Annotated in this window: 54 protein-coding genes, 1 tRNA gene and 1 other annotated feature (2 of these 56 running past the window's edge); of the genes, 2 read left to right on the top strand and 53 right to left on the bottom strand. The window is 43.1% G+C overall.

Annotated elements, in window-relative coordinates:
- From DWW60_RS01240 to DWW60_RS01055, 38 genes are all read right to left on the bottom strand, one after another.
- Positions 1–451: the beginning of an HD-GYP domain-containing protein gene (locus DWW60_RS01240; protein ID WP_055222651.1), read on the bottom strand. 737 nt of this gene lie to the left of the window's left edge; only the first 451 of its 1,188 coding nucleotides appear in the window; its start codon is at positions 449–451; its stop codon lies off the left edge, out of view.
- 54 nt (positions 452–505) lie between these two features.
- Complete coding sequence (gene rsfS, locus DWW60_RS01235) at positions 506–856, bottom strand: ribosome silencing factor (protein WP_022216461.1); 351 nt, start codon at positions 854–856, stop codon at positions 506–508.
- A gap of 1 nt (position 857) precedes the next feature.
- On the bottom strand, positions 858–1,436 hold the full coding sequence (gene yqeK / locus DWW60_RS01230) for a bis(5'-nucleosyl)-tetraphosphatase (symmetrical) YqeK (protein ID WP_082419750.1): 579 nt from the start codon (positions 1,434–1,436) through the stop codon (positions 858–860).
- A gap of 69 nt (positions 1,437–1,505) precedes the next feature.
- Positions 1,506–2,129 carry a nicotinate (nicotinamide) nucleotide adenylyltransferase gene (nadD, locus tag DWW60_RS01225; RefSeq protein ID WP_022216459.1) on the bottom strand — a complete coding sequence of 208 codons (624 nt, stop codon included), beginning with the start codon at positions 2,127–2,129 and terminating at the stop codon, positions 1,506–1,508.
- 13 nt (positions 2,130–2,142) lie between these two features.
- Positions 2,143–2,430: a ribosome assembly RNA-binding protein YhbY gene (gene yhbY, locus DWW60_RS01220; protein ID WP_022216458.1), complete on the bottom strand. Its 288-nt coding sequence runs from the start codon at positions 2,428–2,430 to the stop codon at positions 2,143–2,145.
- 14 nt (positions 2,431–2,444) lie between these two features.
- Positions 2,445–3,740 (bottom strand): GTPase ObgE, encoded by a 1,296-nt coding sequence (obgE, locus tag DWW60_RS01215; protein WP_055144437.1) that lies wholly within the window; start codon positions 3,738–3,740, stop codon positions 2,445–2,447.
- Positions 3,741–3,933: 193 nt separating this feature from the next.
- A complete protein-coding gene (gene rpmA, locus DWW60_RS01210) occupies positions 3,934–4,221 on the bottom strand; it encodes a 50S ribosomal protein L27 (RefSeq protein WP_004850948.1) in 288 nt (95 codons plus the stop codon).
- Between the two features lie 5 nt (positions 4,222–4,226).
- On the bottom strand, positions 4,227–4,553 hold the full coding sequence (locus tag DWW60_RS01205) for a ribosomal-processing cysteine protease Prp (protein WP_015534943.1): 327 nt from the start codon (positions 4,551–4,553) through the stop codon (positions 4,227–4,229).
- A gap of 28 nt (positions 4,554–4,581) precedes the next feature.
- The gene (gene rplU / locus DWW60_RS01200; RefSeq protein ID WP_004850943.1) at positions 4,582–4,890 is read right to left on the bottom strand and encodes a 50S ribosomal protein L21; all 309 of its coding nucleotides are present in this window, start codon (positions 4,888–4,890) and stop codon (positions 4,582–4,584) included.
- A gap of 156 nt (positions 4,891–5,046) precedes the next feature.
- A complete protein-coding gene (locus DWW60_RS01195) occupies positions 5,047–6,213 on the bottom strand; it encodes a ribonuclease E/G (protein WP_055144434.1) in 1,167 nt (388 codons plus the stop codon).
- A 46-nt stretch (positions 6,214–6,259) separates the two neighbouring features.
- Entirely contained in the window at positions 6,260–6,967 is a 708-nt protein-coding gene (locus DWW60_RS01190) for a TIGR03936 family radical SAM-associated protein (RefSeq protein WP_242859136.1), read from the bottom strand.
- The gene (locus DWW60_RS01185) at positions 6,942–8,810 is read right to left on the bottom strand and encodes a TIGR03960 family B12-binding radical SAM protein (RefSeq protein ID WP_055144429.1); all 1,869 of its coding nucleotides are present in this window, start codon (positions 8,808–8,810) and stop codon (positions 6,942–6,944) included. The genes DWW60_RS01190 and DWW60_RS01185 overlap by 26 nt, the downstream gene beginning before the upstream one ends.
- A 167-nt stretch (positions 8,811–8,977) precedes the next feature.
- Positions 8,978–10,342, bottom strand: a complete 1,365-nt coding sequence (locus DWW60_RS01180) for a PFL family protein (RefSeq protein ID WP_022216453.1) — start codon at positions 10,340–10,342, stop codon at positions 8,978–8,980.
- Between the two features lie 36 nt (positions 10,343–10,378).
- On the bottom strand, positions 10,379–10,651 hold the full coding sequence (locus tag DWW60_RS01175) for an ACT domain-containing protein (RefSeq protein ID WP_015534945.1): 273 nt from the start codon (positions 10,649–10,651) through the stop codon (positions 10,379–10,381).
- A gap of 73 nt (positions 10,652–10,724) precedes the next feature.
- Positions 10,725–11,522: an MBL fold metallo-hydrolase gene (locus tag DWW60_RS01170; protein ID WP_015534947.1), complete on the bottom strand. Its 798-nt coding sequence runs from the start codon at positions 11,520–11,522 to the stop codon at positions 10,725–10,727.
- Positions 11,519–12,958: an ASKHA domain-containing protein gene (locus tag DWW60_RS01165; RefSeq protein ID WP_117874320.1), complete on the bottom strand. Its 1,440-nt coding sequence runs from the start codon at positions 12,956–12,958 to the stop codon at positions 11,519–11,521. Before DWW60_RS01165 ends, DWW60_RS01170 begins: the two co-directional genes overlap by 4 nt.
- Positions 12,959–12,973: 15 nt before the next feature.
- On the bottom strand, positions 12,974–14,218 hold the full coding sequence (ilvA, locus tag DWW60_RS01160) for a threonine ammonia-lyase (protein ID WP_015534949.1): 1,245 nt from the start codon (positions 14,216–14,218) through the stop codon (positions 12,974–12,976).
- A 107-nt stretch (positions 14,219–14,325) separates the two neighbouring features.
- Entirely contained in the window at positions 14,326–15,303 is a 978-nt protein-coding gene (ftsY, locus tag DWW60_RS01155; protein WP_022216450.1) for a signal recognition particle-docking protein FtsY, read from the bottom strand.
- 30 nt (positions 15,304–15,333) lie between these two features.
- On the bottom strand, positions 15,334–18,891 hold the full coding sequence (smc, locus tag DWW60_RS01150) for a chromosome segregation protein SMC (protein WP_117874215.1): 3,558 nt from the start codon (positions 18,889–18,891) through the stop codon (positions 15,334–15,336).
- A gap of 3 nt (positions 18,892–18,894) precedes the next feature.
- Complete coding sequence (gene rnc / locus DWW60_RS01145; RefSeq protein ID WP_022216448.1) at positions 18,895–19,584, bottom strand: ribonuclease III; 690 nt, start codon at positions 19,582–19,584, stop codon at positions 18,895–18,897.
- Positions 19,584–20,594 carry a phosphate acyltransferase PlsX gene (gene plsX, locus DWW60_RS01140; protein WP_022216447.1) on the bottom strand — a complete coding sequence of 337 codons (1,011 nt, stop codon included), beginning with the start codon at positions 20,592–20,594 and terminating at the stop codon, positions 19,584–19,586. Before plsX ends, rnc begins: the two co-directional genes overlap by 1 nt.
- Before the next feature lie 229 nt (positions 20,595–20,823).
- Positions 20,824–21,006, bottom strand: a complete 183-nt coding sequence (rpmF, locus tag DWW60_RS01135) for a 50S ribosomal protein L32 (protein ID WP_004850916.1) — start codon at positions 21,004–21,006, stop codon at positions 20,824–20,826.
- A gap of 13 nt (positions 21,007–21,019) precedes the next feature.
- Positions 21,020–21,535, bottom strand: a complete 516-nt coding sequence (locus DWW60_RS01130) for a YceD family protein (protein WP_015534953.1) — start codon at positions 21,533–21,535, stop codon at positions 21,020–21,022.
- A gap of 118 nt (positions 21,536–21,653) precedes the next feature.
- On the bottom strand, positions 21,654–22,847 hold the full coding sequence (locus DWW60_RS01125) for an acetate/propionate family kinase (protein WP_117874214.1): 1,194 nt from the start codon (positions 22,845–22,847) through the stop codon (positions 21,654–21,656).
- Positions 22,848–22,904: 57 nt separating this feature from the next.
- Complete coding sequence (gene pta / locus DWW60_RS01120) at positions 22,905–23,936, bottom strand: phosphate acetyltransferase (protein WP_015534954.1); 1,032 nt, start codon at positions 23,934–23,936, stop codon at positions 22,905–22,907.
- A gap of 132 nt (positions 23,937–24,068) precedes the next feature.
- A complete protein-coding gene (coaE, locus tag DWW60_RS01115; protein WP_243002893.1) occupies positions 24,069–24,677 on the bottom strand; it encodes a dephospho-CoA kinase in 609 nt (202 codons plus the stop codon).
- On the bottom strand, positions 24,664–27,309 hold the full coding sequence (gene polA / locus DWW60_RS01110) for a DNA polymerase I (RefSeq protein WP_117874213.1): 2,646 nt from the start codon (positions 27,307–27,309) through the stop codon (positions 24,664–24,666). Before polA ends, coaE begins: the two co-directional genes overlap by 14 nt.
- A 42-nt stretch (positions 27,310–27,351) precedes the next feature.
- The gene (locus tag DWW60_RS01105; protein WP_022216444.1) at positions 27,352–27,891 is read right to left on the bottom strand and encodes an anti-sigma factor family protein; all 540 of its coding nucleotides are present in this window, start codon (positions 27,889–27,891) and stop codon (positions 27,352–27,354) included.
- Between the two features lie 9 nt (positions 27,892–27,900).
- A complete protein-coding gene (gene greA, locus DWW60_RS01100; protein ID WP_015534956.1) occupies positions 27,901–28,398 on the bottom strand; it encodes a transcription elongation factor GreA in 498 nt (165 codons plus the stop codon).
- A gap of 203 nt (positions 28,399–28,601) precedes the next feature.
- Positions 28,602–29,627, bottom strand: a complete 1,026-nt coding sequence (gene ilvC / locus DWW60_RS01095) for a ketol-acid reductoisomerase (RefSeq protein WP_015534957.1) — start codon at positions 29,625–29,627, stop codon at positions 28,602–28,604.
- 70 nt (positions 29,628–29,697) lie between these two features.
- Positions 29,698–30,174, bottom strand: a complete 477-nt coding sequence (gene ilvN / locus DWW60_RS01090; RefSeq protein WP_015534958.1) for an acetolactate synthase small subunit — start codon at positions 30,172–30,174, stop codon at positions 29,698–29,700.
- A 186-nt stretch (positions 30,175–30,360) separates the two neighbouring features.
- A complete protein-coding gene (locus tag DWW60_RS01085) occupies positions 30,361–32,787 on the bottom strand; it encodes a homocysteine S-methyltransferase family protein (RefSeq protein WP_117874212.1) in 2,427 nt (808 codons plus the stop codon).
- A 17-nt stretch (positions 32,788–32,804) separates the two neighbouring features.
- Positions 32,805–33,287, bottom strand: coding sequence for a ribonuclease HI (rnhA, locus tag DWW60_RS01080; protein ID WP_055222672.1), 483 nt, complete (start codon positions 33,285–33,287; stop codon positions 32,805–32,807).
- A gap of 15 nt (positions 33,288–33,302) precedes the next feature.
- Positions 33,303–34,118 carry a purine-nucleoside phosphorylase gene (locus DWW60_RS01075; protein ID WP_242849647.1) on the bottom strand — a complete coding sequence of 272 codons (816 nt, stop codon included), beginning with the start codon at positions 34,116–34,118 and terminating at the stop codon, positions 33,303–33,305.
- A gap of 68 nt (positions 34,119–34,186) precedes the next feature.
- Positions 34,187–34,274 (bottom strand) — tRNA-Ser (locus tag DWW60_RS01070).
- A 9-nt stretch (positions 34,275–34,283) separates the two neighbouring features.
- Positions 34,284–35,888, bottom strand: coding sequence for a L,D-transpeptidase family protein (locus DWW60_RS01065; RefSeq protein WP_055222676.1), 1,605 nt, complete (start codon positions 35,886–35,888; stop codon positions 34,284–34,286).
- A 126-nt stretch (positions 35,889–36,014) separates the two neighbouring features.
- The gene (locus DWW60_RS01060) at positions 36,015–36,869 is read right to left on the bottom strand and encodes a metallophosphoesterase (protein ID WP_055222678.1); all 855 of its coding nucleotides are present in this window, start codon (positions 36,867–36,869) and stop codon (positions 36,015–36,017) included.
- Between the two features lie 10 nt (positions 36,870–36,879).
- A complete protein-coding gene (locus DWW60_RS01055) occupies positions 36,880–38,127 on the bottom strand; it encodes a D-alanyl-D-alanine carboxypeptidase family protein (protein WP_055222681.1) in 1,248 nt (415 codons plus the stop codon).
- A 149-nt stretch (positions 38,128–38,276) separates the two neighbouring features.
- Here DWW60_RS01055 and DWW60_RS01050 point away from each other — a divergent pair, with 149 nt between their 5' ends.
- Positions 38,277–39,305 carry a 3-deoxy-7-phosphoheptulonate synthase gene (locus DWW60_RS01050; protein WP_022216437.1) on the top strand — a complete coding sequence of 343 codons (1,029 nt, stop codon included), beginning with the start codon at positions 38,277–38,279 and terminating at the stop codon, positions 39,303–39,305.
- Between the two features lie 109 nt (positions 39,306–39,414).
- Here the strand turns inward: DWW60_RS01050 and DWW60_RS01045 are convergent, their stop codons facing one another.
- The 8 genes from DWW60_RS01045 to DWW60_RS01010 form a co-directional block, all read right to left on the bottom strand.
- Positions 39,415–39,744, bottom strand: a complete 330-nt coding sequence (locus DWW60_RS01045; RefSeq protein ID WP_055144410.1) for a hypothetical protein — start codon at positions 39,742–39,744, stop codon at positions 39,415–39,417.
- A 15-nt stretch (positions 39,745–39,759) separates the two neighbouring features.
- The gene (locus DWW60_RS01040) at positions 39,760–40,422 is read right to left on the bottom strand and encodes a DivIVA domain-containing protein (protein WP_055144408.1); all 663 of its coding nucleotides are present in this window, start codon (positions 40,420–40,422) and stop codon (positions 39,760–39,762) included.
- A 166-nt stretch (positions 40,423–40,588) separates the two neighbouring features.
- A complete protein-coding gene (dtd, locus tag DWW60_RS01035; RefSeq protein ID WP_022216435.1) occupies positions 40,589–41,035 on the bottom strand; it encodes a D-aminoacyl-tRNA deacylase in 447 nt (148 codons plus the stop codon).
- A 76-nt stretch (positions 41,036–41,111) separates the two neighbouring features.
- Positions 41,112–41,618, bottom strand: coding sequence for an acetolactate synthase small subunit (ilvN, locus tag DWW60_RS01030; RefSeq protein WP_022216434.1), 507 nt, complete (start codon positions 41,616–41,618; stop codon positions 41,112–41,114).
- Positions 41,619–41,699: 81 nt separating this feature from the next.
- On the bottom strand, positions 41,700–43,424 hold the full coding sequence (ilvB, locus tag DWW60_RS01025; protein WP_055222683.1) for a biosynthetic-type acetolactate synthase large subunit: 1,725 nt from the start codon (positions 43,422–43,424) through the stop codon (positions 41,700–41,702).
- 101 nt (positions 43,425–43,525) lie between these two features.
- Positions 43,526–43,814, bottom strand: a binding site (T-box leader).
- Positions 43,815–43,888: 74 nt separating this feature from the next.
- Complete coding sequence (locus DWW60_RS13610; RefSeq protein ID WP_243002892.1) at positions 43,889–45,199, bottom strand: GNAT family N-acetyltransferase; 1,311 nt, start codon at positions 45,197–45,199, stop codon at positions 43,889–43,891.
- Between the two features lie 109 nt (positions 45,200–45,308).
- On the bottom strand, positions 45,309–45,689 hold the full coding sequence (locus DWW60_RS13605) for an MATE family efflux transporter (RefSeq protein WP_243002891.1): 381 nt from the start codon (positions 45,687–45,689) through the stop codon (positions 45,309–45,311).
- The gene (locus DWW60_RS01010) at positions 45,680–46,663 is read right to left on the bottom strand and encodes an MATE family efflux transporter (protein WP_243002890.1); all 984 of its coding nucleotides are present in this window, start codon (positions 46,661–46,663) and stop codon (positions 45,680–45,682) included. The genes DWW60_RS13605 and DWW60_RS01010 overlap by 10 nt, the downstream gene beginning before the upstream one ends.
- 210 nt (positions 46,664–46,873) lie before the next feature.
- Between DWW60_RS01010 and asnB the strand changes: the two genes are divergently transcribed.
- On the top strand, positions 46,874–48,730 hold the full coding sequence (gene asnB, locus DWW60_RS01005) for an asparagine synthase (glutamine-hydrolyzing) (protein ID WP_117874211.1): 1,857 nt from the start codon (positions 46,874–46,876) through the stop codon (positions 48,728–48,730).
- A 106-nt stretch (positions 48,731–48,836) separates the two neighbouring features.
- On the opposite strand, the gene DWW60_RS01000 is transcribed toward asnB, so the two are convergent.
- The 7 genes from DWW60_RS01000 to DWW60_RS00970 form a co-directional block, all read right to left on the bottom strand.
- Positions 48,837–54,152 (bottom strand): leucine-rich repeat protein, encoded by a 5,316-nt coding sequence (locus DWW60_RS01000; RefSeq protein WP_117874210.1) that lies wholly within the window; start codon positions 54,150–54,152, stop codon positions 48,837–48,839.
- Positions 54,153–54,194: 42 nt separating this feature from the next.
- Positions 54,195–54,848, bottom strand: a complete 654-nt coding sequence (locus DWW60_RS00995) for a TetR/AcrR family transcriptional regulator (protein WP_117874209.1) — start codon at positions 54,846–54,848, stop codon at positions 54,195–54,197.
- A gap of 163 nt (positions 54,849–55,011) precedes the next feature.
- Positions 55,012–55,962: a HipA domain-containing protein gene (locus DWW60_RS00990; RefSeq protein ID WP_117874208.1), complete on the bottom strand. Its 951-nt coding sequence runs from the start codon at positions 55,960–55,962 to the stop codon at positions 55,012–55,014.
- A complete protein-coding gene (locus tag DWW60_RS00985; protein ID WP_022216427.1) occupies positions 55,959–56,294 on the bottom strand; it encodes a HipA N-terminal domain-containing protein in 336 nt (111 codons plus the stop codon). The genes DWW60_RS00990 and DWW60_RS00985 overlap by 4 nt, the downstream gene beginning before the upstream one ends.
- The gene (locus DWW60_RS00980; protein ID WP_015534972.1) at positions 56,294–56,494 is read right to left on the bottom strand and encodes a type II toxin-antitoxin system Y4mF family antitoxin; all 201 of its coding nucleotides are present in this window, start codon (positions 56,492–56,494) and stop codon (positions 56,294–56,296) included. Before DWW60_RS00980 ends, DWW60_RS00985 begins: the two co-directional genes overlap by 1 nt.
- 232 nt (positions 56,495–56,726) lie before the next feature.
- Positions 56,727–57,308, bottom strand: coding sequence for a dipicolinate synthase subunit B (locus DWW60_RS00975; RefSeq protein WP_015534973.1), 582 nt, complete (start codon positions 57,306–57,308; stop codon positions 56,727–56,729).
- 47 nt (positions 57,309–57,355) lie between these two features.
- A protein-coding gene (locus DWW60_RS00970) for a dipicolinate synthase subunit DpsA (protein ID WP_055144393.1) crosses the window boundary here: on the bottom strand, positions 57,356–57,671 show its 3' portion. It continues 602 nt past the right edge of the window; 316 of the gene's 918 nt are visible here — the last part of the coding sequence; its start codon lies off the right edge, out of view; the stop codon is at positions 57,356–57,358.

Below are 57,671 nucleotides of genomic sequence, written 5' to 3'. Positions count from 1 at the left end.
CATCATGTGCGGGTGGAATAACAAGATCACATAATCTGTAATTGACTATATCTGCAGCGAATACACCGACTGTAGATAAAAGCGCAGTATAGAGAACCATTGTCTTGTTATAATAAAGGGAAGCTACAAGCATAGGAAATATCCAGACGATCATAGCTGTGTACGATAAAGTTGTATTGAGTATGGAGCATATGAGTACAGCCAATGCAATTACCACATATTTTATACATTTGCCCTCATTGTTCTTAAGTAGATCAATAAAAATCGTAGGTATAAGGGTCAGAATACAGCATACTCCCATGCAGGAACACAGGAGCACTATATTGCACTGCCCTCCAATATATGTAAATACCCAGTATAAAAGTATCAATATAGCAAAAAGCCTCATACATTTGGAGGCAATATGATTGATCTTGATATAATTGTCGCTTAATAGCCTGTTACTCTCCATGTTTTAATCCCCAAATTCTTACTTGCAACCCAATCTTATTTTAAACTGAATATCTTATATGCTGTCCAGAGATACAATATCTCCGTCACTCCATATCTTCTCTATGTTGTAGAATCTTCTTGATTCTTCAGAAAATATATGGATTATTATATCATAATAATCCAGCAAAATCCATCCACCTTCAGAATATCCCTCCACTCCCTTGTGGGAATATCCAGCTTCGTGCATATTGTCCTCAACATTATCGCTGAGTGCCTGAACCTGTTTTTTATTTGTTCCGTCAGCTATCACTATATAATCACATAAGGTTGAAATTCTGCTTATGTCTATGATCTTAATGTCAAATGCTTTTTTATCCTCAAGAGCAGCACATGCTATCTTGAGCATCTCTCTGGAATCTGCCATATTAGTCCTCACTGTTCAATGATGTATAATATTTATATGTCCGGACAGACATTTCGTCCGTGTCTCCACAGCTACCACTGTCCAGATAAGTTAAAGTATTCTTTAATATGTGGGCCACCGAAGCGTCAATATCGGAGAATGCCTCATTTCTTATTTCATCTATCTCCGGCAAAGGCTTACGGTTCGGCTCTATATAGTCAGCCACAAAAACAATCTTTTCCAGAAGCGACATAGCCGGTCTTCCAGTGGTATGGAATTCTATAGCCGATCGGATGTCCTCATCGTCAACTCCGTATTTTTCTCTTGCGTAATATGCTCCCAGCTTTGCGTGTAAAAGCTCAGGGTTAGCAAATTCGACCTGGCTTATTGGAAGTCCGTGTTTTTGGCATCTTGCTATCTTCTCGTCTGCAGGCAGACATTTGGCGCAGTCATGTAGAAGTCCGGCAGTCAAAGCTTTGTTCACATCTGCTCCGTGAACCATGGCCAGGCAGCCTGATACATATTCCACACCAAGTGAATGTTCAAATCTTTTCTTTGTGAGCTTGTTTTCAAGGCGCTCACGCATCTCAAATCTGTTCATCTTATCTCCTATCTGTTGCAAATGTTCAAGTATAAGTAATATTCAATATATGTTGTTATACCTGCCAGATCAAACGTGATATAGACCATTGTCCCTGATATATGTTATCACGCTGTCGGGAACCATATCCCTGATATCTTCTCCTGACCGCACAGCAGCTCTTATATCACTTGAGGATATATCGTGCTGGTGGATGTACTCCCGGCGGATATCAGAAGCCGGAAACAGGCTTTGCAGGCTTGCTATCTTGTCGTTGATCATATCCTCAGGAGCTCCACTTCTTGTTGTGACAAGCAGCGTTGCATGCCTTGATATGATGTCAGGTCTGTGCCAGTGGTCAAAATACATAATGGAATCCCCGCCCATGATAAAATACCAGTGAACGTCAGGATATAACTCATGAAGGGCCTCAAGCGTATCTGAGGTGTATGTGATCCCGGGACGTCTGAGCTCAAAATCAGAATACTCCAACCCTTTTATGCCATCTATGGCAAGTTTTATCATGTTGACCCGGTGATCTGTTGTAACTTCGTTGGAAATATCTTTATAACCAGGCTTATTGTTGGGCATCACAAGCACTTTATCCAGTCTAAACTGTTCCAGTGCCTGTACGCCAAGCTCTATATGTCCATAGTGTATAGGATTGAATGTTCCGCCGAGTATACCTACATGTCCTGCTTTTTGTGCCAGCATGGCTTATTCCCCCCTATGGAAGTTCGATTTTCTTATGTTCCTTTGACTCCTTGTACAGAACGATCTTTCTGCCGATCACCTGAACTACCTGTGAGTGGGTTCTCTCACCGAGCATAGCTGCTATCTCACGAGGATCGTCAAGACAGTTCTTGAGAACAGAGATCTTGATTAGTTCTCTCGCCTCAAGAGCCTCTGCAACAGATTCTGTGAACTCAGGTGTGAGTGATGATTTGCCTATGTTGAGTATAGGCTGGATGGTCTGTGCCAGCCCCTTTAAATATGCTCTCTGTTTGCTATTCATACGTGTTTATTCCTTTACTTATAATAATCAAATTCAAGGAAATACATTCTTACAGTATCTCCGTCTACACAGCCAAGCTCCTCAAGCTGTGCAAGTATTCCATTGTCTCTGAGGAACTTCTGGAAGAAATCAAAGCCCTTCTCAGATTCAAGGTTCGTATATCCGAGCATCTTCTCGATTCGTGGACCCTCGACGATATATACACCCTCCTCCTCGTCTGACTTTCTGACTTCAAATGGAAGCTCAGGATCATCCTGCATGGACAGATCTATCTCAGGTTCAAATTCGATGATCTCCCTTGGAGACTGCTTTACAAGGTCATTGACATACCAGAGAAGTTCATTGATACCCTTTCCTGATACTGCAGATATAGGGAATATCTTATATCCTTCATCCTCCGGGAATTCCTCCTTAAGCATCTCTATGACAGTCTCATAGCCCATATCATCCAGAAGATCGACCTTGTTGGCTGCTATAACCTGTGGACGGTTCTCGATGTCTTTATTGTACTTCTTGAGCTCTTCATTGATTACGTGGATATCATTGATCGGATCTCTTCCATCCACCGAGGCTGCATCCACGATGTGGATTATAACCTTTGTACGCTCTATATGTCTTAAGAACTGAAGTCCAAGACCTGTTCCTTCTGACGCACCTTCAATTATGCCTGGAATGTCTGCGATCACGAAGCCGTTCTTATCCCCGAGATCCACCACACCCAGGTTCGGAACTAAAGTGGTAAAATGATATGCCGCGATCTTAGGACGGGCATTCGTAACTCTTGCAAGGAAGGTTGATTTACCTACACTTGGGTATCCGACAAGTCCTACGTCAGCAATACACTTGAGTTCAAGATCTACTGTAAGCTCCTTGGCTGGCTGACCAGGCTGTGCATACTTTGGCGCCTGCATGGTCGAAGTTACATATGTTCTGTTGCCACGGCCACCACGGCCTCCTTTAAGGAAAACAACAGGTTCCTTCTTGTAGGCCATATCGAGAATAACCTTACCTGTCTCTGAATCTTTGACAACAGTTCCAGGTGGAACCTTGAGCACGATATCGGCACCATTGCTGCCATGGCAGTTCTTCTTGCCGCCCTCTTCACCGTCTCCGGCTTTGTATTTTGTCACATGTCTATAGTTAGTGAGCGTGTTCATTCCCTCGTCGACAACAAAGATAACGTCACCGCCATTACCTCCGTCACCGCCGTCAGGACCGCCGTTTGGAACATATTTCTCTCTTCTGAAGGATACATGTCCGTCACCGCCCTTGCCTGATCTCACATATATTCTGGCTCTATCGGCAAACATAATATACCGCCTTTCTATGTCAGATATTCTATACCGAATATTCAATGTCTAAACTACCTGTGTCAAGTTCTGCAGATACATCTGCACACTATTTCATAGTATACCCCATATCTGCACTTTTGTCTGTAAAAAAAGACTGGAATAATAATAATTACTCCAGTCTCTTGATAGTATTACTTATATATATCCAATATTACTCGTTAACTACTGGATAGATAGAAACCTGCTTCTTGTCTCTACCCTTTCTCTCAAATCTAACGATACCATCAGCTGTAGCGAACAGTGTGTCATCTCCGCCGATACCAACGTTAAGACCTGGATGAATCTTTGTTCCACGCTGTCTGTAAAGGATGTTACCAGCCTTTACGAACTGACCGTCAGCTCTCTTAGCGCCAAGTCTCTTGGACTCTGAGTCTCTGCCGTTCTTTGTAGAACCTACACCTTTCTTATGAGCGAAAAACTGAAGTTCCATCTTCATCATGTCAATTACACCTCCTTAAAGGTCATACAAATATAATCGCCATAGGATTCTTCGATTCCGGATATACCGATCACAAGCGCCTGCATCAAAGTCTGTGCCTTGATATCCGGCTCCTCTGTGAATATGAAATCCATATGTCCACTCTCCTGATCGCAGTCAAGTGTGAAATTCACATCTGAAAGCTTCTCAACAGAGTTCAGGATGGTTATCGTGATCGCTGAAACTGCGCTACAGACGATATCTTGTCCGGGATCATCATATTCCGCATGTCCATCTGTCTTAAATCCTATATATTCCGAATTGCTGTTCTGATAAATAACTACATCAATCATGTCTTATAATCGATACAATCAATACCAATTAAGCGTTGATCTTCTTGATCTCAACCTTAGTATATGACTGTCTGTGACCATTCTTCTTGTGATAGCCAGTCTTTCTCTTGTACTTGTAAACAATAACTTTCTTAGACTTGCCTTCACCAACTACTGATGCTGTTACAGATGCATTAGCAACTGCATCTCCACACTTAACGTCTGAATCAGTGCTTACTAAGATAACATCATCAAATGTTACTTCGCTTCCAGCCTCTGCTGCGAGCTTCTCAACCTTGATCACGTCTCCTTCAGCTACCTTGTACTGCTTACCGCCTGTTGCTATAATTGCGTACATGGTTAATACCTCCTTAATCAAACTCGCCAGTTTTGGTGGTGTCTGTTGACACACTTATACCTAACTGTGCGGCATACTCATATAATCTACCATTGAGATGATTATTTGTCAATAATTTTCTGATATATTTTTACAATATTTTTTGATTTATTTTCATCAAAGCTTAACCATTTCGTGAAGCGGTCTCTTTAACTTCTTTCTGGTCAGCTCTATAAGTCCAAGCTTGGTGATATCTACGAATTTGGCTGGTACAGGATCGTCTGCCAGCTCTCTTATCAGGGTATCACGTATCCTGAGAATATCATCGGGATTCTTCATGTTTATAAAGTCTATGACTACTATCCCTGACAGATTGCGGAGTCTTAACTGACGGCAGGTTTCGATGGCCGCCTCGGTGTTGACCTTCAGCATGTGCTGTTCCATATCTCTGCCTGATATAGCCTTGCCTGTATTCACATCCACAACTACCATGGCCTCAGTCTGCTGGATTATAAGGTAGGCACCTGACTTAAGCCATACTCTCTCCTTTAGAGCTCCCTCCACTTCTTTATTGAGATTGTAGATTGCCGTAAGCGGACATTCTGTATCGGTATGAAGCGTTAAGTCTATTGTTCCAGGCTGTTTTTTCTCTATGTAATCCTCAAATACGTGGAATATTTCTTCATCATCGGTTACCAGTGAATCTAGCTTATTACTTCCCATGAAAGTTATGTTTTCTATATATTCCGGTGGATTCCGGTACAGACAGGAAAAGCATTTTCTGGTTGCTGCGGCCTTCAGGATCTGTGTGAGACGACCGCCCAGCTCATTCAGTTCACGTTTTATGAGTTCAGGGTCCGCATCCACAGCATTTGTCCTAATGATACAACCTATACCCGCCGGGAGGGTATTTCGCGCGATGTCCTTAAGCTCGTCCCGGAGCTTTCTGCTGCTTATCTTGTTCGATACACCGATCTGTTCCCCGGTGTGGACCACACAGTAATCCCCGCGGAGGGTGAGCTCCGATGAACCAACAGGGTTCTTGGTCTTGACTGCGTCACGGCTGATCTGAACGACTATCTCATCGCCGATCCTGAGCTTTGTGTGCTCCCTACCATCGGCGTATATAATATCATTGTCATCCAGACTGTAGTAGCAGGGAAGTCTGTCACCGTAATCCACGAAGCAGGCATTTATATTGTTTACGATGTTGGCCACCTTGCCCACATAGATATTGCCGAGGACTGTACTGCCCTCTGACAGGTTAAGATCTGTGACTTTGCCATCCTGTATAACAGCCTGTAATATTTTGTTGTCGTAGTGTGTAACTACCAGCTTTCTCATGTGATATTCCCCTTATAATCTTTCAAATATACGGTCAGGCAGACTCTTAGAATGGTGAACCGGCCTTGTATAGAGGTATTATATTGCCATCAGGGCCATCCATGTACGTCTCCAGTCTGTGAATATGATAATGGAACTGGTTGTGACTGACACCCGCATACGCGCAGAGAGCCTGCATGACGAGCTCCGGCTTGAGGTTGTATTCACTTCCGGTTGACAGCAGCATATATATCTGATCGTCCCTCAGCTCGCAGGTCATGATACCAGGTTTTATATTCTCCTCGCGTTCGCTCTTCTTTGTTTTTTTCAGAATGACGATCTGATCCTGCGACATGAAGGATTCCACACTGTCCAGTATATTATGCCGTTCTTCAGTTCCTGCTTTGTCAAGGAATGAGATGACATAGTCCGATGCTGACACAACTGACATGGAGTTCTTTGCATCATCGGGAAGAAGTACACACTCAGTGACCTTCATCTCATCAACCGATACGGCATTCAATGCGTCGATCATCTCTCTGGATGTTGTAACGGATTCAAATTCTCCGTCAAAGTATTCGCCATCAGAAGTGATCCCCATGGCCAGCGGAGCGGCAAACGAGATGATCTGGTGAGGCGAATATCCCTTGGAATAGCTCACATCCAGACCGGCACGTCTTATCTCCTTCTGGAAATATCTCATAACGTCAAGGTGTCCTATAAATCTGAGGTTACCGAGCTTGGAGTATTTAATTCTTATTTTCAAAACATACACCTCCTCCAAATCTTGCGGCACCACAGCCGGAACACTGCTGTCTGCAGTTAGGGGTTACCTTTTCGTTCTGGGCGTTCTCCCACTCTCTCTCAAGGAACTTTCTTGTGACTCCTATATCAATGAAATCCCATGGAAGTATCTCATCAACATTTCTGTCCCGGTATGTGTAGAAATCTATATCCAGACCGTGCTTTGCCATGGCGTTGTCCCAGTTTTCTTTTTTGAAGAACTCTGTCCATGCGTCAAATATCTGACCGGCCTTATAGACATCATATATTACATCGCAGAGCTTCCTGTCGCCTCGAGCAAGCAGTCCCTCAAGTATGGTGATATCTGCTTCGTGGTACTGGAACTTAAGACTCTTATGGTTTTTCTCTGCGCGGAATCTGTCCTTCACAAAGTATGCACGCTTGACAAATTCCTCAGGCCTTATCATCGGAGCCCACTGGAACGGAGTAAATGGCTTTGGCACAAAATATGATGCCGATGCGGTGACCATGACACGTCCATTTCGTTCTTCTCTTGGGATATTTGCAAAGAAAAGCTCAGTGATCTCCTCCGACAGGTCTGCAATCCCGGCAATATCGTCATATGTCTCAGTAGGAAGGCCCATCATGAAGTACAGCTTCACCTTATCCCAGCCGCCTTTGAAGGCCTTCAGGGCACCATCCATTATGTTCTCCTTTGTGAGACCCTTGTTTATAACATTTCTGAGTCTCTGCGTTCCTGCCTCAGGGGCAAATGTAAGTGAACTCTTCTTCACATCCTGGATCTTGCTCATGACATCCAGAGAGAAGGCGTCTATACGGAGCGATGGCAGAGAGATATTTACATGCTCATTGTCCATCTTCTCGATCAGGCAGTCTGTGAGCTCCGGAAGCTCCTCGTAATCACTCGACGACAGACTGCTGAAGGTTATCTCCTCGTGTCCTGTACTTGCCAGCATTTTCTCAGCATAGCCCTTTAACAGATTGACATCCTTAGGTCTGGTTGGTCTGTATATCATTCCAGCCTGGCAGAATCTGCAGCCTCTTATACATCCGCGCATGATCTCAAGAACAACTCTGTCCTGAGTGAGCTTCATGAATGACACAACAGGCTTCTCTGGGTATGTGACTTTGCTGTGATCCATGACGACTGTCTTGGTTATCGTGGCAGGCACATCTTCAAATCTAGGAGCAAATGAAGCTATCGTGCCATCTTCCTTGTATGTGACTTCATAGAGCTCAGGAACGTATAATCCCGGAATGTTGGACACCTTTATGAGAAATTCTTCCCTGGTCATATCAGAGTGCTTATACACCTTGTAAAGCTCCAGAAGTGCATCATATGATACTTCACCCTCACCCATATAGAATATGTCAAAGAAGTCTGCTATAGGCTCAGGATTGTATGAGCATGGGCCTCCGCCTATAACAAGTGTGTCTCCCTTTTTTCTGTCTCTTGTACGGAGTGGGATCCCTGCCAGATCAAGCACCTGAAGAATATTGGTGTAACACATCTCGTACTGGAGTGTTATTCCAAGGAAATCAAAATCCTTTATAGGATCCTGGGATTCCAGCGCGAACAGAGGGATGTCATGTTCTCTCATCTCCGCGTCCAGATCAGGCCATGGCGAATAAACTCTTTCACACCATGTGTCCTCTCTCCTGTTGAACATATCGTACAGTATCTGAATTCCGAGATGGGACATACCTATCTCGTATACATCAGGAAAACACATGCAGAAACGCACATCAACCTTGTCTTTGTCCTTCATAACACTGTTGTATTCTCCACCTATATATCTGGCGGGCTTTTCAACCTTCATCAGTATTTCATCCGGTAAAGCTAATCTTCTCATAAAATAATATCCTTAAATAATTTTCTTGTAATCATATTATCTGATATCTCCAAATGGAAATATTCAATTACAGCAAAAGAGATGCGCACGGAATATCCGTATTCAGTGCGCATCCTCTATATCTATATCGTATCAGGAACTGTGATCCTATACCGCATTATCCAATATTAGTTTTTGAAACTATGGATAGGGGCTGGAATACGTCCACCTCTGTTGACAAACTTATCACATGCAAATCTGTTGACAGGCATGATAGGTGCGTATCCGAGAAGTCCGCCAAATTCAGCCTGATCTCCAACTGTCTTACCGATAACAGGGATAAGTCTTACAGCGGTTGTCTTCTGGTTGATCATACCAAGAGCCATCTCATCAGCGATAATTCCTGATATGGTTGCAGGTGATGTATCACCAGGAATTGCTATCATATCAAGACCTACTGAACATACACATGTCATGGCCTCAAGTTTCTCAAGAGTTAATGCTCCTGCGGAAACTGCATCGATCATTCTCTGGTCCTCAGATACAGGGATGAATGCACCGGAGAGTCCTCCGACGTATGATGAAGCCATAACTCCACCCTTCTTAACCTGATCGTTGAGGAGCGCAAGTGCTGCTGTTGTACCAGGAGCTCCGGCGTATTCAAGACCGATCTCCTCGAGAATCTCACCTACACTGTCTCCGACTGCAGGAGTAGGGGCAAGTGACAGGTCAACTATACCAAATGGTACGCCGAGCATCTTGGATGCCTCTTTTGCAACGAGCTGTCCAACTCTGGTTACCTTGAAAGCTGTCTTCTTGATGGTCTCGCAGAGTTCCTCAAAGTTTTCTCCTCTTACCTTCTCAAGGGCTTTCTTTACAACACCAGGGCCGCTGACTCCGACATTGATGACACAGTCTCCCTCGGTAACACCGTGGAATGCACCGGCCATAAATGGGTTGTCATCAGGTGCGTTACAGAATACTACAAGCTTTGCACAACCGATGGAATCTGCTTCCTTGGTGAGCTCGGCAGTGTCTTTGATCATCTCTCCGAGAATCTTGACTGCATCCATATCTATACCGGTTTTGGTTGAACCTACATTTATGGAGCTGCACACCTTTCCTGTGCTTGAGAGTGCTTCAGGAATTGAACGGATAAGAAGCTCATCAGCAGGAGTCATGCCCTTATTTACAAGCGCTGAATATCCTCCGATGAAGTTGACTCCTATGGTGTCTGCAGCCTTGTCAAGAGCCTTTGCTATCTTTACAAAATCTCCGGTGGTCTTACATACGGAACCACCAACCAGTGCTATAGGTGTTACAGAAACTCTCTTGTTGACGATTGGTATACCATATCTTCTTGATATCTCCTGACCTGTTGATACAAGATCCTTGGCATATGTTGTTATCTTGTTATATATCTTTGTACATGTATCATCCACATCTGTGCCTACACAATCCAAAAGACTGATTCCCATTGTGATGGTACGAACATCCAGATTCATGTCTGAGATCATCTTATTGGTCTCGATTACTTCATTTATGCTAATCATGTATATCCTCTTTTCTGTCTGTCAGACTGTATATTATTAGATTCTGTGCATTGTCTCAAAGATCTTCTCGTGCTGTACCTTTATCTGTACTCCAATCTCTTCTCCGATCTGTCCGAGCTCTGATGCGATGAGCTCTGTTGATTTGGATGACTCCTGTGTATCAACCACCATCATCATGTTGAAGTACCCTGCAACTATAGTCTGTGATATGTCAAGTATATTGATCTGGTTGTTTGCCAGATATACACATACCTTAGCTGTGATTCCCACGCTGTCCTTACCTACTACAGTTATGATTCTCTTTTTCATTTCATTTATCCTCCTTGTTGATGATGGAGCCTGTACATACAGAACCCATCTTTATTCACTCCTAAAAATCAGCCTATGCCTCTATGGCAGCCATAGGCATGTCTCTTCTGGCTACTGCCAGCCCAAATTCCCTTACATCGTTGGCGTATGAATTGTTTTCAAGCTCCAGCTTGACTGTCTCGTATGCCAACTCTTCAAAATTGTTCTCCTTGCTCAGATGTCCCAGAAGGATACCCTTCACATGGTCATTCAGAAGTCTGTATATGAGCTGCCCTGACAATTCGTTGGACAGATGACCATAGTTGCCAAGGATTCGTCTCTTGAGATAATAAGGATATGGTCCTGCCTCAAGCATTCTGACATCATGATTGGCCTCAACTACCATTATATCTGAGTTGTCAAGCTTATCTACAATATAATCATTATAATTGCCCATATCAGTCGCTATGGACACTTTTTTGCCATCTCCATATAGGCTGTAGCATACCGGATCCGCTGCGTCATGCCAGATGGATGACGGATCAACGGTTATATCCTTTATCAGTATCTTTTCATCAGGACGAATCTCATGAAACAGTCCCTCATCGATACTGCCAAGTGAGGTCATCTTCTTCATCTCAGCTATGGTTCCTGCAGTGGCATATATAGGAACACCGTGCTTTCTTGCCAGAACACCTATGCCCTTCACATGATCTATATGCTCATGCGTTACAAGAACACCATCGAGTTCAGACGGCTTTATTCCCTCATCCTTAAGGGCGTTTTCAACCCTCTTGCAGCTTATGCCTACATCCACAAGAAGATGGGTATCGCTATTGCCGACGTAATAGCAGTTACCGCTGCTACCGCTTGCTATACTTAGTAATTTCATAATCTACTCTTCTGTTGTAATTTATTTGTACCATGTGACTGTGCGGTCCATGGTCTGAGATCCATATGACTGTAATATCTTCTGTCAAAGCCCTCAAGCTCACCGAGATTCACAGCAGTCAGGGTCTCTTTAAACGCATATATTCTATCAATAAAACTCTTATCAATCAAGCACTTATGTGCTCCGTGCAGGGATGTATTTCCTGCAAATTCTGATTTCCCCTGAAAACTGTCCGGAAAAAGTCCAAGGCTTACCGCACTTGATATATTAAGACTGCACCCGAAGCCTCCTGCCAGATATACACGTGATACGTCCTCTGCCGTTATCCCCGCCATATCCATGAGGGATTCTATCCCTGCACATATGGCTGCCTTTGCAAGGAGAAAGCTTCTGATCATATCCATGTCAATTGTCACTCCACCCGCAAGTCTGTAGCCGCCGTCTATATACTGATCAACCAGGACTCCATCGTCATTCACTATGTGTAGCAAATTAAGTCTGTTCAGCAGATCAAAGGCTGTGGTTGGAGCTGCAACACCTCTCCTCAGCATTCCCTCAAATGCCGGACCACATGCACATGAGGTGGCATAACCGATGCCCTGCTTTGCAAGTATGAGTTCTCCGTTTGTTCCGAGATCTGCAAACAACTGATATTTGTCAGACCTGTCAATGTTACAGACGACTGCACCGCACAATGCGTCAGCTCCAACAAATGCGCTGAGGTTAGGAAGACATGTGACTTCCGCACTGCAAAATCTTTCATCATCAAAGAAATCCTTCCCTGATACTGTTATACTGTCAGGATTCCTGATCTCAAATGGTGCATGCCCGAGATTGTCCAGAAGCAGCCGCTCCAGTATTGCATTCATGGTGGTGTTTCCGGAAATAATTATCCTTGATATATCTGCAGGGGCATACCCCATTCCGGCCAACTCTGAGGAAATCCTTGTGACTACTGAGCTTCTGAGCTTTGTCAGTCCATCTTCTGTGGAGCCTGTTCGGATCCTTGATATGACATCGCTGCCATATTCAATTTGCGGATTCATAAATCCACATCTGTCCGTGACACTTCCATCAGACATATCTATCTGTTCTATGGCGATGGTGGTGGTGCCTAAATCTATAGCTATGCCTATACCACGACCATCGCCATTATATACGTTGTTGAATTCATCAGCACCCTTGTACGAAGCAAGGACTGACATGTTATCCTCACCTATGGTTATCTGTATGTTATCAGTGATAGTGTAGGTACAGCTTTTTACCGTGCCCGCACCTTTTACATCCACCAGACATCTCTGACACCTTCCAAGACCTCCGCAGTTTCCACTGAACACATATCCGGCGCTGCACAGCACCTTGAACAGATTGGCACCGCGTCTGCAAGCGATTATTTTGTTGTCATTTACGGTTAAAGTGAGTTCATTGTTAATCATCGATATCAACTACAATTAATTGTATATTCCCTTTGTCATGACTTCCTTTGGCTTGTAGCCCTTATCAGCAAGTGTGTTGATGATGAGCTGCTTGTGCTCAGGGCCAAATGCCTCCATAGTGATAACAAGCTCAACTGCTGAATTCCTGTTGATGGATACGAACTGGTTGTGCTCAAGCTTGATAACATTTCCCTGGAGATCAGCGATAACCTTTGAAATGTTCATGAGTGCACCCGGCTTGTCAGGAAGAAGTGTTGAAACTGTGAAGATCCTGCTTCTTGCGATAAGTCCGTGCTGTACAAGTGAGGCAAATGTTATCATATCCATATTGCCGCCCGACAGTATGCTTACGACCTTGGCACCCTTTACATCGAGATGCTTAAGTGCTGCCACTGTGAGAAGGCCTGAATTCTCAACAAGAAGCTTGTGATTCTCAAGCATATCGAGGAATGAAACGATGAGTTCGTTATCCTCTACAGTTATAATATCATCTATGTTCTTCTGTATATATGGGAAAATCTTGCTTCCCGGTGTCTTTACTGCAGTTCCATCTGCAATGGTGTCTACATATGGAAGTGTTGTAACCTTCTTGTTCTTCAGTGAGACCTGCATACAGTTTGCTCCGGCAGGCTCAACACCTATGACCTTGATGTTCGGATTCATCATCTTGGCAAGTGTGGACACACCTGTTGCCAGACCGCCACCTCCGATAGGAACAAGGATATAGTCAACGAAAGGAAGCTCCTTTATGATCTCCATCGCAACCGAGCCCTGTCCTGTGGCAACATCGAGATCATCGAACGGATGAATGAATGTATAACCCTTGTCCTCTGCAAGCTCAAGAGCGTATGCACATGATTCATCATATACGTCTCCATACAGTATAACCTCTGCGCCGTATGCCTTAGTTCTGTTAACCTTGATGAGAGGTGTAGATGAAGGCATAACGATGGTCGCCTTTACTCCATATGCTTTTGCAGCATATGCCACACCCTGGGCATGATTTCCAGCCGAAGCTGTTATCAGTCCCTTCTGTCTCTCTTCATCTGAAAGAGTGCTTATCTTGTAATATGCACCCCTGATCTTGTATGCACCGGTCTTCTGAAGGTTCTCAGGTTTGAAGTATACCTTGTTGCCTGTTATCCCACTGAAATAGTCACTGTATATGAGCTTTGTAGGGAGAACCACCTTATGTACAATGTCGTAGGCCTCCTCAAATTTCGCAAGTGTCAGTTTGTCTGTTGTGTTCTGTTCTGCCATTTGTTAATGTCTCCTTATGTAAAAATCCTTTTGAAAATCATATATGGTTGTGCACAGATATAAGTACATTGACATACATACATATGATCATTATATATGCCGTAGTATTACATGTCATCGCCGATGAGCATATCGATCTCGGATCTGTCCTCGTCAAAATCTGCGAACAATGCGTTGACATATTCCTGAGGGTCAAATCTCTGGAGATCACCGATCTTCTCACCAACTCCGATAAACTTGACCGGTACGTCAAGCTCTGCCTGGATCGCTATCGCAATACCACCCTTGGCAGTTCCGTCAAGCTTGGTGATAACTATACCGTCAAGCTCAGTTACATTGCTGAACTGTCTTGCCTGTTCAAGGGCATTCTGACCTGTTGTTCCGTCCAGAACTATGAGCGCCTCAACATTTGCCTCCGGATAATCCCTTGTGATGATCCTTCTCATCTTTGCAAGCTCGTCCATGAGATTCTTCTTGTTGTGAAGTCTTCCCGCTGTATCAACGAGAAGGATGTCCGTATCTCTTGCCTTGGCGGCAGCCACTGCGTCGTATACAACTGCAGCGGGATCAGCGCCCTCATTGTGTGAAATTATATCAACCTGTGCCCTGTCAGCCCAGGTCTTTAACTGATCTATGGCGGCAGCTCTGAATGTATCGGCAGCAGCCATGAGAACCTTCTTGCCTCTCTGGCGGTACTGGGCAGCAAGCTTTCCGATGGTCGTTGTCTTGCCGACACCATTTACCCCGATGACCAGCACAACGGACTTCTTATTCTCGAAGTCGTACGCTGAATCGTCCACAGACATCTGGTTCTTGATTATATTGATCACAAGTTCCTTGCAGGCAGCAGGTTCTTTGATGTGGGAATCCTCAACCTTCTGCTTAAGTCCCTCTATAACCTTCTCAGTCGTCTCATATCCCATATCAGCCATGATAAATGTCTCTTCAAGATTCTCATAGAAATCATCATCTATATGGGATGCACCGAATACATCTGTAAAGCTTTCTACTATATTATCTCTTGTCTTTGCAAGACCTGCCTTAAGTCTCGCAAAAAATCCTTTTTTCTCTTTTTCCTCTGCCATGACATACCTCCTGTTTAATATCTTCTATTGTTATTTATCCAGATCGTTCTCAATAAGGTTGACTGATACGAGGGTAGATACACCCTTCTCCTGCATGGTTATACCGTACAGGATATCAGCAGCCTCCATGGTTCCCTTTCTGTGTGATATAACTATGAACTGCGTATCCTTTGTAAGCCTGTTGAGATACTGTGCAAATCTTCTTACGTTCGAGTCGTCAAGAGCCGCCTCTATCTCGTCCAGCAGACAGAAAGGTGATGGCTTCAGACTCTGAATTGCAAATAACAGTGCTATGGCGGTGAGGGACTTCTCTCCACCTGACAACTGCATCATATTCTGGAGCTTCTTTCCCGGTGGCTGTGCTATGATCCTGATACCTGTTTCAAGAAGATCCTCGGTATCAACCAGCTCAAGTGCACCACGTCCACCACCAAACAGCTCCTTGAATACCTTGTCGAACATGACCTGTATCTCCTTGAACTTCTCGGCAAACTGCTCCTGCATTGATTTTTCAAGCTCCGCAATGATATTTACGAGGTTGGTCTCCGCACTGACTATATCGTCATGCTGTCCCTTGAGAAATTCGTATCTCTCAGAGACTTCCTTGTAGTCATCTATGGCATTGACGTTGACATCTCCAAGGGATTTGATCTTGGCCTTTACTGCAACGATCTCCTTCTTTAGTGCCGGCAGTTCAGGAAGATTATCGTCCTTGAGTTCCTGGGCACTGCTGTATGTAAGCTCATACTCCTCCCACATATAGTTGCTGAGTTCGTCTGCTTTCTCAGTGTTCTTCTCGATTATCGATGTGAGCTTGTATGAGTCCTTCTCGAGTCCTGCAATCTTTTCGGAAAGTTCTTCTCGTCTGGCAAAGAATTCCTTGTGGCTCTGCTGTAATTCCTCTCTCTTGACTGAGAATTCGTTTACCTTGTCCTCGTTGTCAGCGATACTTCCGGTTCTGCTTGCGATATCTGTCTTTATAGCAGCTATCCTGTCTTCCAGCTCTGTGATCTCACTGAATGATGACTCCACGCGGCTTGTAAAGCCCTCAAGTTCTTCCTTGTATTTTTCGATATCCATATTTATTCTTCGGATATTTTCTACAATGAAGTCCTCTTTCTGCTTGACGGAATTAAACTTAATCATAAGCTCAGATACCCTTGCGTTTGCAGCGGTGAGCTTATCCTTGTTCTCCTGTCCCTGTCCCTCAAGTTCTTCCACTCTTGCCTCAGCTTCAAGCCTCATGGCTTCATGCTTTTTGTTGTTGTCGGCAAGAGAATTCTTATTGTTGTTTATCTCCGTTATCTGATTATTGAGCTCTGCTACCTCTTTCTCGATCGAGACAAATACTCTTTCAGATTCGGCAAGCTTTTCTTTGACCTGGTCAATACTCATGGTCAGAGTATTCTTTTTCAGATATGCCTGCTGCAGTTCGGAGTTGTATTGGTCTATATCCTGTCTGAGCTGATCTCTTGAAGTCTTAAGTTGTGCGTCGAGAGCCGCAGCCTTTGACGCTGTTGATTTCAGGTTATCGATTTGCTCCTTGAGTTCATCCAGCTCTCTCTTTCTTCCGAGAAGGTTACTGGAATTCCTGAATGCACCTCCGGTCATTGATCCGCCCGGATTTATCAGTTCTCCCTCTATGGTGACAAGTCTGAGCGACTGATTGTTCTTACGCGCTACCGCCAGGGCATTATCGATATTGTCGACAACTATGATCCTGCCTAAAAGGTTCTTTACCAGCGTGTTGAATTTGGAATCGACCTCAACAAGATCTGATGCAACTCCTATGACTCCTTTTTCCCTGAGCACATCATTTTTGACGGAACCGCGGTCTGTTATGGTGTTAAGCGGAAGAAATGTTGCACGTCCGAGTCTGTTGGTCTTCAGATATGAGATCATTCTCTTGGCAGTGGCATCGTCCTCAGTGACAATGTTCTGTATACTTCCGCCAAGGGCAGTCTCCACAGCGACCTCGTACTTCTGATTTACCGTGATTATGTCCGCAACAACGCCTATTATGCCCGGATTCCACTGCTTCTGTTCCATGACTCGTCTGATACTGTTGCCGTATCCGTCGTATCTCTCAGTTATATTTCTGAGAGCCTCCATCTTGGACTCTGTGGCCGAAAGCTTCTCGTTGGTGTTGTGGATCAGCTCACGGTTAGTTTTGTTTCTATTCTGATTCTGGGCAAGCTGATCGGTTGCACTGTCCAATCCCGCGAGAATGACCTTTACTCCCGCCTCAAGTTCGGCAAGCTGTGATGACAGTGACTCATATTCCTTCTTGTCCCCGGCATCGTCGCTCTTAAACTGCAGAAGTCTCTGGTTGAGCTGTGTCTTTCTAAAGTTGATATTCTCCAGCATAGCGTCATATCTTCCGACCTTTGCCTGGAGATTACCGCTCTCATGCATATATTCTATGATGTCAGCCTTGCAGCTCTCAATCTCCTGCTGGCAGGCCTCTATGTAGGAGGTCATGTCGGAGCTTTCCTTCTGGGCTGTTTTAAGCGCCTGTTCAACTTCTGAGATAGAGTCATCCAGTTCATCTTTCTGGGATGTGTAATCTGCGAGTTCTTTCTCGCCGGACTCGATCTGGCTGTTGATTCGGTCTATCTGATCATGTATGTTCTGATCGTTCATTTTGAGTGTGATTATCTGCTGGTTGATAACATTTATCTCACCTTCAGCACGCTCTTTTGCAAGCCTGTTCTCATGAATCTCGTTTTTAGATGACTCAATTATGGAATTGAGCTGCTCTATAGCAGTCTCTATCTGGTCGTATTCTTCCTTTGTCTGTTCATACGCCTGCTTGCTCTCATCTATATCATCGTTTACGATAGTGAGCCTGTTCTGATCTTCCTCGAGAGCTGTTTTAAGTTTCTCTGTCTCGAGAAGGAATGCATTCACATCGAGTTTTTTTAATTCATTTTTAAATGCCAGGTATTTCCTTGCGGTCTCAGACTGCTCCTTGAGTGGTCCGACCTGTTTTTCAAGCTCCTTGAGAATGTCGTTGACACGGCTGAGATTGTCCCTCTCTGCTTCAAGTGATTTCTCCGCAGCAGCCTTGTTCTTCTTGAACTTTACGATCCCGGCAGCCTCGTCAAAAAGCTCTCGTCTCTCCTCAGGTTTACCATTGAGGATCTTCTCGATCTGGCCCTGTCCGATGATTGAATAACCCTCCTTACCGATACCAGTGTCAAAGAAGAGAGAATATACATCCTTCAGTCTGCTGACAGTACCGTTAATCAGATATTCAGACTCTCCTGATCTGTATACTCGTCTTGCAACTGTGACTTCATTATAATCTATAGGAAGGCTGTGATCGCTGTTGTCAAGAGTTATGGCAACATATGCGGAGCCCTGCGGCTTTCTGAGCTGTGTTCCCGAGAAAATGACATCCTCCATCTTGGAACCACGGAGACTCTTGGCACTCTGTTCACCCAGAACCCATCTCACTGCATCCGCTACATTGCTCTTACCCGAACCATTAGGTCCAACGATACAGGTTATTCCGTGATTGAATTTGAATACTATCTTGTTTGCAAATGACTTGAAGCCATTTACCTCTATACTCTTTAAATACATAAATTAATCCTGCTTTTTTCTTAATTGTAACAATGTTTTGTATGCAGCCATCTGTTCGGAGTTCTTTCTGTTTGAACCCTCACCTCTGGCTGTAGCCTGGCCATCTATCATGGCATCCGATACAAATATCTTGTTATGTTCAGGCCCCTTCTCCTCTATGAGCTCATACTTTAATTCTTTTCCATTCTTCTGGCAGAATTCCTGAAGGGTTGACTTTGCATCGTAGAACAATGATTTTGTCTCAACGTCATCCAGCAGGAACTGATGGACAAACTTCTTGGCGACATCCATTCCGCCATCAAGATACATCGCACCGAGAACGGATTCAAAGAGATCACACAGAATGGATTTCCTTGTCCTTCCGCCTGTCTGGGCTTCACCCTTGCTAAGAAGGACAAATTTGCCATATCCAAGACTCTCGGATATCTGTGAAAGAGTAAATTCGCATACGAGACTTGCCCTCAGCTTTGTGAGTTTTCCCTCCTCATATTCTCTCTTCTTGCGGAAGAGATAGTCACTCACAATATACTCAAGGATGGCATCCCCGAGAAATTCAAGTCTCTCATATGACTCAGTTTTATTAACCTTAAGCTCATTTGCAAATGACGTGTGTGTCAGAGCCGTTATCAGAAGTCTTATATCCTTGAATTCGTATCCTATTCTTTTTTCAAGCTCACCATAATCCTTCTTCATTATGCCTGCTCCTCACTCAGCTTTTCAGCAATCTTGGCGTTTACTCCGGTCTCACTGAAGTTGATGCACTGGAATATTGCACTCTTAACTTCTTCGTTGTGTGAGTTGCCGTGGATCTTTACCACGAGTCCCTTAAGTCCAAGAAGAGGTGCTCCACCCTTTGTCTTGGCGTTGAATCTCTCCTTGAGCTCTCCGAGGGAATCCTTTATAAGTGCACCGCCGATCTTTGACTTGAATGAAGACATGACCGCTTTCTTGATCTCTCCAAGCAGCATTTTTGCAAGTCCCTCGTACAGCTTGAGGATAACATTTCCCACAAATGCTTCACATACGATGACATCTGCAGCACCATTTGGAATCTCACGAGCTTCTATACTTCCAACAAAATTGATGTCCTTACATTCCTTGAGCAGTGGGTATGTCTCTTTTACGAGGGCGTTACCCTTCTCCTCCTCGTCACCAATATTGACGATGGCTACTCTTGGCTTCTCGATCTTCTCGATGTTCTCCATATATATGGAACCCATCTTTGCAAACTGAAGCAGATGCTCAGGTCTCGCATCGACATTAGCACCGCAGTCAATAAGAAGCGAATATCCCTTGGTCGTAGGGATGAGTGGTGCCAGAGGCGATCTCTTCACACCTTTGGATCTTCCGACGATAAGCTGTCCTCCTGCAAGAATGGCTCCTGAGCTTCCGGCTGAGATTATTGCGTCAGCCTCTCCACTTTTTACCATATTCATTCCAACTGTAAGTGATGAGTCTTTCTTGCTTCTGATTGCCTGAACAGGTGCATCGTGACATGTGATCTCCTCAGTACAGTTCTTTATCTCTATCTTGGAGGTGTCATATGTGTATTTTGCAAGCTCACCCTTTATGACAGCCTCTTTTCCAGTGAGAATTATATGAGCCTTTGCCCCTTCGTTCACAGCTTCTACAGCACCTCTTATGATCCACTCCGGTGCATAATCTCCGCCCATAGCATCTACTACAATTCTTGTATCGCCCATATCAAAACTCTCCTATCTTACGTGTATTATGGGATATCCCACCATATAATTATTTTTAGGTGCAAACGCACAAGGTCATTATATATTTCTGAATTGTCAAAGTCAAATATTTCAGTACAAATATACAAACCGCCATGTATATATGTGCACGAAAAAAGACCTTCCTTATTATAAAAATAAGAAAGGTCTTGTTTATTCTACTACTCAAATACCGAGTGAGAACTGGAAATTACTCAGCAACTGAGATAATCTCTTTCTTGTTGTATGAACCGCAGTTCTTACAAACTCTGTGTGGAACCATTAACTCGCCACACTTGCTGCACTTAACTAATGCTGGTGCAGACATCTTCCAGTTAGCTCTTCTCTTATCTCTTCTAGCCTTTGAGCTCTTATTCTTTGGACAAATTGACATTATTCACACCTCCTCAATTCTTTAAGATGTCATTAAAAACTGATAATCTCGGATCAGGAACAAAATCATCACAGTTACATGTACCATGATTCAGATTCGTTCCACACACCTTACAGAGTCCCTTGCAGTCATCCCTGCACAGAATCTGTATTGGAACTAAACCCATCAGTTCCTTTTTCAACAGTGCGTCCATATCGATATTACAGTCTTCAAAATAGCTTAACTCATCTATCTCATCTACCTTATCAGAATCCAAAACGGAAGTATCAATAACTGTGTCGATATCTATATGGAAAGTTCTCTCAAACTCCTCCAGACATCTGTCACACACAAGCTCCATGACAACATCAGTGCTTCCGGTAACCTTGACTCTGTTCTTGCCGTCATTCGACAGATTCAGTTGAAAATCATCTGCCTGTCCAATCCGGTAGTCCATTCCCTTAAACTGGAAACTATCAAAGTCTACATGTACTTCAACGCTTTTAGTCAATCCCTCAGTGGATAAAATCTCAGATAAATCAATTAACATAATATCTCCTAAAAATCGCACATCTGCTATTATACATATACAGATATTTATTGTCAACAAAATATTGCAAAATTTTTATACAATTCCGTCAACTGAATCCTGTCGTTATACAGAAGACTTATTTTGTAACAAGCTCTACAGTCTCTCTTGCAATGGCAAGCTCTTCGTTTGTAGGAACTACCCATACCTGAACCTTTGAAGCGTCAGTGGATATCTTCTGCTCTTCGCCGCGGATCTCGTTCTTAGTCTCATCTATATCGATACCCATGAATGAAAGATCCATTGTTGAAACTCTTCTTACATATGGATTGTTCTCTCCGATTCCTGCCGTAAACGCTATCGCATCGAGACCTCCCATTGCGGCTGCATATGCTCCAATATATTTCTTGACACTGTAGCAGAATACATCGAGAGCAAGACGGCATCTGTCATTGCCTTCCTTCATGCCGGCGTCAAGATCTCTGAAATCACTTGATACGCCTGAAAGTCCTGATACACCTGACTTCTTATTAAGAATAGTTGTTATCTCCTCAACGCTCTTGCCCTCTTTGCCGGCAATGAACTCAAGAATCGCAGGATCTATATCACCGCTTCTTGTGCCCATAGGAAGACCTGCAAGAGGTGTGAGTCCCATGGAAGTGTCCACTGACTTACCGCCGTCAACTGCTGTGATACTTGATCCGTTTCCAAGGTGGCATACGATAAGCTTGGTATCTTTGATATCCCTGCCTATAAGCTCTGCCAGTCTCTTGGATACAAAGCTGTGGCTTGTTCCGTGGAAACCGTATCTTCTTATCTTATAATTCTTGTAATATTCGTAAGGTATTGCATATGTATATGCTTTATCAGGCATGGTCTGGTGGAACGCTGTATCAAATACCGCAACCATAGGAACACCCGGCATATGTGCCTGACATGCTCTGATTCCAATGAGGTTGGCAGGGTTGTGAAGTGGTGCAAGATCATTACACTCTTCTATGGCCGCCATTACTTCGTCTGTTATAACTACTGAATTCGCAAACTTCTCACCGCCGTGAACTATTCTGTGTCCAACAGCATCGATCTCTGACAGTGAAGCGATAGCTCCCTTATCTGTATCAAGAAGAGCGTCAAGAACAAATTTTACAGCAGCATTGTGATCCGGCATAGCGGCATCCACTGTATACTTATCCTTACCCATGGTCTGATGTGTGAGCTTTCCGTCGATACCGATCCTCTCACACAGTCCTTTTGCTATAACAGCCTCTGTATCAGAATCAATAAGCTGATACTTCAGTGATGAACTACCACAATTAATTACAAGAACCTTCATTTCAATCCTCCTGCACAACTTATGTGTAAATAAATCATCTTTAAAAATTATCTTTTACTATCTCTCTTTTGGAGTTACCTTCATTCTGCCGTCCTCCTGAGCCTGAGCCTGGATAGCTGTTATGGCAACAACTCCAACTATATCGTCTGCAACACAGCCTCTTGACAGGTCGTTTACAGGCTTTGCAATACCCTGTGTAACAGGACCATATGCATCAGCCTTTGCGAGTCTCTGTACAAGCTTGTATCCGATGTTCGCTGCATCAAGATCAGGGAACACAAGAACATTCGCTTGTCCTGCGACCTTGCTTCCAGGTGCCTTTGATGCTGCAACCTCAGGAACGAGTGCTGCATCTGACTGAAGCTCACCATCACACAGAAGGTCAGGAAACTCAGCGTTAACGATCTCTGTAGCTTCAATAACCTTGTCAACGTCAGGATGCTTTGCGCTTCCCTTTGTTGAATGTGACAGCATAGCCACAACAGGTGTCTCATCAACCAGAAGTTCAAATGACTTCGCTGACTGCTCTGCGATATCTGCAAGCTCTGACGCTGACGGGCTCTGATTGAGTCCTGCATCTGCAAATACAAATGTTCCGTTGGCACCATACTGACAATCTGGAACTACAACCAGGAAGAATGCTGATACGATTCTTGTTCCCGGAGCAGTCTTCAGTGTCTGAAGTGCTGCACGGAGCACATCTGCTGATGCATTGATCGCACCGGCAACCATACCGTCTGCATCATCCTGCTTAACCATCATACATCCAAAATATAATGGGTTTGTTAAAAGCAGTTCCTTGGCTCTTGCCTCGGTCATGCCCTTCTTTCTTCTCATCTCTACAAAAGCATCCACGTATTCATCAAATTTCTCATAATTCTTAGGGTCAACAAATGATGCTCCGCTGAGATCGATATCACCAGCTCTGCTCATGATATCTTCCTTGTCTCCAACCAGGATAATGTTCGCAATGCCCTCTGCCAATACCTTGCCGGCTGCCTCGATTGTTCTCATGTCTGATGTCTCAGGCAGTACGATAGTTTTCTTATTCTGTTTGGCTTTTTCTTTTAACTGATCAATAAACTTCATGTTTATTTCCCCCTTTGAAATAATGAAAACACACATAGTTAAAGTTTAACTCATTGCCCCATTATTCTCAATAGAAATAGCCAAAAAAATTGTCTTTTTATCCGTACAATCCGTGATAATAACTAAAAAAATCTAACACTCAATTCCCATCGCCAGCTTAAGCTGGTTTCTCAATTTTTCTAAATTACCTGAATTGTCTATCTTTTTTGAACAATTTTCCTCATAATAGCTGTCAGGATCCTGCGAAGCGATGACTTTTCTTGCTTTTTCATCGGTAAATCCGCGATAAGCACACAAACGTTCAATTCGTTTTGAAACGTCTGCATAGACATACCACATCTCATCGCAGATGTCCAAATACCCATCCTGGATAAGCAGTGCAGCTTCAAGAACGTATAGTCTGCATCCTGACTTTTTCTGCTCCTCCATGGATTCAAGAATGGCCTTTTTTACATTTGGGTGGGTTATGGAATTGAGGATATCGAGCTGCTTCTGATCGCTGAAAACGACCGCTGAAAGCTTTGCTCTGTCGATCCTGCTGTCTTCATCAAGAATATCTCTTCCAAAGTGTTCCACTATGTCATTGTATGATATCTGTCCCGGTTCCATGAGTCTGTGAGCCAGGGCGTCGGCCTCCATAATGAATGCTCCGTAGTCTCGCTGCATTATATCAAGCACAGCAGTTTTTCCAGAACCGATACCACCAGTTATTCCTATGATCTTCATATTATTTTGCCTCATACCAGTTATTTCCTGATGCAACGCCCACCTCAAGAGGTACGGTCATATCTGCGGCATGCATCATCTCATCAACGAGAAGCTTCTTCACTATGTCCACTTCATCCTCGGCAGCTTCTATAAGAAGCTCATCGTGTATCTGCAGGATAAGCTGTGACTTCAGTCCGAGCTCCTTGAGCTTCATATTAACTCTCACCATGGCGATCTTGATTATGTCCGCAGCGGTTCCCTGTATAGGCGAATTCATGGCAACCCTCTCGCCAAAACTCCTCTGCATAAAGTTGGATGACTTCAGCTCAGGGATAGGCCTGATCCTTCCGAACATGGTCGTCACATAACCTTTTTCCTTTGCGTGGGCTACCTGTTCATCCAAATACGCTTTTATACTCTTATAGGTGTCATAATACTTTGCAATGAAATCTGAAGCCTCTTTTCTGGATATACCCAGATCCTCACTCAGACCAAATGCGCTGATTCCGTACACGATTCCGAAGTTGACTGCCTTGGCATGCCGTCTCTGAAGAGATGTAACCTCATCGATAGGAACCTCAAACACTTCGGATGCGGTTGTGGCGTGTATGTCCACGTTGTTAAGGAAAGCGTTCTTCATAACCTCATCTCCCGACAGATGGGCAAGTACACGAAGCTCTACCTGTGAGTAATCGGCATCTACAAATATATATCCCTCCTTAGGGATAAATGCCTTTCTGATAAGTCTTCCGAGTTCCAGCTTCATAGGTATATTCTGAAGGTTAGGCTCTGTTGAGCTTATTCTTCCGGTTGCCGTGATAGTCTGGTTAAAGGTTCCGTGAATACGTCCGTCATCCGATATATAGTTCACAAGTCCCACTGCGTATGTGGAATTGAGTTTTGTGAGCTGTCTGTATTCCAGAATATCTCCGATGATAGGATGTTCGTTTTTGACCTTTTCAAGTACATCCACACTTGTTGAGTAGCCCGTCTTGGTCTTTTTGCCGCCCGGTATGCCCATATCTTCAAAAAGGATAGGTCCAAGCTGCTTCGGAGAATTGATATTGAACTCTTTTCCTGCGTAACCGATTATCGAATCGTGAAGCTCCTGAATCCTCTTCTCAAGCTTTTTGCTGTATTCCTCAAGCTCTGCCTTATCGACTCTTATTCCGCGTTTTTCCATGTCGTATAAGGTGTAAACGGTAGGGAGCTCAACCTTATTGTACAATTCAAGCATGCCTTCTTTGGCAAGCTTATCCATGACGATATCCTTTGCAAGGAGCGGAACGACCGCCTTGTACGAAAATACTTCAAGGAAATTATCACTTATAAATGTAAATATATTCAATTCATCTTTGCCGATGAGTTCCTTCTCAGAAGGAAGTATGTTGCCAAGATATTCCTTTGCGACATCATCATAATCGTATGAATCCTCCATCGGATTGAGGAGATATGCTGCCACTCCTATATCAAGTACATTTGTGTCACATTCATGAAAATCTACATATTTCAGCGCGCTCTTAAGATCCTCCATGCATATGATGATTCCGGCATTCTTCAGATCGTATATGAATTTGACTGCCTCATCAGGATCTATACCCGATGAACAGTTTATCACGTACACATCCTTTGAATCACAGGCAACGGCTATGCCGAGCATCATGTCATTACTGTGGGCAACGTATACACCGACAGCTCCTGATTTCTTTGCAGCATCCTCGATATGAGCAAAGTCGGCTGTAGAATTTACCACTGTTATATCCGGTTTCAGTTCACTTACAGTCTGCTGGTTGTCAAACTTCTTTAAGAGACTCTTGAATTCCAGTCTTTTGAAAATGTTGTATGAATTGTCATTAAACGCATTCTCATATGTGGTATCCTCAAGCTTGAAATCCAGTTCACAGTCAAGCTTGATCGCTGCAAGCTCTCTGGACATTATTGCCTGTTCTGAGAACTCCGCAAGATTTTTCTGGGCTTTAGGAGGTTTGATCTCGTCTATATGTTCAAGAGCTCCGGCCACAGATCCCCACTGCTGAATGATCTTGGATGCGGTCTTCTCGCCTATTCCGGGAACCCCTGGGATGTTATCTGACGTATCTCCCATAAGTCCCTTCATATCTATAAACTGGACTGGTGTAACTCCGTAGAGAGCCTTCACATCATCTGCGTAATAGTTCTCTATCGTGGTTCCACCTGCTTTTGTCTTCGGAATACGGACGAGGATATTGTCTGTTGCAAGCTGCAGGAGATCCCTGTCACCCGATACTATCACGACTTTGTATCCGGCAGAATCTGCAACTCTTGACAATGTTCCTATAATGTCATCAGCCTCATAACCACCCTTCTCAACTATGGTGACGTTCATCGCTGTCAAGACTTCTTTTATGAGTGGTACCTGCTCACGCAGTTCATCCGGCATAGGCTTTCTTGTGCCCTTATACTCTTTGTACACAAGATGTCTGAATGTAGGCTGTTTAACGTCAAATGCCACGCATACATTTGTCGGATTCTCTTCGTCGATTATCTTGAATATAATATTAAGAAAACCGAGGACAGCATTCGTGTGAAGTCCCTCATAGTTGGTGAGATCCGGAAGCCCGTAAAAAGCTCTGTTAAGTATGCTGTGTCCATCTATTATCAATATCTTTTTACCTGTATCTGGCATGAAAACCTCCTCTTATTTACCGCTCGCCATAGAGTATTCTGACTATTCGATACCCTTATGATTTGCATTATATTTTTTGATATTCTGCATAAATTCCGTACTTTCATCCCTGACTTTGTTTTGTTCTTCGTAATATCTGTCGATATCACTGAGATCATAGCGGGAATCGTCCAAAAGTCTTGAGCCAAAGAATTCAGCATAATAGTATTCAGGTTGCTCACTGAGTTTGGAATTCTGTTCATAGTTGTAGACCTTGTCAAGAGCACCGCTGTACAACCATATAAGTCCGGCAACAACGGCTGCAATTCCGACCAGTATCGTGGAATTTGCTATTCTCTTTACCGTGGTAAGTCTGTTCATCTCTTCCTCAAGATGCTTATCCAGGGCATTCTTAAAATCTGTAGATATATTATCAGACTCGTCCAGTTGTTTCATACCAACTATAAGCGTGTAATAGATATCCAGCTCTTCATAGCAGTTTTTGCATGATCTGACATGCTTAATAAACTCTCTGAGTTCATCGTCAGGGAGTTTATTCTCAATAAACGCCATTATCTTTGACTGTGCTTCCAAACAATTCATATGATCCACCTAGTTAATCTCAAATGATCCATCATCCTGTGTGTTTTCAATCTTTCTTATGACCAGATAATACGGTTCACCCTTCTCTGGAACGACCTGGACTCTGTCGCCAACCTTGTGGCCCATGATCGCCCTGCCTATAGGTGATACGTTGCTCACCCTTCCGTCAAGCACATCAGCACGAACGCTTGTGACAACTCTGTATGTTTCCTCCTCGTCGTCATCCTCAAAATAAACGGTTACCGTGTTATCAATTCCAACCTCATCGTCTGCTGAAGTATCATCTATTATATCTGCAGTCCTGACAAGCCTGTCCAGATATCTGATTCTTCGCTCATTGGCATTCTTGTCTTTCTTTGCTGCATAATATTCGAAATTCTCACTGAGATCCCCCTGAGCTCTGGCCTCCTTTACGGCTTCAAGCTTCTCCTTCCTGACTACACATTTTCTATATTCGATCTCCTGTTCCATCTTTTCGATGTCTTTTTTTGTAAGCTGCTTACCCATATCGATACGCCTCCAAATCTAACGCAATACTTTATATATACTATCACAAAATCCATTCAAAGTAAAATGAGGTGTTGCTGCACTGGTTATCATAACGGCTGCCTGTATCCAGTGCGGATACAGCCCTCAAAAAAAATACCCGGCAACCACTGCATGCAGTAATTACCGGGTAAAGTGTATACGTTTAAATATATAACCAGAAATTAGTTGTTGATAAGCTTGTCTGACTCGTTGTTCCAGCTATAAAGTGCTCTGATCTGCTCTCCAACCTTCTCTGATGGATGCTCTGAAGCAAGCTTTCTCATAGCCTTGAAGTGAACCTGACGTCCTGCTGGTGACATGTCAAGGAGGAACTCCTTAGCAAATGAACCATCCTGGATGTCCTTAAGGATCTGCTTCATAGCCTTCTTTGTCTCTGCTGTAACGATCTTAGGACCTGTTATATAGTCACCGTACTCTGCTGTGTTAGAGATTGAATATCTCATTCCAGCGAATCCTGACTGGTAGATAAGGTCTACGATAAGCTTCATCTCATGGATACACTCGAAGTATGCGTTTCTTGGATCATAACCAGCCTCGCAAAGTGTCTCGAAACCAGCCTGCATAAGTGCACAAACACCACCACAAAGGACTGCCTGCTCACCGAAGAGGTCTGTCTCTGTCTCTGTTCTGAATGTTGTCTCAAGAACGCCGGCTCTTGCTCCACCGATTGCAAGTGCATATGCAAGTGCAAGGTCAAGTGCCTTACCTGTAGCATCCTGCTCTACAGCAACAAGACAAGGTGTACCCTTTCCTGCCTGGTACTCTGAACGTACTGTGTGTCCAGGTGCCTTTGGAGCGATCATTGTTACGTCAACATCCTTTGGTGGCTTGATACAACCGAAGTGAATGTTGAAACCATGAGCGAACATAAGCATGTTACCTGGCTCAAGGTTTGGCTCGATATCCTTCTTGTACATATCTGCCTGTAACTCATCGTTGATAAGAATCATAATTATATCAGCCTGCTTTGCAGCCTCAGCGGCTGTGTATACCTTAAATCCCTGTGCCTCAGCCTTAGCCCATGACTTGCTTCCCTCGTAAAGACCGATGATGACATTGCATCCTGACTCCTTAGCGTTGAGGGCATGTGCATGACCCTGACTACCATATCCTATGATTGCGATTGTCTTTCCATCAAGTAATGAAAGATTGCAATCCTGCTGATAATAAATCTTTGCTTCTGCCATTTCTTTAATCCTCCTAAATATGTATAAAATGACTTATATATTAACTACCACTTGGATAATTAAAAACGTATTAACCTCTGATGAGACCTGTGAGACCTGTGCGTACAAGCTCAACTATCTCATGTCCATCGAGCAGTCTGAGGAACGCCTCACACTTGGTTGTTGTTCCCGTAAGTTCTATAATAACCGAATCTTTGGAAACGTCAACTATATTCGCTCTGAAAATATCTGCAACTGAGATAATATCCTTTCTCTCGGACGGATTCGCTTTAACCTTGACAAGAACGAGCTCTCTGCATACAGACTTGCCAGGCTCAAGCTCCACTATATCCACTACATCCTCAAGCTTGTTGAGCTGTTTCTTGATCTGGATAAGGCTGGCTTCATCGCCGCTAACTGCAACAGTCATTCTGGAATAAGCGGGATTCTCAGTTTCTCCTACTGTCACACTGTCAATGTTATAACCTCTTCTACTGAACAGTCCTGACACTCTGCTCAAAACTCCCGATGTGTTGTCAACAAGCAGTGACAAAACAATATTACCCATCTATATGTACCACCTTTCAACTCGTCTCTTTAAAATGTACTAAATTATTATAGTTATAAACCACTTTAATGTCAATTTATAACGTGAATTTTGTAATTATTTTTATCTGTTATTTCTGATAATTTTTGTTGTGTATTTACAAATACCCCAAAACTTATAGTGAGATATCCGGATTTTTCCAAATATTTACTCTATGCCCAGAAGATTCTTGACTACAACCACGCAGTTTGCCGCATCCTCGGAATATCCATCCGCACCGATCTCCTCGGCGTAGCTCTCGGTTATAACTGCACCGCCTATAACAACTTTACTGTCCAGGCCATTCTCCTTCACAGCTTCAACAACATCCTTCATCTTGACCATGGTGGTTGTCATGAGGGCTGACAGTCCGATTATGCTGGCGTTATTATCCTTTGCCGCTTGTATTATCACATCACAAGGAACATCCTTGCCGAGATCTATAACATTAAATCCATAGTTCCTGAGCATAAGAACCACGAGGTTCTTACCTATATCATGTATATCGCCCTCAACTGTCGCCACGACTATGGTAGGCATATCAGAGCTGTCCTTGTCCTTCAGAACAAGTGGACTTATAACACCTATCGCCATCTCCATGGTCTCAGCACTTGATATGAGCTGTGGCAGGAAATATTTTTTCTTCTCGAAGAGTCGTCCAACCTCATTTATCGCACCTATCAGATCGTTATCTATGATGGACTGGGGATCAGCTCCGCTGTCAAGCACAGCGTGTACATCGTCAAGTATTGATCTCTTATTTCCCTTGAGAACATCTATGTATATCTGGCTTTTTCCCTCCAGATCAGATCCTGCTTTGCCGCCGGATGCACCCGCTCCCGGTGAGGCAAGCTCAAGAGGTTTGACATTCTCAATATAACGGACATCGCTCTCCTCCTTGAAAAGCAGCATATCAGAAGCAAATGCAGCATTCATGAGCATGGTCTGGGAAGGATTTGCTATAGCCATCGTAAGTCCACGAGAGATAGCCATGGTGAGGAATGCTGTATTTACAAACATTCTCTCAGGAAGTCCAAATGAAATGTTGGACAGACCACAGATGGTTGCAAGTCCGTTGTTATAACAGTAGTTTATGGTTTTCAGGCAGTTGATGGCAGCGTCCTTCTGGGCACCGACCGTTGCAACAAGTCCGTCCACAACCACATCATTCTTCGTAAATCCCATCTCATACGCAGTGCCAAGCACCGTGTTGATTATGTCCTCCTTCTCCTGTGGACTCTCCGGAAGCCCCTTATCCGACAGAGGAAGAAGAATAAACATAGCTCCGTACTTCTTTACAAGAGGCAGTATCTCTTCCATCTTCACCTTCTCAAGGGATACTGAATTGACAAGCGCACGTCCCGGATAGATACGAAGTGCCGCCTCAAGTACCTCTGGTGAGCTGGAATCAAGGCATAACGGAAGGTTTACAGCCTGCGATACCTGATATACTACCTTAAGCATCATATCTCTCTCATCGATACCATTCATACCGACATTGATATCAAGTATTGAAGCGCCTTTATCTACCTGCTCTTCGGCCATATTCATGACAAGCTCAAGAGATCCCTCCCTGAGCTCAGCCTGAAGCTTCTTCTTTCCAGTCGGGTTGATTCTCTCTCCAACAACCTTAAACGGAGCATCCAGATCTATTATGAGAGATGAACGCTCAGATGATATACATCTGACATGCTCTGAACTTATCTCAGGAACAGGCATCTTGGAAGCCATATCAGCAAGAGCCTTTATGTGTTCAGGTCTCGTACCGCAACAGCCACCAACCATTCCGGCCCCGGCCTCGATTATCATCTTCATATCTTCAGCAAATTCCTCAGGGGTCATCCGATATACGCTTTTATCATTTACAAGCTCCGGCATTCCGGCGTTCGGCTTTGCAAATACAGGGATAAATGCGATGCTCTTCATCTGTCTAACAAGCTCGACCATCTTATCAGGGCCTGTGGAACAGTTTACACCTATAGCTGCCACTCCAAGATTCTGAAGAACATTTACTGCTGTCACAGGATCGGTTCCATACAGGGTACGTCCATCCTCGTTGAATGTAAGGCTGGCGATTATAGGGAGATCTGACACTTCATTTGCCGCAATAACCGCAGCTCTGGTCTCAGCGAGGCTCATCATGGTCTCGACCACAAGCAGGTCACAACCACTCTCGTCTATGACCTTTATCTGTTCCTTATACACGTCGACCAGCTCTTCAAACTTCAGTTTTCCCATAGGATAGAGCATCTCGCCGGTCATGGTGATATCGCCCGCCACGAGGCCATGGCCTGCAGCCTTGACCGCTTCCTTAGACAATTCTACAAGTCTTCTGTTCATGTCCTCAAGATCATCGGCAAGCCCATACTCGTTGAGTTTTATCCTGTTACATGTAAAGGTTGGAGCATACAGAATATCTGTGCCGGCGTTCAGATATGCAACCTGGAGGTCAAACATTATCTGTGAACGTTCAAGTATCCATTTCTCGGGGCACACGCCAAGAGGCATGCCTGCATTCATAAGATTTGTTCCTGTGGCTCCATCAAGTATAAGTATCTTATCATCAAACAGTTTTCTGAAATCTGCCTTTTTCATGTCTTATCTCCTCGTACTCAGGCCTGATCCAGACCTTCATCAGTTATTTTTCCATCGCCGTCTGCGGCTGCTGTTGCCAGCATGTCACATCTCTCATTTCCAGGGTTGCCGGCATGACCTTTGACCCACAGGAATTCCACGTTGTGTGGTGCTTTTGCTGCAAGCAGACGTTCCCACAGATCCCGGTTTTTGACCGGTTCATTCTTGCCGCGCTTCCAGCCTTTTTTGATCCAGCCCTCTATCCAGTGCTGGTTAAATGCGTTGCACAGATACTGTGAATCTGAATACAATTTCACATTACATGGCTTTATAAGAGCCTCAAGCCCGACTATCGCCGCCATAAGCTCCATTCTATTGTTTGTTGTCTTTATATATCCCTGGCTGTATTCTCTCTCATGAAGCTGTCCATTTGCATCGATAAACTGAAGAACAGCACCATATCCACCAGGTCCATTTGGATTGCCTCTGGCAGATCCATCAGTGTACAATATTACATCCATATATGATCTCCATAATTATATTTTCTGTATAAATGAGTCTATGATACGAACAAGTCTTCCTGACGCTTCATCGCCCGCCGCAATGATCTCCTCGTGCGAAAGCTCTCCGCCGAGGCCTGCAGCTTTGTTGCATATTGAGGAAAGACCTGCGACACGCATTCCCATATGTCTTGCAGCTATGGCTTCACATACAGTGCTCATTCCAACTGCATCTGCCCCCATTCCCGCAAACATTCTTATCTCTGCAGGAGTCTCATACTGAGGACCGGTGACCTGAATATATACACCCGACCTGAAATCAATATCATTTTCAGCAAATGCTTCTCTGATATAGCTATTCAGCTCCACATCGTAGACATGTGTCATATCGGGAAATCTCACACCCAATTTATTATAGTAACTGCAAATGAGTGGCGATGGTACAAATGTTGAAATGTGATCACTTATCATCATGATATCGCCCGGCTCAAGCTTCTCAGATATTCCGCCTGCAGCATTTGTGAGCAGAAGCTTATCTACACCAAGCAGCCCTATTACACGGACAGGCATGACAACCTGGCTCATATCGTATCCTTCATAATAATGGACCCGTCCCTGCATGATAAGGACCTTTTTCCCGTGGATACATCCGTATACGAAGCGGCCTCTGTGTCCTGCTACTGTAGATACAGGAAAATGTGGAATATCTCCGTAATCCACATACACAGGGTTCTCAATAACGTCCGCCATATGTCCCAGACCACTGCCCAGGATAAAGGCTATATCAGGAACATCTCCTATCGCATGTCTCAAATACGAGGCAGCCTCCGTCAACTGATCGTATGTTACCAAATCATCACCCCCATAATACAAAACAAGGTCAGGATATTATTCCTGACCAAGATCTATATAAGTTATAACGGAGACGGAGGGATTTGAACCCTCGCGCCGGTTGCCCGACCTACCGCATTTCGAGTGCGGACCCTTCAACCTCTTGGGTACGTCTCCAATTACACTTTAATAATAGCAGATGACAGGCATTCCGTCATATACTATATTAAACAACTGTTCTGCCGCGGATACAGGAAGATTTACACATCCATGGGATCCGCTGTTCTTGTATATATCACCGCCGAATGAACTTCTCCACGATGCATCATGGAATCCGATTCCCAGCTCGCCTATGAATGGCATCCAGTATGTTACAGGAGTCTCATAGTCATCGCCGATAAGCACAGCAGGTGTCTTCTTATACAGGATCGTATATACACCTTCAGGTGTTCTGTATTTGCCATTGTTTGCAAGGCTTCCGGTTACGCAGTCGGAATCCCACACAAGATTGCCGTCTACATATGCATATACATGCTGCTGGCCAAAATCACATTCGATATATGAATCACCGATATCATCGCCGCCATCGTGATAAACTGCAGCGTAGCAGTCAAACGGCGGTGTATGTGTTGTGGACTCTCCGGCTTCAAGAAGCTTCATGAGCTCTTCTGTCTCACCGTCCACATCGATCATCCAGCCATACCAGGTATTCGCCAGAGTGATGACATCACCATTATGAGTTCTGAAATTCCTCGGCACACCGTATGTATCGTATCTGCTTGCGATATCCTCGACATACTCACGCACCTTGTCTTCTGAGAATTTCCATTTTCCTTTTACGTTGCTGATCCAGTCGCCATATTCCTTGCTGGTAAGCTTCCATGACACCTGATCTATCTCATATGTAATGGTCATCTCAAGGATCTTTGCAAGTTCCTTCTGCTCATTTACTATCTCTTCACTGTCGGCTGTGAGCTCAGGACTCTCGTATGCGTCACTTTCCGATACATCAAGCACGGATTCACCTTTAACAATCGCCTCATCTATTATACAGCATAATCTGTCAAAATCAAGATAATTTCCTTCAGATTCAGGAATAATTGTTGATTCTCCATCCTTGATCTTAACATAGGCATCTTCCGGTTTCTCCATCTTGGACTCGTCAAGACTGTCATAGCTCTTCAAAAGCTTCTCGAGAGCATCCTTGTCATATGACGCTGAATAGTAAAGGTCATAATCTTTTCTCTTTAGCATGTAATAAGGCCAGAGAAAGCCATTTTGTTCGCTTATGATCTTCTTGGCTGTTATATTCGGCTTTATATCAAGCGATATATCTTCTGGTTTTATGACATGTTCCTCACCGCCCCTGAGCTTGAGTGTGAGGGAATAATCCTGTATGTAACTCTCTATGTATGCATCGACATCATCAAGTGAGTAAAACGAATAGTCTATATCATTGATGTATGTCTTGTAGTTGTAATGGAACATGAACCATATCGATATAACTATATATGTACATACGACCACCGCTCCAAATATAGCCGCTGTGATCTTCAAAGCCCTGTGAGTCTTTTTTGCAGGCTTGTCATCCGGTTCGTCCGCTTCATCAGAAGCTTCATTATCTGGGAATATCGGTATCCCTACTCCATCGGGAATGGCTGCATCCGATGCCGCAGTCTCCGGTTCGGTCTCTGTCCCCCCGAATATTGTCTCTTCAGCAACTATCTCTTCAGTGGCATCAGTGTTCACATTATCTTTATCTATATTGTTATCATCTGTGTTATTGTTCATAAAATCACGCTCTTCCCCTTCACACATAATTCCATGCGAACTTACATCCAACATACATAATATTATATGCTATATTACTATAATTCAACACTTAATTATGTTTAAATATAAGAGGCTAACGCACTGTTATCTGGACAAATTGATGGTCACCAGATCCGGTTCGTTATTAACTCTGATTCGGATAGTGTGAAGTCCGAGTCCTGCACAGACTATCATATTATGTCCATCGCAGGAATATAACCCCTTATAGTACTTTGGAAACAGTCTGATCATAGGCGATATCACGCCTCCGAGAAATGGCAGAATCACAAGTCCACCATGTACATGGCCGGATACAGTAAGATCAGCGCCCCATCGGGAATATTCTTCAAAATAATCGGGATCATGTCCTATAAGTATATTGTAATCGGATCTGCTTATCGGTGGAAGTTCATTCAGCAGATACTCTTCATCCATATCGAGCTTTTTGAATCTTCTGTAATATTCCGTCTTCATGTCAAGTCCGTATATCGTGACATTGTATTCATCAAGATGAACACTTTCATTTATAAGCCAGGTGATGTTATCTTTTGTTCCTTCATATAACCTGTTCCACATATCACCATATTTTTCATATATGGATACGCGCATCTCATGATTTCCTTTTCCCATATACACAGGAAAACGCTTGCCAAGTTCATTCAGAAAATGTATACCTATATCTACTGTAAGTCCCGGCTTTCCGACTATTATATCCCCCGCCACCAGTATGAAATCCGGATTAATCTTTTCTATACAGCTTATAAGCTTCTCGTTGTCCTTTCCAAATTCCGCATTGTGGAGATCTGATATCATGACTATCCGGGCTTTTTTTCTTATTCTCCTGTCATGCAGTTGATAATTTGAAAACGAGATTCTTCTGTTTTCGCGGTAACTCTCTATCAAAACATTAACAAGCGTTATAATGCATAGTACGATAACTACAACTAAAAAAATCTTCATGTATTTAACCTCAATATGTAAATTGTAACTTGAGCACTTTAACGAAAGCGTACTTCATACTCATGGAATCAACCTTCTCCGCCGCATATATCGGCACTGAACCGATGCACCTCTCGCCAATATAATAGCTCATCTTTCCAAGCTCTTCACCACTGTCAACCGGGGCAGTCAGTGGATCTCTCATCTCCAGTTTCTTCTTCACATCCTCCGCGTGTTCTCCCGCAAGCAAGATCCCGGTGAATTGTGAGTCGGTCTTAATTGTAACACAACTTTCGGTGCCATTGTCTATGGAAATCTCTTTTTCCTGAAGAATATTCAGATCTGTATATTTCTGGCACATCGAATATCCATAATCAAGCAGCCTGCAGGCGTCTTTGTTTCTGATATCCTTTGTATCAGCTCCCATGATGACAGCAATAAGCTGTATGCCGTCCCTCTCAGCAGTCGCCGACATGCAATATTTTGCGGTATTTGTGAAACCTGTCTTAAGGCCGGTTGCTCCTGTATACATATTCAAAAATTTATTTGTGTTGACGAGATCAAACTGACTCTCGCCCCTTCGTGTTTTATGTATGATCGAATCCATCCATATGCCTGAATAATCAAATATGGCAGGATATTTTGTTATGAGTTCTCTGGACATTATGGAGATATCCCGTGCTGACATTTTATGTCCATCCGCATCCAAGCCACACGCATTTTTGAAACTTGCATTTGTCATCCCCAGCTCAGCAGCCCTCTCATTCATCTTTTTCACAAACGCTTCTTCGCTTCCGGCAACCTTTTCCGCCATGGCAACAGCCGCATCGTTTCCGGATGCAATTATAATACACTTTATCATATCTTCAACAGTCTGTTCTTCTCCTGCCTCAAAGAAGCATTGCGATCCGCCCATGGACGCAGCATGTTCACTCACAGTTACAATATCATCAAGAGTCATTTGTCCGGCCCCTATCGCCTCAAAAGCCAGAAGAAGCGTCATAACCTTTGTAACCGAAGCCGGAGCCATGGCTTCATCACAGTTTTTTTCAAATAACACCTGACCTGTGGATGCCTCAACGAGTATACAGCTTGGAGATTCCACCTCCAGAACTTCTGTCTGGTCTGCCGCCTGAGTCTCTGTCTGTTCCTCTGCATATACCATAAGATTCGTACCATTTGTGTTTGCAAATATGATAAAGATGAGTACCGTTATAACAGATAATCTTCTGATATTTTTCTTCCTGCCCATCTTTTTTCTATCCGGAAAATGCAGCATACAACTCCTCTTTCAGTTTCTGTTTATATATTATATTATGCATTTATCCGGCAATATGACTTTTTATCCCACCAATATAGTATTATTTTCTTTATTTTGTAAAGTTTTTCTGATATAATCAATGGCTAGAAAAAAGGAGGACATGTTTCATGAGTATGAAATTAGTTAAACGAGTACCAACTGGCGATGAGATCAAGGAACTATACCCTCTTTCAAGCGAGTTGAAAGCCATCAAAGCCAGAAGAGATGAAGAGATCAGAAAAATTTTCGTAGGCGATGATGACCGATTTATATTTATCATCGGACCTTGTTCAGCAGATAATGAGGATGCTGTTTGCGATTATCAGAATCGTCTTGCAAAGGTTGCAGATGAAGTTAAGGATAAGATACTGGTCATTCCACGTATATATACTAACAAGCCAAGAACTACTGGTGATGGTTACAAAGGAATGCTCCATCAGCCTGATCCTACAAAGGCATCAGACATGCTCGAGGGCCTTTACGCCATCAGAAAAATGCATATAAGAGCTATCAGGGAGACAGGACTCACCGCTGCTGATGAGATGCTTTATTCAGAAAACTGGCAGTATGTAGATGATATCCTCTCTTACGTTGCCATAGGCGCACGTTCTGTTGAGGATCAGCAGCACAGACTTACCGCAAGTGGAATGGATGTTCCTGTAGGTATGAAGAATCCTACAAGTGGTGACTACAACGTTATGATGAATTCCTGTATAGCAGGACAGCATCACCACACATTCCTCTATTCTGGATGGGAGGCACATACAGACGGAAATCCTTTGACACATTGTATATTGAGAGGTGCACTGAATAAGCATGGACAGTCTATATCCAATTATCACTATGAGGATCTCAGGCTCCTTGCTGACACATACAAGAAGTTCAACCTCGTAAATCATGCATGTATAGTTGATGCCAACCACAATAATTCTGGCAAGAAATTTATTGAACAGCCAAGAATTGTCAAAGAGATAATCCACAGCAGGAATTACGATTCTGAGATCAAGAATCTTGTAAAGGGTGTTATGGTTGAGAGTTATATTGAGGATGGCAACCAGCCAGTAGATGGTGGATGCTATGGTAAGTCTATCACAGATCCTTGTCTTGGATGGGATAAGACAGAGAGACTTCTCAAAGAAGTTGCTGATCTTCTGTAAAAAATACATTTTAAGCCTGCGCGCTTATACAATTACACGTGCTGTGCTTATACAACAAAAGAAAACCGGCGGATCTATCATGATACCACCGGTTTTCTTTATTTATCTGTCAGGCCGAAGCCTCGCAGAGTTTGACGAGTATGCATCTTCCCAAAGACACATCTCCCATCATCTTATATTTACTTGTAGTATACGCATACATCGGATCGACAACTCTTCTCAAAAGTCTCGAAAGAACTGGAACTGTAAATACATATTTAACCTTATACTCCCTGTCCGAATCCTCTGTTAATCTGGCAACATGATCCCTTATATCTATGTAGAACACCCCACTATCATTGCCGATAACATTGAACTGAAGACAACAATCATCAATATCCGCCAATTCCAAAGAACTGAGAACGCCGTCGATACACTCCACGCATTCTTTATACGTCATATAAACACCCAATCTTTATAAGAACTCGAAGTCTGCATCCTCATCGCCATCTCCGATAAGTACCTGATTACGCTTTACTCCTTCTTCTACTTCACCAACAATAAGTTCTTCCTCTTCTTCCTCCTGAGCAGCCTGAGCACTCTTACCTGTGAATGCTGCCGGCTTTGGCTCTGCCTCTGGAGCAGCCTTTGGTGTCATCTTGAGCTTCTGAGGTGCATCTCCGCCCTGCGACTTCATCTTAAGCTTTGTTATAGGATCCGCCTCAACTGCAGCTTCAACCTTATTTGCAGCCTCAGCAACCTTTGCACTTGATCCGCTCTTGAGTGTCTCCATCTCTTCCTTGAGCTTGGCAAGCTCAGCCTTTGCATTTGCGATAACCTCGTTAGCCTTCTTCTTAGCGTCGTTTATTATCTTGTTAGCCTCAGCATTTGCTGCGTTGGCTTCCTTCTTGGAACCAGGAGCAGCCTGCTCGAGCTGCTTCTCAAGCTCATAAATCTTTACGCTGTTCTCCATAAGGTTCTTCTTTGACACTTCGTTCTCTGACTCAAGAGCTGCATACTTTGTCTCAAGTTCTGCATAATCTTCTGCAACTGAGCGCAGGAAGCTGTTAACCTCATCCTTATTATATCCAAAAAGTCCTTTTTTAAAGGTTTTAGATTCAATCTGATCCTTTGTCATTGTATAGTTCTCCTTTTCAGTATTAGTTCTCTCTATAATATTATCCTTTGCATATAGAAACTCCACTTGTAATTATATTAACAAATATTCATTTTTTCAACAATATTGTTGGATTTTATAAAATTTTCCCAATATATTACAATTTTTTCGGCAAATCATGGATATATTACAATTCATTACTGTCAAGTAATATGGTAAATGGCCCATCATTGGACAGATCCACTTTCATATCTGCGCCAAATTCTCCATGTTCCACCACAGGAACAAACTCACGGCATCTTTCAATTATATACTCATACATCTCATTGGCCATATCGGGCGCTCCTGCACCAGTAAATGATGGTCTGTTGCCCTTCCGGCAATCTGCGCACAAGGTAAACTGTGAAACGATCAGGAGTTGGCCGTTTACACTGTTTATGTCAAGATTTGTCTTGCCATTTTCGTCGGCAAATATCCTCATCTTCACAAGCTTGTTTATCATCTTGTCAGCAATCTCTTTGGTATCCGAATCGTATACTCCGACAAAAACCAGAAAACCTTTCTGTATGCTGCCGATCACTTTGCCATCCACCTCTACTGATGCGTGATTTACACGCTGTATAACAAATTTCATTTTACGGATCCTTTCATAATCTTTTTACAGACTATTTTACCAGCAATATCATTTTGACAGCTATTTGCCGGTTGTACTATCTGTCCGACATGCTTATCGCTTCAACTGCAACGCTGCCACCTCTTACAACCTCTATCCTGTTAGGGAAGCTCTCCTTGAACAGCTTTATGGCATTGTCGTTCTTTGCATCCGTCTGGACACACTCAACAAGCACAGATTTCTTATTATAATCTGTTATCTTATAGCCAAATGCATTTGCAATTCGGAACACCTCGTCCTTATCTTCATTTGAGCAGCTATTGACCTTGACATATAAGATCTCGTTGTTGTGGATTGCAATATCTGTGTAGTCGACGACCTTGATAACCTCCACACTTCTATTGAGCTGTTTTTTCACCTGCTCAAATGTCCTGTCATCACTGGTGAAACCGATGGTCATTCTGGATATTGTCTCATCCTCGGTTACTCCAACGGTTATAGTATCTATATTGTATGATTTGCTTGAAAACAAACCTGAAATTCTTGCAAGTACACCTACCTCATTCTCTACGAACAGGCATATCCATCTCTTCTTTACGCTCATTCTATATACCCCTTTCATCTGGATAATATACAAATCTATATATGTACATTCTATTACTAATATAAAATCAATTTATCAATATCAGCAGTCAAGTATCATGTCATTCAGTGACTTTCCACCCGGAACCATAGGAAATACGTTGGCCGTAGGATCGATGAAGAATTCTATAACTGTAGGTCCGTTTGTATTTGCCCTGGCAGCCTCAAATGCCGGCCTGATTTCCTCAGGCTTTGTAACTCTGATGCCCTTTGCATCATAGCTCTCTGCCAGTTTTACAAAGTCAGGAGAATACTTTGGACAGCATTTATCCGGATTCTGACAGTCTCTGTTGCATCTTCTTCTATATCTGAGACATGTACTGCTGTATCTCTTATTGAAGAACAGCTCCTGCCACTGGCGTACATTGCCGAGATAGCCGTTGTTCAGTATACAGAGGGTAACAGGAAGCTCAAGCGCAACAGCTGTAGCCATCTCCTGAATGTTCATCTGGACTCCGCCGTCTCCGGATATACAGATAACATCTTTATCCATGTTGCCAAGCTTTGCGCCTATGGCAGCAGGAAATCCATAACCCATGGTTCCAAGACCTCCAGAAGTTAAGAGCTGTTTGTTCTCGTCTATATCAATGTACTGCGTTGTCCAGAGCTGATTCTGTCCAACATCAGTTGTAACGATGAGATTGCTGTACATATCGTTTATGGTTCTGATGATAGCCTCAGGGGTCACACCATCATATCTGTTCATGTTGATAGGATACTCAGCCTTGACATTCATAATGTCATCCACCCAGCCTTTGATATCAAGAGGTTCTGCATATTCAAGCATCTTGGATATGGCAACCTTGGCATCAGCAACGATAGGTATATCTACCTTTATATTTCTTGATATGGACGCTGCATCTATATCAACATGTATGATCTTGGCATTCTTGGCAAATGTATCTATAGTACCTGTTATTCGGTCGTTAAATCTACATCCGATGGAGAAAAGTACATCGCTCTCCATGATAGCTTTGTTGGATGCCAAGTTACCATGCATACCGATGTTACCTACATACAGTGGATGATCTGTAGGTATCGCACCTTTTCCCATGATGGTTGTGACTACAGGGATACCTGTCTTCTCCGCAAGCTGCTGCATCTCTTTTCTTGCATGGGCGATATTTACACCACCGCCACAAAGGAACACAGGCTTCTTTGCATTCTTAAGCTCCGCAAGGGCTCTCTTGATCTGTCCGACATGTACGCCCTCTGAAGGCTTGTAACCTCTGATATTTACCTCTGATGGATACTCGTCACTTCCCATGGCAAGCTGTATATCCTTAGGAATATCAACAACTACAGGACCCGGCTTTCCGGTTCTTGCTATGTAAAAAGCATTTTTAATGATCCTTGCAAGATCCTCTCTCTTTCTTACTGTGACTGCGTACTTGCATATGCTTCTTGTGATCCCTACTATGTCAACCTCCTGAAAAGCATCATTTCCAATAAGGTTCAACGGAACCTGTCCTGTAAAACATACCAGTGGCACACTGTCGTAGTTGGCTGTGGCAATTCCTGTTACAAGGTTTGTCGCACCCGGACCGCTTGTTACCAGACACACTCCAACTCTTCCTGTTGAACGTGCATATCCGTCCGCTGCATGAACAAGTGCCTGCTCGTGTCTTGGAAGTATCATATCAATACCTTCTGCATCATACAACGCATCAAACAGGTCTATCGCTGTTCCACCAGGGTATGCGAACAGAGTGTCTACTCCCTCTTCCTGCAACGCTTTTACAAACATCTTTGCTCCATTGATCTCCATATCTTATACCTCCTGTAAAGTTCATGATAATCTAAACTTACGCCTCGGGATGTATATATGCACCCCTTGCATAGAAAAAGCCCTAAGCGCAACTGTTTTACGCTTAGGGCGAATATGTTCATATCCGTGGTACCACCTAAATTCAGACAAATGTCTGCACTCATCAGATACTATAATAAATTATCACTGTAATCATTATTAATATCTTATTCCTGTAACGGGGAAAACCGTTGAAACCTACTCGACAACAGCCGACAAATATGTATGCTGCAATCTTTCAATCCACTGCTCGAAGGCTACCTTCCACACATTCCTGATGAAGACTCTCACCACCGTCTTCTCTCTGTTGATCGGGGGGATGCATGTACTCCTCCTCGTCATAGCATTTGACTATTTCCCGGTCGTTTTACGACCCTTAGATGTGATTATTTTATCATTAACATGAAGATGTGTCAACGATTCTTTTACTTGCCCGCCAGCAGTTCAAACCAGAACACATCATAACCTGCCGCAGCGGCAACTCTCTGGGAGGCTATATGGGACATGCCAGTTCCATAATATGGTATCCTGCCACTTCTGAGTATATCCATAGTGAGTTCAGATACCAGCGATGTACCCACATGCCTTCCCTCAGCATCTTGAACAACATTTATACCAATCTGCCAGAAGTCGTCACTGTCAGCGCTTGCGCCAGCCATACCAATAATCTCACCATCTGATACAGCAGCCACAGCCAGCACATCAGGAGTGTTATCATCAAAGCAAAATGCTTCATTCCATCTGTCATCTCCTTTGAATTGCAGGATCTCATCCCCCGTATACCTGACAAGGTTAAAATCTTCTTTAAACTTCGAATCAATCAGTTTATCTGTAGTATCTTTTCTCACTGCCTGTTCGCTCAGTTCCGTCGGAAGGTAAAATGGGTGGGCAGATTTCAATTTACATCCGTAGCTGGAAAGAATACTGTCAAGCTCACGAAATTTCTCTATATCCATGAACCATTTGCCAGATGCATTCTCATAGCGTTTTCTGCATTCATCTACAATCTCTCTACGACCGGTAAATAACAGCTTGCCATTTACCACAGCTATTTTGAGTGGGCACTTTTCCTGTCCTTTGAACCGTCTTTGTCCTTCTATCTGTCTGTATTCAGAAAATATATTGTCACTGGAATATATATCAGCCGCATCACAGCAGTAATCCCTGGCCAGCTGATCATACAGTGAATTCTTCATCTTTCCACACAGCCAATGTTTTCTCGTCATAATATTCGTATGTCCTATCCGGATTTCATTCAAAAGAGGCACATCCACTTCATCACAGGTATGATGAAACACAAATCCAAGCTTTTCCTGTACTATGCGGGACTTGGAATTGCCATCGTAGTAACCGCACCATATTGTTCTCATGCCCAGATCAAGAAATCCATGTTCTATGAGTCTCCTGGCCGCCTCCGGTGCGTATTCGTTGCCCCAGTGAGGCTTTCCTATCCAGTATCCGAGTTCACATTCGTCATCGCGGTCTGTCATATCTGTCCTTCCGTTTAACAGTAATTCAATGGCTCCGACAACCAGGCCGCTGTCCTTCAGACACACAGCATAACACTCCGGCCCATTAAATACATTCCGTATCACATCAAGGCTGTACTCCCTGCTCTCATGCACTGGCCAGCCAGCTATAGGTCCCACATCAGGGTCACTTGCATATTCAAATAATATATCTGCGTCACTCTCCTGCCAGTGACGTAATATTAACCTATTAGTTTCTAAAATCAAATCATATATCCCCTTTCATATAAGACTTTCTTTTTCTGATACGTCTATTCTAAATTATATATGCCACTGAATGTCGCACCCACTGTTTAGCTAATTCAGCCTTTTTACCTCAGTCTGTGCTTTCCCAGTTTTTCACTATCCTCAGATATTTGCCGAGATTGATAAAAGATCTAACGATCTCGTCCACTATGACTGCAAGAAAGACACCTGCTATTCCAAGCTTAAGGACAAACACGAACAAAAGTGCCACAGAAACCACCCACAACGTGCCAAACAACTGTGTTATGAGCATCCATATCGTGTTGCCACTGCCCCTGATCGCATTGCCAACAACTATGTTTGCTGATTTTGCGAAAAGATTGATGCTGATAAAGATCAGATATATCCCACACGATGCAATTATACTCTTGTCGTTGGTGAAAAGTGATATGATCTGCTGTGGAAACGCAAGACAGACACCGAGTGTGATGATTCCAACTACTATACACAAGCCATACGCACAGACACATACACCCTTGTATTTACCAGATCATTGTTTCCTTTTGCCTCACCGGTTAGTGTCATTGTACCGTTTCCTATCGCTCCAATGATGACAACCGCCAGAACTTCAACACTGAATATGATGGAATAAATTCCGGCAGCCATCTCATTTATGGCGTTGAGAATCCTTATAAGCAGCAGATTGCCAAGATTCCATGCAAAATCCTCAAGAGCTGTGTTCACTCCCAGCTTTGCCGACAAAAGATACGGCTTTATATGTGCCTTTACTACCCATTTCATAGATGGTTTAGTGTTAAGTTTCTTGCTTGATACCACGAATATCACTGCAAATATAAGTCCAGAGTACTCCGCTATTGTCGTCGCTATGGCTGCACCCTTTATCCCCATGGCTGGAAACCCAAATCTTCCAAATATCATAACCCAGTCAAGGAGTATATTTACACCAGATCTTAATATTCCATATACAACAAGTGGTTTGGTATAGTTTGATGTCTGGAGTATGACGCTGAATGCACCGCCCAGTCCTGTTATCAAAAATACGGGCGCATAATACCTGGAATAATCAAGACACATCGGCATCAGGCCATCTGACACACCCATGAGTCTGAATACAAATTCAGCGCAGAATGTCCAGAAGAAAAATAACAGTATCGGTATGATATTATTGTATTTCACCATGGCACCGGAGTATTCCTCTATGTGTTCGGTATCTCCTGCACCAACACCCTGACTTATCAGTATAGACGCTCCTGTCACGATGGAGAAACAGAACGACATGGTGGTCCACATCGGTGAAGTCACATTGCCAAGTGCGCTCATGTACATGCTGTTTACGTGTCCTAAAAATATTCTGTCTATAAGCATCTGAAGCTGCGATATAAGATTGCTCAGCATGATTGGAACCGCGATGTTTAAAAGTCCCGGAAGGTATTTTTTGTTAGTCTTTATTAAAGTGTTTTTCATTGCAGTATTTCTCTTTCTATTATCAATATTTTGTAGGTTCAAATGTCATGATGCTTATTGCCGATTTTGTGTTCATACTCACCGAAAACAAATATGATACATTATATCAATACTTAACATATCTTGCATCAAACTTATAGTATTATATAAAAGTTCTATAAAATCAACTCCCCAATATAATATATAGATACCACAAAAAGAGGTAAATATATGTGTTCCATCGCAGGATTCTATAACTCCAACAGGATTTTCAATACCGAACATGAACGATACTCATACATATTGAACGACATGAATAAGGCACTTGCTCACAGAGGTCCGGATGCACAAAATACAGTGCTGTCATCGCACTGTGGAATGGCACACACAAGACTTTCCATACGTGACGTAGCAAGAGGCGAACAGCCTATGAAAAAGGTCATCGGCGAAAATACTATATACATAGTGTACAACGGCGAGATCTACAACACAAAGGAACTGAAATCGGAGCTGCTCGCCCTTGGATATACATTTGATACAACTTCGGACACAGAGGTTATTCTCAACTGTTTTCTTCACTTCGGTCCCGATTTTGTTCACAGGCTGAACGGAATATTTGCATTTGCGATATATGACGAACATATCCAGACCATATATCTGTACAGGGATCACTTCGGTGTGAAGCCGCTGTACTACTCAGTAACTGATGACGGAACACTTGTCTTCGCCTCAGAGATCAAAGGCCTGCTCTACTATCCAGGTATAAGGCCTGTCATTGATGCACGGGGACTATGTGAGGTGTTCGGAATCGGGCCGTCCAAGACTCCAGGCTGTGGAGTATTTCAGAATATAGACGAAGTAAAGCCGGGACATTTCATGAAATTCTCATCCTACGGAATGACAGACTTCACATATTACCGCATAACCAGCAATCCTCACACTGACAGCTATGAAGACACTGTGGAAAAAGTCCGTTATCTTGTCAAGGACAGTATAGAGAGACAGATCGTATCGGATGTGCCTGTATGTACATTTCTCTCGGGGGGCATCGACTCATCAATCGTCAGCAGCGTATGCGCCGCAAAACTCAGGGAGCAAGGGAAAAAGCTGCACACTTTCTCATTTGATTTCAAAGATAATTCCAAATATTTCAAGTCAAATGCATTCCAGCCGGAGCAGGATCGACCATATGTAGATATGATGGTAGCCCACATAGGTTCAGACCACACATATCTCACCTGCAATTACAGTGATCTTGCAGACTATCTGTATACTTCCGTGGAATCAAGGGATATGCCGACGATGGCGGATGTGGATTCTTCCCTTCTCTACTTCTGCTCACTTGTGGCAAATGAATACAAAGTAGTATTGACCGGAGAATGCGCAGATGAGATATTCGGAGGCTACCCTTGGTTTTACAGGGATGAACTGCTGTCTGCAGACACATTTCCATGGATGAAGGATCTGTCGCCAAGGCTCTCAGTACTGTCGCCGGACATCAGAGATAGTCTTGATATACCGGGATATGTGTCATCACTATACAATTCTCTCCTGTCCGAGATCAATCTTCTTCCGGGGGAATCCGATACAGAAAAGCGGCGCAGGCAGATATCTTATCTGAATATCAGGATGTTCATGCAGACATTGCTTGACCGAATGGACAGAACCAGCATGGCAAGCGGTCTGGAAGCCAGAGTTCCATTTGCCGATCCGAGGATACTTGAATATGTATTCAACGTACCATGGGAATTCAAATATTCCGAAGGCTGTGAGAAAAAGCTTCTGAGAGAAGCCATGAAGGATTACGTACCGCACGAGATCATGTACAGAAAGAAAAGCCCATATCCAAAGTCATATGACCCTCATTATGAACAGGAGCTTGCAAAGAGGCTTCTCTGCGTGCTAAATGATCCGGAAAGTCCTCTTCTGCCTCTCATCGACAGAGAATATGTGAAAAACTTCATAAACGCGCCAAAGGATTACGGCAGGCCGTGGTTCGGTCAGCTCATGGCAGGACCTCAGATGATGGCATATCTTCTTCAGATTGATCACTGGCTGAGAAAATATGCTATTGTCCTTGACATATAAAAAGACTTCCAGACTTCTGTATACATGCGGCGTATCGAAAATGGCGAATACGCTGCATGTACAAGAGTTCTGAAAGTCTTGTTTTTACAGGCAATTTATATATTTGTTATTTATAGATTGCTTTCGCAGAAGGACTGCCCTTCTTTATCAGTTTCTTGTATGCTGTGGCCTTATTCCTAGGTACTGCAAATGTAATTTTGCTGTATGTTCCACTGAAGGCTTTTGCGCCAACGCTCTTGAGCTTAGCTGACTTTATCGTCATCTTCTTAAGGTTTTTGCATGATAAAAATGCGTTTGACCCTATGCTTGTCACATTGTTACCTATAGTGGCATTCTTTAGAGCCGTATACCTGCTGAATGCATTTGCGCTTACAGATGTTATCTTAAACCTTACATCTCCTATAATGACAGTATCTGCGATGGTCAGTGATGCAAATTTCTTATCTGACCTTGAGTACGTTGTACCGGCAATTGCAACTGTTCCGGTGCCGTCTGTCTTTGCTCCGGTTATTGTGTACCTTAACTTTCCAACTGTATATGTCTTTCCCTTGGCAGCCTTTACTATGGTAAATGTCTTTGTTATCTTTCCTGAATATGCATTCTTACCACATATGGTCACGCTTGCCTTGCCAACCGCTTTGTTCTTGCTGTAGGTGACAGTGTAATCCTTGTTCAGTCTGAGCGTCTTTGTGCCAGCCTTGACAACAAGCGATCTCTGGGTGTGCGCTCTTCCATTGTAGATCTTGTTCTCTATTCCGGAAACCGTGATCTTGCTTGTCTTTTTGCTTATATCAGTTGTTGCAAGTTTGGCAATACTTGCTGTTTTCGCAGCCTTGCACACGGTACATGTGTATGTCCTCACACCGGCTGCTGTGTATGTAGGTTTCTTTGTTACCCTGCCGGAATTCCACTTATGTCCAAGTTCCTTTACACACACACCTGTGCTCATGACATCGCCGCAGACTGAGCACTCTGTATGTCCTGTTCCTGCCTTTGTGCAGGTTGGAGCCTTCTCTCCTTTTAGTGTATACTTTACAGTCTTACCATCTGAACATGGTGCTCTGTATATGGTTACCTTTAGCTCTGTGCTGTCATAGTTTTCCTTGTCATCGCCAGCGTATACAGCTGTTGCCACCACTGATCCGCCTGCCTTTATCGCAGTGGCTGTGTCAGCAGCAAGCCATACCCAGTCTCCCGGAAGTGCGATACTTCCAACGGTCTTATGTGTATTATCTACACTTAACAGCAGATTCGGCATTGCAGCCTTGCTCACATTTACCGTGATCTCAATTTCTGCTGTGTTGTAATTCACACTGTCAGCCGGCGTAAACACAACGGTGTACAGCGTCTTGTCACTGTCAGATACAAACGGCTTTAGAGAATCATCCTTCCATGCAAATGTTCCAAATATCTCAACCTTGTTAATACCGTCAAAATATGCTGTTCCTCCGTATAAAACAGACTTTGCAAGGCTGTCGCCATATGTTATTGCACTTGCTGTCGGCAGATCAGCTATGTTTACATTGGCCTTTAAGACATTTACCTGAATAGTTCCCCTGATCGAATTGTAGTGTTTCTGGTCATCCGGGGTAAATACTACATCATAGTCTGTTACATCAACCACAGGAACTGTGGAATCGTCAGCCCAGCTCCATGTTCCGGTTATGTTTTCTCCTGAAACTCCGATTACGGCTCCGCCCGAAATGCTTGCTTCATTTAAGGTTTTGTGTGGATCGTAACTTATCGGATCTGCCACCGGAAGTTCACTTATAACCGGATCAGCTTTAACTATATCGAATTCAGCCTTGCAGTTTATATCGTAATTTCCGCCCGTGGCATCCGTGATGGTTATCGTCGCTGTTCCAACTTCTGTGTTATCACTGTAAGATACTTCATATTCGCTTGAAGGAATGACTGTCTCACCGTCCATAAGAGCAAACTCAGGCTCTACCTTCTGTCCTGTGTATGTGTACTCAGGCTTAAGTCCGTCAAATGTTGGACTGCTGATCTTCTTTGGCTCAATGGTAAATGTCACGTTCTTTGTTCCTGAGTAAGCACCGATTCCTGTTACAATCGCAGTCGCTGTGCCAGCGTTGATATTGTCGGAATACGTTACATTATAATCTGAGCCTTCTTTTAGCTGTACAGAAAACATATTGTCCCAATTATAATATACCTTTACAGATGGTTTTAACTCACTTCCGGAGTAGATGATGTTTTTATTTTCATCTAACTCTGCATATACTTTATCGTTCAGCAATGCTCCAATTCTAAGCTTATTATCTTCTATACTTGTTGACAGATCAATTATAGAATCATCTGATGATGCGTTGAACCAATCTGACTTTAACGCAATGCCATCACCTGCTACAGCATATGCAGCACCTTGTTGTACACCTATTCCATCCAGAACAATCGGAATAACATTATGAGGCTCTGCATTTATAATTATTTTTTCTCCGTATATTCCATACAAATATATTCCGTCATTGATTTTTATATCACTGTTGTTAAAGTATAATTTTATTGTTTCATCAGCTAGAATTATCTTGTTTATATCTCCACCATTTAGTATCAATTGACCCATAGTATGTATCGTTCCCGAAATTTTTACATTACCAATTGTTACTGTTGAATCTTTTTTTATATCTAAATGACCTTTTACGTCTCCTCCCGTCTTAGAATCAATTATCGTTATTTTTCCGTTTTTTACATCAATATCATCTGTCTTATGTCCATTTATGTCTATAGTAAAATCAGAATCGGGATTGTTTATATCAAGAGCTGTATTTGTATCTTCCATAACGGTGACAACACTGTCCGGCATGTTTTCGGCATAACCTATTGCTTCTGGCAGTGAAACACAGGATATAGTCTCATCACCTTTTGTGACTGTCGCTGCAAGTTTCTCACCGCAGTATCTGCATATGCCATCCTCGAAGTTATGTTTGCCAAATACATCCTTTTTCTCATTGCTGTATGACACCGAGGCAATTTCAGATGAATCGTTACAGCCCATATAAGTTATGCTCTTATATACCTTCGGACCATGTAATACAGGATAGGTGTCTGTTCCGATGGTCTGTCCCCAAATTTCTTCTGACTGACCGTTCTGCTGGAGATATGTAACTTCACCTGTTTTGAATTGCTCTGTCGTTTTACCTTCAACCTTTTCAGTGGTTCCGTCATTCGCGCCTATCGCATTTCCAGTATAAATAGTGCTGTCGTAATAACAGTTTGTAATGCTTGCATTGGATTCATTACGTCCGATCACACCTCCTACATTAACCCCTGTACCACTGACACTACCGGTATTATAACAGTTTGTGATAATTCCTTTATTCCATCCGTTCACGCCTCCTACATATCCACTACCACCAACACTACCGACATTATAGCAGTTTGTGATAGTTCCTCCGTCATTATATCCGCTCACGCCTCCTACATAACGTTCTGTACCACTGACGCTACCGGCATTATAACTATTTGTGATGGTTCCTCCGTCATTATATCCGTTCACACCTCCCACATTACCTTCGCTACCACTGACGCTACCGATATTATAGCAGTCTGTGATGCTTCCGGTATAATTAATTCCGCTCACGCCTCCTACATATTCTAAGCCACTGACGCTGCCGGCATTATAACTGTTTATGATAGTTCCTTTACTATTATATCCGCTCACGCCTCCTACAAAACCGCTACTACCACTGACGTTTCCGGTATTATAACAGTTTGTGATGCTTCCGGTATAATTATATCCACTCACGCCTCCTGCTGTTCCTATACCACTAACGCTGCCGGTATTATAACAGTTTGAGATAGTTCCGGTATAATTATTTCCACACATGCCTCCTACCTTGCTGGTACCATAGAAATAAGAATCCAAAATACCTGCATTGGCAATCTTACCATTGTTACGACCGAACAATCCTACATCATAACTATTCTCTTGATTGAAATACAATCCACTGATTGTGTGGTTTTGTCCATCAAATATACCAGTGTATGGACTTGCGCTAGTTGCAATCGGTGTCCATTCCTTAAATGTTCCCTCATTCAAGGTTCCATCCGACTTCAGAACATTTGCATTCACAACAATATCCGCTGTCAGGACTGCATTGGCTGATTTATTCTGCGCTACGCCTGAAAGTGTGCCATTTACAAGTCCGGCAAACCAGTAGAGCTGACCTGCATTACTGATCTCGTAAACCGCATCCTTTGTCCCGTCCTCATTAATATCATACTTGTCCGTAGTGAGCACCGCCGGCTGATATGCGTCGCAATCTGTACAAAATCCCTGCGAATTATAATTGTGTGCTTCCGTCTCTTTAGTCACATATCCGATCGGACAGTCTTTGCATGCTACTCCTTTTGTATGTTCTTTGTCATCTTGCCAAATGTATGTAATATCACCGTTTGTATTATGTTTGTGTTCAGCTCCATCTACCAGAATTGTGGCTCCATCTTCAACAATAAGCTTGTCCAGATTGGCGATGCTTGCACTACTCTCAAATTCTATGCTTTCTCCACTTGCAATCGTTAAATCTTCTTTTAAAGCGGCTTTACCATATACATATGTTTTCGTTACATCATCACCGGTCTCAATGTCGTTCCATTGCTTTGTGATGACAGAGTTGCTGAAGTCACAATCACTTAATACAGGTTCTTGACAGGCTAAAGCACGGCTAACCACGATCTGGCTTCCTGATACATTAATTTGTTGATTTGATCTAATTACCTCACCTTCGTATCGTTCTGTTGTTGCTTTCGCTTCAACATAACTGTCTACTATATTAATTTTATCACCACTAATTACGTTTGAATGATCCTCCTCATTTGCTACCACATGGCTATTTTCAATCGTTAAGCTGCCGCTACATTCAATTTGGGAAGTCTCCAGCGTTGCTCCTATAATTTTTATATTATTATTATTATTTGAGCCTAAGTCATCTGCACTGATTTTTCCACAACTTAGACTTTCATTCTGATTGTTACCATTTATTTCTAATGTAGGCACAATTCCGCTTTCTGTTAAAATACTTTGAATCACCATATCTGATCTCATAGTATTTGTTCCGGATAACATAATCGAAAGATCACCGTTCTGAATCGTAATGTTTCCAGAAATAGACGCATTTTCCAGTACAAGCTGATTCCTCGTGATGTCATAGTACCAATTGGTTCCCTGATATATCGTGTCATCATTACCAGAAACTCCATCATCTTGAAATTCCCCATTATCAATAAGACGTGTTGAGCCCATCAATAAATATTCGGGTATTTTTTCCGTTGTAGTCTCCTCTGCCTTAGCATTCGTCACTCCCCAGCCGCTTACACCCATCACCGGCGCAGGCGACGTAACCACCGCTGTAGCAAGTGCAAATATAATTCCCTTCTTAAATACTAATCCCTTTCTCATTCCATACCTCCATTTCCATAACAGTCTCTCCTGTGAATTCTGTTACTTTATCCCTTTTGTTGCGTAATCAAGTATCATTTCCTTGATCATTATAAGCTCGTCCGTGTAGTCCTTGTTGTCGTCCGATCCCCATATGAAGCCCTCCGCATAATGAGCGCAGGCCGTCATCATGGAGTGGACGGTGACACGCATGAATTCTGCTTCCGGTATGTCTGTCCGGATAGTTTTGTCCACCCTCGCTTTCTCGTACATCATGTGAAGTCTTGTATCCACCGAATACAGTGAACTGTGAAAATCTACAAGCTGATCATTGTTCTTGCCCTCATGGGTTACATAGTAGTTGAAGTTATCGTTGTACTTCAGCAACGCCTTGTGGTTCTGATACATGTCTATGTAACTGTCCATGGTAAATCTCAGTCTGTCTATGGCTGGTATGTCATGTACAGACGATATAGGTCTTCTCGCGTCCAGGCCATCCAGATATCTCTTCCACTGATCAGCACATACCGCTATGACCAGCTCAAGCTTACTTGGATAGTACCTGAACAATGTAGCCCTTCCCACGTCGGCAGCCCTTGCGATATCTCCCATACTCACCGCCTCTATCTTCTTGTCTACGAACAGTTCAAATGCAACGTCAAGGATCTTTCTATTGCGCTCGTCCATTTCCTCTTTCAATTTATCTGGATCTCTCATATATTACTTTACACTCCAAAGTTATATTGTGATACTCCCTGTCTCACAATAAATATTCTACAGGACTATCTTATGTCAGTCAACAAAAATCCCAGAAGTCACATTTCGAATCACATTTCGATAGTAAGTAACTACTGGGATTTCGTATTATATTAAATTTTTATCAATCTGCCAAAATCAGCATTCTTTCCTCAATCAAATGATCGAAGTCTGATTTCATTTTTTCAGGTATATAAGATTCGTCACACATCTTTTTCATTTTATCCTTATTTTTAACTACCAAACTTATCATCTTCTCCGCTGATATCCGACTTAAACCACATACATCAGCAAATATAAGGAAATCTTTTCTTCTCACATTTCTCTTTTTCCCATTCATCGGTATCGCCAATTGCTCTGTATCCTCAGGCATGATAACATTTACCGGCAGCAGATCATAGGCTGGTGAGAGAACATAATCTCCGCTTCCCACCTCTGTTTCAATAAGCGAAAAATTCTTCAAATGCATATCGGAATTGCCAGTCACGAAAGAAAATACAATTCTCATATAGAATTCTGCCATATCCAGACCTACACGACTTGAATATTTTTCTATGATCTTTGCACATCGCTCGTATGAACCTTTATATTTGTCCTGTGTAAGACGATAGTCCAACTGACAGAAATCTTCCATTGCAAGCATTTCAACAGTTGTTTTCTCGAATATCCTATCCACTCTTTTAGTAATATATGCCATCTGCCCATTTCCTTTGATCAATGCATGCGGCACCGTTGAAATTCCTATCATATCAGCCATAGACATCACAAGCTGCTCCGCTTCAGGCATCGCTTTAAATTGATCAACCTGAGGTTTAAGTATATATCCTGTTGGGTAGTTTACCAATGTAAGTCTTGGATTACCTGGTTCAGAAAGCAGGTGTAACGACAGTTTCTTCTGTACACCCGGAACCGTATACCCCTTGTTTATACTTTCCTCTGCAAGAACTTTTAGTTTCTGATCATCTATATCTATGTCTGGCAGCTTAGTCGTCATAAAAAATCTCTTCACACAAGCTTTATGCCAGCCTGTTCCGTCGTCATTTTTCAAAGTTTTTCCACAGCACAAACAATTCATATGCGATCCTCCCTGACACTTACATTGCCTATCGCATCGCGGCATGCAACAAGCAGCAATCCAAACCTGTCCCTTACATCTATTTTCCAATTTCTACTGACCACATCAAGCAGCCAGCCCTCGGGGATGAGTCCATCAAAAAAAGAAAATAAAGTCTTGGATCGATACATGTCCTTCGACAATGGCATGGTAAGTGATACAGCACTGGCATTTTCTCTATCAAGATATTCTTCATCGTAAGAAAATGTATATCCCTCGTCGGTCTCACATAAAATTCCCGCAAATTCATTTCTTATATATACATAAGCCGTTCTAAAAGTATTATCCACCATCAATCATCCTTTCTCCCTGGAACCGCCTCCATGCCGAACATTGCAAGAGCTTCATTGACCTTGTCCATACGCACAGTTTCTTTCCCCTGTTCAAGTTCGCGGACAAATCTGAGTCCGAGGCCTGATCTTATTGCGAATTCTTCCTGTGTAAGACCCGCTTCTTTTCTGTTAGTCTTTATAAATTCAGCTATCTTATTCATCGTTATTACCTCTTACATGTGATTCCTCCTACACGTGATTCCTCTTACACGTGATTCTTCTTATACGCTATTCTCCTTATATATTACACCCGATAAGGTATAATTTCAATCGAATATAATATTTTTTATACCATAACGGGTATAAAAAATATTATATAAAACAAAACTACACCCGATAGGGTATAATAGCCACAATAAGCAACAAACTTATACCCTATCGGGTGCAGTAAAACTACTTTATGAGAACAGGCTGTATCTGTCTTCCCTCAAGAGCCTCTTCTATGGTGGCTGGGATGAGATCAAGTCTGCTTATGAGTGAATTGGGTTTCTTCACACAGTTATCCTGTTCAAATGGAACAAAATAAATATTTTTCATATTCATGAGCTGACCGATGTTCTTGAAGTTCATGCCCATGGCATCATTTGTCGAAACCGATATGATGAGCGGCTTGTTGTTCCTCAGATGTGCCTTCGCAGCCATGAGAACCGATGTGTCTGTTATTCCATTTGTCAGCTTGGCGATGGTGTTTCCGGTACAAGGTGCTATGACCAGCGCATCAAGATAGGCCTTGGGACCTATAGGCTCAGCCTCCTGTATAGTGTAAATACCCTTTCGCCCTGCTATCGTCTCAACGTCATTTACGAATTTGTCAGCTTTTCCAAATCTTGTGTCGTACTCTGCGGAGTGAGGCGAGAATATCGGATACACATTTATTCCCATCTCAACCATTTTCTTTATTTCTATCTTAATCTTATCAAAGGTACAAAATGAACCGGTTATAGCCATACCTACATTGCACTTTGATAAATCCATGTTATATACACTCCTATTTATTAAGCGTCAGTTCATACAAATCCATTTCAGCGGTGAGCCGACACTGCCTCTATCACTGCATCGGCAAGAATCATCCCCGAGGTCTTTGGAGACAGCTTACCCGGGATTCCCAGGCTGTGTTTATAAGGAATATCATGTTCCTTGCAATAATCAAAATCCACCCCTCCCGGCATAGATGCTATATCTATTACAACCGCATGTCTGCTGAGCAGAGACAGGATATCTTCACATACAACTCTCGCAGGTACTGTATTGAAGCAAAAATCCACTTCTGACAGTATATGCTTATATATCGGAATATCCTCAAATGACATAACCTTGTAGCCTATGAGCGCCGCATCA

Source organism: Coprococcus sp. AF16-22 (assembly GCF_003461545.1).
GTDB lineage: Bacteria > Bacillota > Clostridia > Lachnospirales > Lachnospiraceae > Coprococcus > Coprococcus aceti.
Note: the sequence above shows the minus strand (reverse complement) of the source record. Positions and strands in the feature narration are given on the sequence as shown.

Excerpts from the sequence above, each read along its gene's own strand:
- ftsY (WP_022216450.1), bottom strand. The coding sequence starts at position 15,303 with ATGGCAGAGGAAAAAGAGAAAAAAGGATTTTTTGCGAGACTTAAGGCA.
- pta (WP_015534954.1), bottom strand. The coding sequence starts at position 23,936 with ATGAAGTTTATTGATCAGTTAAAAGAAAAAGCCAAACAGAATAAGAAA.
- DWW60_RS01165 (WP_117874320.1), bottom strand. The coding sequence starts at position 12,958 with ATGATTAACAATGAACTCACTTTAACCGTAAATGACAACAAAATAATC.
- DWW60_RS01195 (WP_055144434.1), bottom strand. The coding sequence starts at position 6,213 with ATGAGAAAGCTGGTAGTTACACACTACGACAACAAAATATTACAGGCT.
- ilvA (WP_015534949.1), bottom strand. The coding sequence starts at position 14,218 with ATGGCAGAACAGAACACAACAGACAAACTGACACTTGCGAAATTTGAG.
- dtd (WP_022216435.1), bottom strand. The coding sequence starts at position 41,035 with ATGAAATTTGTTATACAGCGTGTAAATCACGCATCAGTAGAGGTGGAT.
- DWW60_RS01185 (WP_055144429.1), bottom strand. The coding sequence starts at position 8,810 with ATGAGAAGATTAGCTTTACCGGATGAAATACTGATGAAGGTTGAAAAG.
- DWW60_RS01130 (WP_015534953.1), bottom strand. The coding sequence starts at position 21,535 with ATGTTAATTGATTTATCTGAGATTTTATCCACTGAGGGATTGACTAAA.
- smc (WP_117874215.1), bottom strand. The coding sequence starts at position 18,891 with ATGTATTTAAAGAGTATAGAGGTAAATGGCTTCAAGTCATTTGCAAAC.
- asnB (WP_117874211.1), top strand. The coding sequence starts at position 46,874 with ATGTGTTCCATCGCAGGATTCTATAACTCCAACAGGATTTTCAATACC.
- DWW60_RS01055 (WP_055222681.1), bottom strand. The coding sequence starts at position 38,127 with ATGCTGCATTTTCCGGATAGAAAAAAGATGGGCAGGAAGAAAAATATC.
- DWW60_RS01105 (WP_022216444.1), bottom strand. The coding sequence starts at position 27,891 with ATGAATTGTTTGGAAGCACAGTCAAAGATAATGGCGTTTATTGAGAAT.
- rnc (WP_022216448.1), bottom strand. The coding sequence starts at position 19,584 with ATGAAGAAGGATTATGGTGAGCTTGAAAAAAGAATAGGATACGAATTC.
- nadD (WP_022216459.1), bottom strand. The coding sequence starts at position 2,129 with ATGCTGGCACAAAAAGCAGGACATGTAGGTATACTCGGCGGAACATTC.
- DWW60_RS01170 (WP_015534947.1), bottom strand. The coding sequence starts at position 11,522 with ATGAAATTACTAAGTATAGCAAGCGGTAGCAGCGGTAACTGCTATTAC.
- DWW60_RS00975 (WP_015534973.1), bottom strand. The coding sequence starts at position 57,308 with ATGGATTTATCAAAGTGCAATGTAGGTATGGCTATAACCGGTTCATTT.
- DWW60_RS00990 (WP_117874208.1), bottom strand. The coding sequence starts at position 55,962 with ATGAATTGTTTGTGCTGTGGAAAAACTTTGAAAAATGACGACGGAACA.
- DWW60_RS01065 (WP_055222676.1), bottom strand. The coding sequence starts at position 35,888 with ATGAACAATAACACAGATGATAACAATATAGATAAAGATAATGTGAAC.
- DWW60_RS01000 (WP_117874210.1), bottom strand. The coding sequence starts at position 54,152 with ATGAGAAAGGGATTAGTATTTAAGAAGGGAATTATATTTGCACTTGCT.
- DWW60_RS01180 (WP_022216453.1), bottom strand. The coding sequence starts at position 10,342 with ATGATTAGCATAAATGAAGTAATCGAGACCAATAAGATGATCTCAGAC.
- rpmF (WP_004850916.1), bottom strand. The coding sequence starts at position 21,006 with ATGTCAATTTGTCCAAAGAATAAGAGCTCAAAGGCTAGAAGAGATAAG.
- DWW60_RS01010 (WP_243002890.1), bottom strand. The coding sequence starts at position 46,663 with ATGAAAAACACTTTAATAAAGACTAACAAAAAATACCTTCCGGGACTT.
- rnhA (WP_055222672.1), bottom strand. The coding sequence starts at position 33,287 with ATGGATGTAATATTGTACACTGATGGATCTGCCAGAGGCAATCCAAAT.
- coaE (WP_243002893.1), bottom strand. The coding sequence starts at position 24,677 with ATGAGGCAAAATAATATGAAGATCATAGGAATAACTGGTGGTATCGGT.
- DWW60_RS01085 (WP_117874212.1), bottom strand. The coding sequence starts at position 32,787 with ATGAAAAAGGCAGATTTCAGAAAACTGTTTGATGATAAGATACTTATA.
- DWW60_RS00980 (WP_015534972.1), bottom strand. The coding sequence starts at position 56,494 with ATGAATAAGATAGCTGAATTTATAAAGACTAACAGAAAAGAAGCGGGT.
- polA (WP_117874213.1), bottom strand. The coding sequence starts at position 27,309 with ATGCCAGATACAGGTAAAAAGATATTGATAATAGATGGACACAGCATA.
- DWW60_RS01040 (WP_055144408.1), bottom strand. The coding sequence starts at position 40,422 with ATGACAAAGGATCAGATTGAATCTAAAACCTTTAAAAAAGGACTTTTT.
- DWW60_RS01175 (WP_015534945.1), bottom strand. The coding sequence starts at position 10,651 with ATGAAAAAGAGAATCATAACTGTAGTAGGTAAGGACAGCGTGGGAATC.
- DWW60_RS01060 (WP_055222678.1), bottom strand. The coding sequence starts at position 36,869 with ATGAAGATTTTTTTAGTTGTAGTTATCGTACTATGCATTATAACGCTT.
- yhbY (WP_022216458.1), bottom strand. The coding sequence starts at position 2,430 with ATGAATAGCAAACAGAGAGCATATTTAAAGGGGCTGGCACAGACCATC.
- rpmA (WP_004850948.1), bottom strand. The coding sequence starts at position 4,221 with ATGATGAAGATGGAACTTCAGTTTTTCGCTCATAAGAAAGGTGTAGGT.
- ilvC (WP_015534957.1), bottom strand. The coding sequence starts at position 29,627 with ATGGCAGAAGCAAAGATTTATTATCAGCAGGATTGCAATCTTTCATTA.
- greA (WP_015534956.1), bottom strand. The coding sequence starts at position 28,398 with ATGGGTAAGCAGCTTACAAAAAAAGACATCGAAAAGATGGAACAGGAG.
- DWW60_RS01045 (WP_055144410.1), bottom strand. The coding sequence starts at position 39,744 with ATGACGTATAAAGAATGCGTGGAGTGTATCGACGGCGTTCTCAGTTCT.
- rplU (WP_004850943.1), bottom strand. The coding sequence starts at position 4,890 with ATGTACGCAATTATAGCAACAGGCGGTAAGCAGTACAAGGTAGCTGAA.
- DWW60_RS01125 (WP_117874214.1), bottom strand. The coding sequence starts at position 22,847 with ATGAAGGTTCTTGTAATTAATTGTGGTAGTTCATCACTGAAGTATCAG.
- DWW60_RS00995 (WP_117874209.1), bottom strand. The coding sequence starts at position 54,848 with ATGAGAGATCCAGATAAATTGAAAGAGGAAATGGACGAGCGCAATAGA.
- obgE (WP_055144437.1), bottom strand. The coding sequence starts at position 3,740 with ATGTTTGCCGATAGAGCCAGAATATATGTGAGATCAGGCAAGGGCGGT.
- yqeK (WP_082419750.1), bottom strand. The coding sequence starts at position 1,436 with ATGAACAGATTTGAGATGCGTGAGCGCCTTGAAAACAAGCTCACAAAG.
- DWW60_RS01050 (WP_022216437.1), top strand. The coding sequence starts at position 38,277 with ATGAGTATGAAATTAGTTAAACGAGTACCAACTGGCGATGAGATCAAG.
- DWW60_RS00985 (WP_022216427.1), bottom strand. The coding sequence starts at position 56,294 with ATGGTGGATAATACTTTTAGAACGGCTTATGTATATATAAGAAATGAA.
- ilvN (WP_022216434.1), bottom strand. The coding sequence starts at position 41,618 with ATGAGCGTAAAGAAGAGATGGATATGCCTGTTCGTAGAGAATGAGGTA.
- plsX (WP_022216447.1), bottom strand. The coding sequence starts at position 20,594 with ATGGGCGATACAAGAATTGTAGTAGATGCTATGGGCGGAGATTATGCA.
- ilvB (WP_055222683.1), bottom strand. The coding sequence starts at position 43,424 with ATGGAGATCAATGGAGCAAAGATGTTTGTAAAAGCGTTGCAGGAAGAG.
- DWW60_RS01205 (WP_015534943.1), bottom strand. The coding sequence starts at position 4,553 with ATGATTGATGTAGTTATTTATCAGAACAGCAATTCGGAATATATAGGA.
- rsfS (WP_022216461.1), bottom strand. The coding sequence starts at position 856 with ATGGCAGATTCCAGAGAGATGCTCAAGATAGCATGTGCTGCTCTTGAG.
- ilvN (WP_015534958.1), bottom strand. The coding sequence starts at position 30,174 with ATGGGTAATATTGTTTTGTCACTGCTTGTTGACAACACATCGGGAGTT.